Consider the following 57671-nt stretch of genomic DNA (forward strand, 5'->3'; position numbering starts at 1 on the left):
ATGTAACCCCCCCATCCTCTTTTATCTCACCAACCTTTACGTCCTTCTCCACAAGCTTTAACCGGCTCTCTTCCAGCGCATCAGAAAAGAGAATTGGCTTAATGGATGAGGGACGGACCTCTCCCTCTTGAACTGTTAGAGTAGAGACTCCTTGACCTATTTGAAACACAACATACGTTCCTGAATCAAAAACCTGCTCAAACTCCAACACCTCTACATACCATTGTGTAGTCTTTTTTAAATCTGTTACACACATATGTACTGTATCCACTTTAGAAAACAATGAATGACCTCCTTCTTCTTCTCTAGTTTTTTAATAGTGTTAAGTGCCCGACAATCTCTTTTGCTTCAAACTTTTCCATGGGCGGAAGTGCCACTACTGTTAAAGATCCCTCTTTAATTTCAGTTAACCCGCTATCATGAATACTGAAATATCCATCACCCTCTAATTTCTCCAGCTCACCGGCTTTTCCCTTTAGAACAATTTTTTTCATTCCTGTCTGCACCCATTCTACAAAGTCTGCTTGTCGATCTTGAAAAGGTGAATCAGATGACATCATCGTCAGCGTACTGAGAGTAGCGGCATGTGCCACTTGCGCTGCCGTTTTTCCCTTTGACATATTCAGTTCCTTATTAACAATAAAATATTGAACGAGATCACGTTTATTCATTCGTCTAATCAGCCCTTTCATCATTTAGTACCTGTTATTTTACCATGCGAAGGGTATGTACCTCAGTATTATTTACTTCCTTCTTAATTTCACGTAATTATTTTCAACTGAAACTATTTTGACCTTCTCTCCTATTTTAAAATCTAAATATACATCACAATCCAGCTTATAGGTATGACCGTTATCAAATTTCATAGAGCATGAGGGATTGCTGCTGTTTTCATCTATAACCTCACCTGATTTAATTCCTTCCGCACCTTTTCTATCATTCGCCGGAAAATACTTTTCCTCAATCACTACCCAATCTTCTTGGCTGATAACCACCAGCTTCAGAATAAAGAGCCCCACCAGAAGAACAAGCAACATACCAAGTATCACAAATTTCGCCCGTAAGCCCATCATGTATATCCCTTTCCTTCCATATAAAATCAACAAATGATTATATGTAAGAAACATGAAATACATTCGATTATTTTCCCTCTTGCATAAATTCAAAAATGGATTTACAATAAAACTAACGACCGTTAGTTAGTTAATGAAGAAGGTGAATAAACATGAAAAATGACAACAAACAACTCATAAAAGATGTCGCATTGGATTTATTCGGCCAAAAAGGGTACGAGGATACTTCATTAACGGCAATTGCAACCGCCGTGGGTATTAAAAAGCCATCCATTTACAACCATTTCCGAAGTAAAGAGGATTTATTTATGGAAGTAATCGAGGATTTAAGTGTGTCTGAAGTGACGGCGTATAAGAGTGCCGAAGAAAAAATGAATCTTAGTGAACCACTAAGAAATATTCGAATGCTCTTTGACTTATTTTGTCACCGATTGATGACAACAAAAGAAGCACTGCTATGGAAGAGAGTGACATTCTTTCCTCCAGAAGCTTTTAAAGATCTTATTCAAAAACAATTCATTCAGTTTGAAATGGTTACATCTGCGATTTTAGTATCCATTTACCAAGAAGGCATAAAACACAAACTGTTTAGTGAAATTGAGGAGGATGAATTTATTGCCTCCTTTTTATGTTTAGTTGATGGTGTCTTTTTAGAACATCACTATTACACGGAAGAAATTTTCAGACAACGAATTGAATCGGCTTGGAAGGTTTATGAATTAGGTATATCAAGTCGCAAAGGAGAGTAGCATCATGGGTTGGATATACGTTATTATTGGTGGTATTTTGGAGATTGGCTGGGCAACTGGGTTATCCCTTTCAGAAGGGTTTACAAAACCTGTCCCCAGTATTGTCACGGCTCTCCTTATCTTGGTAAGTTTTTATTTTTTCTCAAACTCCATGAGATTATTGCCTATCGGGACTGCCTATGCGGTCTTCACAGGTATTGGAGCAGCAGGCACTGCTGTAGTGGGGATGGTATTTCTACATGAAGGGATTAGCGTGTTGAAAGTCGCCTTTATCACACTTCTCATTTTCGGGGTGATCGGCCTCAAAATGAGTGATAAAGAAGAACAAGATACAGGGAGGTCCTACTAATGGCGTGGATATTTCTTATTTTTGCCGGGTTCTCTGAAGTTGTGATGGTAACATTTATGAAGCTTTCTGAAGGATACAAGAAGCTTGCCCCTTCCATCGTTAGCTTCGCAGCGGGAGGGATAAGCTTTTATTTATTATCCCTTTCTCTACTGGATATCCCGGTAAGTACGGGTTATGGAATCTGGACAGGGATAGGTTCTGCAGGGGCTGTCATCATCGGGATGATCTTTTTCAGGGAAACGAAGGATTTAAAGAGATTATTTTTTATTAGTTGCATTATAGGGAGTATTATTGGTTTAAAGATGGTTTCATGACCCCATAACAATGTCCAGCCTTTGAGTGTTGCAGTTCTCAGTGGCTGGACACTTTTTTGTTTACTTATACATTGATTTTCACTTACTTACTGGATTTAATTACAAACGGTGAGCTCCTCTACCATAAAATTTATTAATATATTATTGAAAAGGAGTCAATCAATTGATTATTCCATGACCAACAATATCAACTTCAATCGTAGGAGTGATCGTAATGGTGGGGTATTTTTCTTCCCAATCAAGCTTTTCCCATGTTTTTGGGTGATATGCAATTAACTCTCTGCCAATACCAAATAAATCTGAATTAGCCAGCTGAATTTTTTCAATCATTTTTTCCGCATCTTCTGTTAAGCGTTTTGAAATTTGTTTATTTAGTTTCTTAAGTTTTTTCTTATCGGTTAATTTATCTTCAGGATATTCTACAACAGATACTTCTGCCTTTACATTTATTTCGACTTGTATATTATTTGGTGAGTCCGAAACAATTTTAAGCTTTGATTTAGATTCAGACATATTGTACGTAATATAATTTTCGATATTCATCTTCTTATTCTCTTCAATTTTGGATACAAATCGAGTCTGCTTAGCCACTTGGTTGCTCATCAATAGAAATAATGTTGTTTCCTCAAAAGTCAGAGTACCTGACATTGAATTCTTATGGAAAATACCCGTACCGCTTAACACCACTTCACCATTTTCCATTTTGATAAGAGGAAGAGCAAAATCTTTTCCTTCATCGAACATAAACGTACAGACGGTTTGTAAATTTTGCTTTGGAATTCCAGTAGAAGTTTCTGCACTTTTGAGTAGTTCAATGATAAATTCTGAAATCAATACGTTTTTTTCACTTAATTTTGTAAGTATTTCCCCACTTCCTCCTTCAACTATTGCTAATTTGGCAGAAATGGAACTATTGGGGTCCCGGTAAAAAATATCTAAAAACTTATAGATATCTTTTTTTGCTAATTCTTCCCCTAATAAAAACACCCGATTTTTTGATGGCTCAAATACTCCGGAAATTTTACGGTCCATATGCATTCTTGTCTCACGTATGGTTTTCCCTTCCCCTTGTACCACTACATTGGTTGGTGTCCGATCTTTAAAATCACGGATAATGGCTGTAGCTCTTATGGTTTCATCATCAACTAAATCAAAGGCAGAGGAAAAAACCAACCTTCCGTCTTTCAACAATCGTTGATCCCAACAACCCGTTAAAGTCAACTGAATGAGAAATAGAACCGTGAGTAAGAAGATTCTTTTCTTCATACGTTCTTCCCTCTTTCCTTTTTCTTGAAAATAAAAGAGATTCCTAAAAAAAGAAATGGAATGACAAGTATGAATAAATAGGATGTATTAATCACCCATTTGTTGTACAGCTCCATTTCTGCTTCTTTATTGGGAATTAAGGCAATGATAAAAGATAAACTGCCAAAGAAAATTGTTATGACAGAACGATTGATTCGTTTAAACGTATGAGCGACTCCCTCCGTTGATAGAAAAAGGTAGCTGGTTAACGAAGTTATGACACTTACCACCCAAAGGGAAACAAATACCAAATCAATTCTCTCGACAATTTGCAAATACAGGGATTTCACATAGTATAGTACCGGCTGAGGAATAATGACTATTTCTTCAGGACTGAACGTCACAAGACTGACTATTGTAAGAAATGCATAGAGCAATGTCACAAATAGATTGGCCATTGAAGCTGAGAATAAGACGGTCCGTTCCCCATTATGCTGGAAATAAGGAAAAAGAAACAAAAGCAATTCAAAACCAAGCATTGAGAAATATGCTTCTTTTATCCCTTTTAGAATATTGGTTCCTCCTGAGTGACCAATCGGAAGCAAATACCTCCAATCAACAGGATAAATGATCAATACAACGATAGATATCAAGATTAGAAAGAAAATCAATCCCGAAACAACCACATAAACATTGCAGATGTCAGATAATAATTCCCTTCCTAAATAGACTGCGGTTCCCATTAATAGAAGCATAATGATCCATTTTGGTGTAAGTGTCAGCACCCACGTTTTGATGATGGCAGTTGAATACATCATAATAAGGCTGGTAACTAGCAATCCATACACAACATAGGAAATATTTATGAATGTTCCTCCTGCATTTCCAACCAATTGTATTGAATATTGGAAAAGGGATTTAGCAGGGAACCTTCTGCCCAAGACCCAAAATATCGTGATAAATAATTGAACAACAATACCAGCCAACAATACTGAAATCCAAGCATCACCTTTGGAAATGGAAAATACGCTGAATGGAAGGCCAAGAACCCCTACTCCAATTTGTGTTTGGACAATGAATAACATCAACTGTATGGAAGTAAGATTACTCTGATTCTTCATTTTTTTTCCATCCTCGAGGATCTGTCGTTTTCCACTTATACTGTGGTTTCAAATCCTTTGGTCTTTCTTTCATCAGCCACATGGGAACGCGAATAAAGGTGTCTTTCAATGACTTAAAATCCAAAGGTGCAACAGGGTATAAATAGTATTGACCTAATGATTTAAGCGTCGACATATGGATTAACAGCAACATCAACCCGATTACTATTCCAAGAACCCCAAATAAAGCAGCAAATATCATGAGGGGAAAACCTAGTATCCTAACGGAAGTACTCATTTCATTAGATGGAATAACGAAAGAAGATATAGCTGTAATCGCCACTACGATAACCATGGTATTTGAAACCAAATTCGCTTCTACAACAGCCGTCCCGATAACAAGTCCCCCCACCACCCCAATGGTTTGTGCGATAGGGTTCGGTAATCGTATAGCAGCTTCACGAAGCAACTCCAATGTTAATTGCATAATGGCGGCTTCAATCAATGGAGGGAAAGGTACATACTCCAGGGAACTTTTAATCGAAAATATTATTTCTACCGGTATGATTTCATAATTATAGGAGATGACAGCTATATAAAAAGCGGGTAAACAAAGTGTTGCAATAAAACTGATTAATCTGATAAATCGTACAAATGAACCGATAAATGCCCTGTTATTATAGTCCTCTGATGTTTGAAAGAAAGAGAAGAAATTCACTGGCAAGAGTAATACCGTAGGGCTTCCTTCCATTACTAGAGCAATTCTGCCTTCCATTAGATTTCCGGCTACCCGGTCCGGCCTTTCCGTATTTAAAAACTGTGGAAATGGAGAAAACGAATTATCTTCTAAAAATTCTTCAAAATATCCAGGTGACTGAATCGCATCTGCTTGAACATAATTGATCCGGTCCTCAATCGTTTTCAACAATTCTAAATTTGTTAAATGCGATAAATAAACTAAAGCGTATTTTGTCCTTGTTGTTTCTCCTATACTGGAATATTTCACAGTCAGTTTTGGACTTGAAACTCTCTCTCTTATAAGATGCACATTTTCTGTGATATTTTCACTGAACCCTTGATGTGATCCTCTAATCACTTTTTCATTTACTGGTTCAAAACGATTAGTAGGAAATTTAGGCATACTGATAAAGGTCATGATTTCACTGTCTTCCGTTAGTAAAAGGCAGTGGCCATCCACCATTGCACTGAGTGCTTCGTCTAAATACAATGTTTCTTTGATGCTATTACTGCTTACGACATCACGTATATCACCGGAACCTTTCTCTAATATAGGTTTGATAATATACGTCTGTAAGCTCCTATTGTCAATGACAGAATCAATAAACATTATGGTCAATATTTTACTATTAAAAGTTAATTCTCTTAGTTTTAAATCATCAGTATTAAATAAACCATTACGAAAATAAGAGATTTTCTCTTCAAGAGTGAGAAATTCAGGCACAACTTCTTCTTTTTCTGAAAGCAGCTGCTTTGGTATTCTTCTATTCCTTTTATTAAACGAACTCATATTAGCACCTTCAGTAAGAATCTTTTTTTCTATGCTTCCCAAAGAAGGTGCTATTATGCATGTCTAAGGATCCTGTTAACGTTTCTCTCTTACTAAATGTACACCCCACACATTTTCTAAAATGTTTAAGAACGTTTCGTTTATTTCTCCCCATTGAAAAGAGTCATCGCTGGGCAGATCCTTCATAGTCCCCTCCATTTTAAGAAAATCTTCTCTTATGTCCTTTTCCATATACATTAAATGAGGGAACGGAACTTCCTTCCCATTAACTCTAGATAGGAGCATAGAAGAGATGGTAGCCTTCACTTCTTCATTCATAGTAATAGAGTCCACCATTTCGTTCACCCCATTTGGTGGAAACGTTTGATACTCTTTTATCCACTTAAAAGCAAGCCACGGTCTGATAATCGTCATCATTTTCTTTAAATCTTTGATTTCCTCATTCGAATACTTTTCCATATTGCGTTTACCCATGTGATAATAATGAATCAAACAGCGGGTTGGAGAAAAAGTCTGTTCTCTCAGCTTTCTGACTTTCTCTATGTCCGGGTGCTCTATATACACATTCTCATTTGTTAACCACTCCATTAGAGAGGGGTTTGATTTACGGAGAAGTTTGAGTGCTTTACTAAGGTCCCATCCGCTGAATTCAATGGAATACTGTACAGGCTTTACAATAACGTCCTTGGTCCCTTGAAGATTTAAATATGCGGGAACCTCCCGTATATATATAAACCTTACATCATAATCGCTCTCATCTGTATGATACCCCCATGCCCGACTCCCTGCTTCGACTGCATACAGAATCCTGACTCTCTCTTCTCTTTCAATACTTTTCAACTTATCCAGAATGATTTTTCTCACAAAATAATTCTCCTTATTCTCTATATATTAGTAGGGTTTTCCTTTCAGTATTTGATATACTTAATCACACAAACAAGTCGATAGGTAGAGGTGAATAGCTTGACCAAAAAAAAGATGTACTCATGGAGCCTTCAGATTCTCATTATTCTTACCATTATTTATGTTTCAACAAAGATTTCATTTTTATTTGAACCGATTGTCGTATTCGCTTCAACATTATTTTTCCCGATTATCATTTCAGGATTTCTGTATTTTTTATTAAATCCATTAGTCAATCTCCTGGAAAAAGCAAGATTGCCGAGAACCATTGCCATCATCGTGCTTTATGCTGCTATCATTGGTCTGATGGTGTTAATTATTGGAAATGTTGCGCCTATACTCACAAAGCAGATAACAGGATTGTTCAATGAACTTCCGGAGTATGCAAGACAAACGAGGAACTTCATCGAATACTTATCTGAGACTCAACAATTCAAATGGATGATGAGTCAGGATTATGTATCACTAAAAGATGTAGAAAAACAGTTAATGGACTTTGCCAATACTTTACCGGATAATATTACAACTGCTCTTAAAGGATTAGTAAGTGTTCTGACCAGTATAACGATTCTGATTGTCACCGTCCCTTTTCTATTATTCTTTATGTTTAAAGACGGCCATAAATTTCCTAAGGCCATTTCAAAATTTCTTCCTCCTGCCTACCGGGAAGAAGGGATCAACACTTTAAAGGATACGAGTGATACACTTGCCGCATACATACAGGGACAATTGACGGTAGCTTCCTTTGTCGGGACCCTGACGTTTATCGGGTATTTAATCATTGGACTTCCTTACGCATTGGTGATGGCGTTAATAGGGGCTGTAACAAACATCATTCCGTTTATCGGTCCTTTTATCGGTGCTGCACCTGCCATCATCGTGGCCCTGTTTGATTCACCGACGAAAGCCATTCTCGTCATCGTGGTTGTCACGATTGCCCAGCAAATAGAGGGGAACCTCCTTTCACCCCTGATTTTAGGCAAGCGCCTCGATACTCATCCAGCGACGATAATCATTTTATTGCTGGTGGCTGGAAACCTGGCAGGTATTCTTGGAATGATCCTGGCTGTTCCTTTTTACGCGGTAACAAAAACCATTGTGTTAAATTTAGTGAAGTTTATTAAACTGAGAAGATCTGCTATTCAAGAATGATAATGGAGAAACAACCGGGCTTTTGCCGGTTGTTTCTTTATGTCGTGACAAAAACGTGGTAGTTGTATAGGAAGAAGGTTAAGGAGTTGATATGTCATTTACATATTGCATCGATTCCGACAATCATATCTGTTTATACATAATCACATGAGGCCCGATTGGTTCTATTTCAAATACGTCCCCCAACTGAGTTAAACCCAATTTCTCATAATATGGCCCAGCCGAAATTCTGGCATTGCACCACCACATTTCACACCCTTTTTCTCTTAGAATCTTTTCGCTGTATTCGATAAGCTGCTTTCCAATGCCATTCCCCCTGTAATCCTTAAGAGTGGCCATTCCCCTTAGCCGGTAAGGGAGACATCCATTTATACCCGGTTGTGCCTCCTGATAAAAGGAACCGATACTGATCAGCACCTTTCCTTCAAAAACGCCAATGTGAAAGGAACTATCGTCTGAATCTCCTTCATAATGACACTCCTCTATTGATTGCGTCGGCCTTAAGATTTGTTGTCTAATGGCATATGTATCGGTAGCTGAAATAAAACGAATGCGTGTCATTTTCACCCTCCATTTTGATCTGAGTTCTTCATCTTCATTTTATCATAGCCTCCTCGGATATTAGAGGTGAAAAGAAAAGGAGCAATCCCTCCATAGGAAGTGCTCCCCTCGTTTACTCATTTCTTTTTAAATAACTTATTGGATGCACCCTTGACTGCCTTGCTTGCCGTGTCTACTGTTTTCCCGACCATTTTGTTTCCGGTATTGCTTACATTTTTCACAAAATCTGCCGATGTATCTGACACTTTTCCTACAAGTCCGCCTTTACCGCTAACACTTTTGATTATTTCGTTAGCTGTGTCTGCCGTTTTATTGACTAGTCCGCTGGCTTGCTTTGACGTGTTCTTAACTAAGTCACTTGGAGTATTTCGTTTGTCTTCAGACATGGTGTTCTCCTCCTTAGAAAAAGACTCATCACTATCCCTATGTCATCGAACTTGAAAGTATGCTAAATCAGGGACTATCTTTATTCCTGTTTTAGATATTCTGTCGATAAAACCGTTTCGTGCATAGCGTTCTCTCTCATCTCGACCCAATAGGCCGAAGCATGAGCTCTTGAACTCACTACTTTATAAAGATTTTCACCTATGAAATGTAAAGCAGCACCATCATCCGCCCCATAGCCTGCTTGAAGTTTCCCTTTACGGATAAATGATTGAAAAAGGGGACGCCGATCTTTTTCGCCGTCATAATGAGGGGAGTGGCTTCCCTTTAGGAATCCCAAACCTTCAATCGTTTCTAATTCTTCACCAAACGAATCAGTAATTCCTTCTTCAAACCAACAGATCGAACCGGCGCTCAAACCTGCAAGAATCGTCCCAGATTCCCATGCTTTCTTGAGTATAGAATCAATCTTCCATTCTCTCCATAGGGCAAGCATACTTTTTGTATTGCCCCCACCCACATAGAGAATGTCTTTTTCAAGAAGGAATCTCTCTAAATCTTTGGTTGGTAATTTGAATAGAGACAAATGTGAAGGCTCACACGAAAGCGAGTGAAAAGCATTGTAAAATCGCTCTATATACCCTTCTGCATCTCCACTGGCCGTAGGCAAAAAACAAACCTTTGGATTTGATTGCCCAGCCTGCTTTAATATATATTGATCTAAAAGCAGATTCTCAGGCTCCATGGAAAAGCCTCCCCCACCCATTGCGATAATCTGTTTCATTGAATCCACACTCTCCCTCTATTCAAAACTTTTCGATAAGTATCTTAATCCTATCAAAATCATCGACGTTGGCGTATCATTTTTTTCATTGATGCAAAAATCCCAATAGAAAAACCCTCTATACAAAATAGAGGGTTCATCACTTATAATATTACTTCTCATGTTAATAAAATTACTTGCCGGCACCTGACGTTTTATTCCTTTTTTCTTTCATTTCTTTTTGGAATGAAAGAATTAACCCATATGTCATGACAAATAAGATTATCCCCAATGGTAAGGCTGTGATGATGGTGGCTGCTTGCAATCCACTGATGCCGCCAGTCCCCATCAGGATCGCCGCAATGGCAGCCAGTACGATCCCCCAGCTGAACTTCACGAAGAATGGAGGGTTCAAACTTCCATTAGAGGTTTGCATCCCCAGTACAAATGTTGCCGAGTCGGCCGACGTCACAAAGAAAGTGATAATCAAGATTAAGGAAATAATTGAAAGGACCCCACTTAGAGGCATTTGATCATATACATAAAATAATGCCGTCTCCAAACTTTGACCCGCTACATCTACACCTTGAACAAAGTCGTAATACAATCCTGTGCCTCCGAATACTCCAAACCACAGGGCGCATACGATTGTAGGCACAATGATGACGGCGATGATAAACTCACGAACAGTCCTTCCTTTTGAAACTCTCGCAATAAAGGTTCCCACAAACGGTGTCCATGAGATCCACCATGCCCAATAAAAAATAGTCCAATCCTTCACCCATTGATTATTCTCCACATTAAATGGGGAAAAGCGTAACCCCATACTAGGAAGATTTTGAACATAGCTCCCAAAAGTGGTCAAAAACAATTCCAGAACAAATTGCGTAGGACCTGCGATGAGAAAGACAATGAATAACAAGACCGCCAATATCAAATTGGCATTGCTCAAATATTTAATTCCTTTTGATAAACCAGTAGCAGCAGAAGTAATAAATAGAACCGTTGCAACTCCCATGATGATCAGCTGAACTTTAAAGTCAATCGGGGTTCCCATCAGGTAATTAAGTCCACTGTTAATTTGTTGTGCACCAATTCCAAGTGAAATCGCCACACCGAAAATCGTGGCAAACACAGCGACAATATCAACAATATACCCTATGGGACCTTTCACTCTATCCCCAATGACTGGATATAATGTGGCACTCATCAACCCTGGCATGCCCTTCCTGAATTTATAGTAGGCAAGGGCCAATGCTACAACAGCATAAATGGCCCAGGCATGGAATCCCCAATGAAGATATGTATAGCGTAATCCGATTTTAGCTGATTCTATGGTCCCGCCTTTTCCAAATGGTGGAGTGGAATAATGAGAAACAGGTTCCGATACTCCATAGAATAGGAGTCCGATTCCCATTCCTGCACTAAAGAGCATGGCAAACCATGTCAATGTGGAATATTCAGGTCTATCAGTGTCTTTCCCTAATCGAATCTTCCCATATTTACTAAATGCAAAGAAGATGGCGATGATGAAAAAGAATGAAGCTGAAAATTGATAAAACCAGCCAAATTTGTCTAGAAGAACTCCTTGGGTACTGGACATGATATCGATCAATGCCTGAGGAAAAATAACCCCCCAAGCCACAAAAATGATGCCGATTGTAATCGCAATCCAAAACATTGGTGTAAAATTTTTCAAATGACTTCCCCCTTAATTCGTTGATGTAGCTCTATCATGTAGAAATAGGTATGTAAAGAAAATAAATGCACGAACTTATTAGTACCCCTCTTTTCCAAGGGCTAAACTAGTAAGTAACTGGAAAGTGAGGGACGGACCTTTTCAAGGTCCGTCCCTCACTAATTTGAATATGTAAACTTCACAAGTATAATTTGGTTTTTCATGTATCTTTTTTTCTTTTCGGGGCAAATTATAGTAGACGGAGGTGATAACCATGACTAACAACAATAACAACAAACCACAACAACAAAAAAATGAAGCAGAATTTGCTCAAGAGCAAAACGCTGCTGAAAGAGCTAGAAAAGCTGCTAAACAACAAAATCAGCAAAATCAACAAAACCAACAAAATAAATAAAACATAGTGACACAATTGAATACTTATCAAGAGACTAGTCAACTGACTAGTCTCTTTCTATGAAGCCCGTCCCTATCAGCGAAGGAATTTTTTAACTACTGTCTCCATTGTGTAAAAATGAACCTTCACGATAACTCTTATGTGTTGGATAGATTCCATCTAATGATGAACATCTCCCTCATACATATTTAACATAGAAAAACCTCCCAGGATTGTTCCGGAAAGGTTAGTGTGATTAGCTTATTCTTGCTGTTATGAAGTGTGCACATAGACAGAAATAAGATAAATTAATTATATGAAAGGGGAGAAGGAACTCATAACTTTCCCCCAGCCAGGTTAAGCCTGATCTTTCCTCTTTAACGGTTTGTACGCAACAAAAACCGCAAATACAGCTGCTGCGACATTAATTAAGGTCCCGATAACGGGAGATCCTTTAAATTCATTACTATGATACAAATTTGTTAAAATCAGACCAGCAATAATACTTAATATGATGTTACTTCCTATGAAAACTCCAATAAAAATAAAGAATTTCTTAGCGTTTTTCCACAAAATTCAGCACTCCAGTAAATAAAGTATCGTTAACAGTACAGTAACAGAATTTTTCAGGAAAAACCAGTAAAGATACTGAACAGAGTCGAGTATCCACTCGACGTGGGAAGACACAAAAAAACAGAGTACGTCAGCTGACGTACTCTGTTTGGAGTTTTACGATTGAATTACTTTTGAACATTAGCTGCTTGTGGTCCACGAGCACCTTCAACGATTTCAAATGTAACGTCTTGACCTTCTTCTAATGATTTGTATCCTTCACCTTGGATAGCAGAGAAGTGAACAAAAACATCGTCTTGACCTTCAACTTCGATGAAACCGAAACCTTTTTCAGCGTTAAACCATTTAACTTTACCTTGTAACATAAAACAAGTACCTCCTAGTGCAGTTGCACATAAAAATATTTATATTCCTGCTCTGATTAAGATTCAAGACGAATGTTCTTCAATCATGCATATTAACCGAACAAAAATAACTATCTTTACTATAACAGAATCTCATGCAACATACAAGAATATGAATGGGTCTTTTTGTAAAATACGATGTAGGATTTAGTCCACGATTGAAATATTGTGTTCTTTTGCATAGAGTTTTTTAATCATACGTATTTGTCCCCTATGATTGATTTCATCTTCAAATACATGAAACCATTTAAAAAAGTTATTTCCTTTTTCACCATACCACCAGTCCGTTTCTTCATATAGCCAATCCTCATCCAGTTGTTTGAACTGCTCCACCGTTTTGTTCCTGGTCATCTGCAAGTTCTCAAGGTAAAATTCGACTTTATTTCCTTTAATCCATTCGGCTGCCTTACTGCCTAAGCTTAAGGCAGGTTCCAAGGTCATTGCGTACTCCTCTATTTCATCATCACTTAGGTTCCCGAAGGTAAGGACCTGATAAATTTTTTCAACTGCATCAAAATGGGCAAGAAGCATACCGATTGAATTTGCTTCATCGTGACATCGGTAGTCTAGCATTTCAACCGGTAAGTTCTCAACTTCGCTGATAGAAGTGAACCGTGCATAGTCCATCATTGAAAGGAGTAAAGAAAAGTCTTTCTTCATTCCATTTTTTTCTTTAATTAAATATATTGAGTTGATTTCCATTGTTTCTCCCCCTCTTGTTCTTCTCTTACTATATATTGGATAAATAAAGGAAATCTCCTTGTTTTTTGTCGATTAATCAATTATTCTGGACTGTGCCTGGGATCTTTTAATAAATCACGTATCTCTCTAAGAAGCTCTTCCTTCTGATCGACCTTCACTTCCGCTTTGATCTCTTCTTTGCGTTCCATTTTCTTATATAGCCGTATAATAAAGAATATGACGAGGGGCTATGAGGAAGAAATCCACTACGTTTTGCAGGAACACTCCATAGGTAATGACAGATTCCCCTACCGTAACTTTTAAGTTCGTAAAGCTGATGCCACCAAGCAATATACCTAGAAGGGGCATAATGATATCATCGACCAGGGATTTGACGATTTTACCAAAAGCAGCACCTATAATGACCGCCACTGCAAGATCTATGACATTACCTTTCACGGCAAACTTTTTAAACTCCTGCCACATTCGCATTCTCCTTTTGTTTATATAAGAAGTACAGGCACTTAGCCTGTCAGGATAGTTTGCCACAATTATACAAATTTATATGTTGGATGACTTTCTTTCTGCTACACTAGTCTTTCAGAATTTCATGGTTTTCTTTGTTCTTATCTTACATGCATATTATTTGATTAGAAATATCCAAGGCTGGGATTCATACCTGTAATCGGCCCGTTATGTTACGATGGAAGAAAGTCGATGGGAGGATTATTTATCATGTTTACGAAGATACCAAAAGAACAGAAAGATACTATGATTGAGCGAATTCAGACATTTTATTATGAGCAGACCGGTAACGAAATTGGAGATTTAGGTGCTGGTAATTGGTTTGATTTCTTTATGAAAGAGATTGGTCCATACCTCTATAATCAGGGAGTGATGGATTCTAAAGATGTATTGATGGATAAGATGCTTCTTCTCGAGGATGATTTGTATGCCTTAAAAAGACCGGTCAATACCAAGTAATCAGGACAGACAAAGGAGCAGGACCTTGCGGTCCTACTCCTTTGTTACATTATGAAGAACTTGATCATCAATCCGACCGTTATCATTAACAAGTTCAATCGTGACGGCTTCTTTATCTTTATTCTTTATTTCACTCATTAACTTATCAATCTCTTCCGGTTTTTTAATATCCACTGTTTTCTTAACCTCAAACTCTTGTGGTGATTCTCCCTGTTTACGGCTCTTTAACTCCTCATCAGTATAAATCAGATCCGTTCCCAGAGCGTTTTTAATTGTGGTTCCCTGCAGGTAGAAACGGGTTTGAAACGGAGTATCCGGTTCAAGTGCTTTGTCTGAGAGCACTCCTCTAAATGTAATCGTATTGGCCTTTTCATTTATTGTGACCCCACCACTCACGACCATTTCAGCAGCATTCCGGTTACAGGCACTTAATAGAATGGCCATAAGGATTACGGCTATGATTACTACTTTTGATCCTTTCACTAAGGTGTCCCCCTTATATGTATGTACTATATTATTTTACCAAATGTTAAATGAAAAGTGGAAATTGATGATAGGGGATTTTATAAAAAATTATTAATTGAGATAGATATCAGGGGACTTATAGAGTTGAGGTATGTATTTTTTGATAAATAAAAATAGAAGTCCTGGGGTAAAAGGACTTAGCCATCCTATTTTATCTTTGCATAACAATACGAAAAATCACTTGGTGGCTGGATCAAAGTAGCCATGTATACTCCTGGCTATAGTAAACAGAGTGTGTAGCGATTTCCTATATAGCTTTTTTGATTCTTGATTATTTCGGTTTGATCTTACCACCAATCCACCAATCGATAACATCCAATAAATCAACCGGACGATTTTTAAGATTTCGATAGATTAATCATTTCCAATAGAGAAGCAAAGGAGTCTTAGATGAACTTCATAGGAATCTCCGTTATATATATCGGCTTTATGACTTCATGAACATGATGAAATTGTACGTTTTTCTAAGGAGCATAAAGAAAATTCCTATTCATTACTTTTTGAGATGCTTATTACATACAGCTTTAAGGATAAACATTTTTTCCTGTACACTTAACATTCTCCAACATTTAGCGCGAATAATCATCGTTATTTCCCCTCTCCTTATTTTCATCATCTTTTGCTTACTTGTCTTTACCTCCATTTAAACCATTACAAACACTTCAATTTGCTACATATTTACAAACAAAAATACTTTCTCCGACATGTTGCCCTATCGAAAAAAGTATTAATTGAAAACGAATGTCAATACGTATGGGTAATTGTAGAATTTCTTTTTAAAAAGATTTCGTTTTTATTTGAGATCATGTTTAATGGTCCTATTACGAAATGAGTTTCACAAAATGATGAAGAACTCTGGCAGTTAATCCCCATATGACTTTGTCTTCATAGTAGTAAAAATGTTCTTTCATATTTCTAGCCTGCCAGTTGTAATTTTCTCCGCCTGGAATTTGTTTGAACGGAAAGCTCTCTTCGGGCTCCATCTTGAACTTGACGTTATACAAGTCAGGTTCCCTTTCCTGTAGATAGGTCAATGGTGTAGTAAAGATTTCCTCCACCTCAGCTTGATTCGGTTTTAACTCTTTTATGGATACATTTATTTTGCCTACGTATGGATAAATGATGGTCCCAAAAGGAGACACGATATAATCAAGGGGATACACATCTGTAATGGTGCCCGTATGAATTCCCAGTTCTTCTGATGTCTCACGGATAGCTGCTGCTTTCTCATCCGAATCACTTCGATCTATCCGCCCTCCAGGAAAACAAATTTCCCCTGGTTGTCTTCTCATGTTTAAGGAACGGACTTCAAATAATACATGCGTTTGGCCGTTGACCTCAATCAAAGGAAGTAGAATAGCATATTCAGAAAATGTTTCACTTCCAAGTATTCTGGGTGTTCTCTCTTTGAATAGCTGCAGTATCTCATTCACATCCATTCTATCTCCCCTCCTCACATAATCTATTCTATGATTTTCTTTATTATAGTATGAACATGAAGCAAGACCAAACTATACGTTTTCCCCGTCTTCCTATTCCATTCTATCGTGTACGGATGGAAGCTAAGAATACTTAATTTAATCCTGAACGAATAAACATCCTGCTGAACTTCTCAGCAGGATGCTCTGTTTCTTATTGAGGTTCCGGTTTACTTCCTTTCCATTCCTGAATACCATCATCCTCGATGATCCCCAACGTTACGTCTGCAATATCCGGGTCACTCATTAATTTGTCCTGAATGGCAAATTTAATATCATCTGCTTCAGAAAGTGGTAATCCTCTTTTCAGTTCAAGATACGATTCAACATGATAGTATCGACCTTCCTGAGTTATTCTTAGTTTGAAGATATCGATAACTGCTTCGTGCTCAAAGATCGTACTTGCGATTCGGTCCTCGACTTCCTTCGGCGCAGCAACTCCTATCAGACCGACCATGTTGTCATAACCAACCCTGAAGGCGACACCTACCATGAGGAATCCAATGACTATGGTGACGATTCCATCCAGTAGCTGATAGGCGGAAAAATAGGACACCAATACAGCAATCAAGGCCAAGATAGCCCCTGAAACAGCGACCAAATCTTCATAAAATACGAGCCTTGTCGGTGGTGACGCACGCTTTACGTTTTTAAATGCTCCTGAGAAAATCCCCATGCCTGTGCTTTCAGCTCTTGCTTCCTGTCCGATTTCCTTCATCACTTTAAAGAGGATGGCGCCATCGATAAGGATATTCAGTAGTAATACTGACACATTCAGCCAAATGCCCTTCACAAGAGCGGGATGTTTTAGTAAATGAATCCCTTCCCGTATGGTTTCATAGGCCATAATGGAAACAACGATAACCGCAATCATACAAAAAAGATTGATGACTCTTCCGAAGCCTGTCGGAAATTTCTCCGTTGGTTGCTTCTCAGATAGAACACTTCCGATAAACACAAAACCCTGATTCACTGCATCAGCTAAAGAATGCATCGCCGAGGCAAACATTGCTCCACTTCCACTGATGAAGTAGGCTATCCCTTTTGCAATCGCCAGAATCCCGTTCCCCACCATGGCGAAAAACGATGACTTGTTTCCTTTCTTCACCAACGAAAAAAAAGATTGATTCCCCACATAGCACACCACCTATATTTAATTCTTAACAAGTAGTATCTCACCAGAATGAACTTTCATAAGTCAATTGACGAACCTTTTCAGCTTTTCTATACTGTAACAATGAATGTATAGATGATTACATGTAAACGAATCTATTTAGGTCAGGAGAACAAAACATGGATTTTACTATTCAGAACCTTTCCTTCTATTTAATACAAGTAGAGGGCAAAGGCGAAGAAGCCGATAAACGGCATAAGCATTTTCAGACGTTAACGGGAACCGATTATGAAGAAAGTCCCTTAAAAAGCTTTTTAGATGGTGAACTAACCAAGATTGTGAAGCGGAAGGTAGACCGACATTCAAAGTCAGAGTCTGCCCCCACTAAAATTGGACGCTTTGTAGTAGAACCGGGTCATGAACTGACTTCCAATCCAAATTATAATTTATTTCACCGTACCCGGTTTGCAGAAAACAAAGAGGACTTTCGCGAAGCCTGTGATCAAATTGTTCAAATGTACATAGAAGCGAGTGCTATCCGAGGTGGTGCATTCCTTGTTGCGACTGCAAAGCTGACGAAATTCTTTGATGATCCGTTTGTGTTCATCATGAAATGTGATTTCGAACCAAAGGTTGCCACCATAACCGATGAAGCGACTCTGATTCATAATGTTGAAATGGCGATTACGACGAAAAACATGAAATCCATCCAGTATCCCTATATGCCTGATGAAGGTATGATGGACTCTGCCGAAATCAAAATCCATCAAGCCTCACACGCCAGATACTTTGAAGATTTCTTGAAATGGGTGGAATATGAAAAGTCCATGCCCGAAATCGTGAAATCCCAAGTTTACGGGATGGTAAAGGAACATATTTCAGAAACCTATGCTGAAGAGAGCGATGAACGTGTCGAGTTTGAAGAAGCGGTGGAAGAATGGGCAATCAGTCCAAAGCGTGAGCTTCAGGAAAGGTTCACAACTGAACAAGTTGTAGAAGCCACCTCCCAAATCGTGGAACAATCACCTGAAGTCGAACTGAAGGTGAAGCTTGATCATGTTTCCGTGAAAGCCCTTCTCTCCGACTTTGGTGACAGCATTCATCTGGCGAAAGTGAATGGTCGATATGTACTGATGATCGAAAGCGAATCCGTCATGTTTGAAAAAGGCTTCTCCCCTCTCGAATTTTTAAAACCTGATGAACTGCATGAAGTGATTCAACGAATACAAGAAAAAGTATAAGCTGGAGAGGCTGGGACAAAAGTGTTTTAGTCTAAGTAAATCCCGAACAAATCTGCTTCTTAGTAGGCAGATTTGTTCGGGTTTATTATTTATTTTCGGTACATTTTATTTTAGCTGTTTCCAGCGGTTGATTGGAGTGCAAGACGAAGACTCCTGCGGGAAAAGTAGCTTATGTGAGACCCGTCCAGCTCCGGGGCTTAGAGGCACATGTCATAAGTCAAATCGTCCAAGAAGGCAAAGAACGCCTTCGTGGCCGCTTCGCCTTATGCCCCCCGCCTCTGAACAAAGCCCCTCCACTTTTCTTCCCCGCAGGCTTGCCGAGGAGGCTCACAGGCTACCCGCGGAAAGCGTAGTCTTGCACGGAAATCATTAGCGGCATGAAGAGCATACGCTGGAATTTTTTGTATTTACATCGTGGTTTTTTAGTTTTGTCCCATCGTTTTTTTTCCAAAAAAACACTTGTCTAGATAAAGGATTTCCAATAAAATTTAGTAAGAATATTCTTTATATTTCGATTAAATGGGGATGAAACATGCTTACTTCAAAACAGCTTCAAGACATTAAAAACCTGCAGATCGTCTGCGAAAAGCACGAAGAGATAAAATTAAAACTGAACTGGGATATGCTTAAAAACCGTACAAACAGCCTGGATGATTTTCTTCTTTACAAAGAGGATCAACTGATTGGATTTTTAGGATTGTACGGATTTGGTGAAACATATGAATTATGTGGGATGATTCACCCGGATTACCGTAAACAGCAACTATTTCGAGAACTATTCCAGGAAGCCGTCCAGTCACTAAGGTCACGATCTGTTCGAAAGCTCTTACTTAATTCTCCCGGCTCATCAGCTTCCGGAAAGGAATTTATTGAGAAAATAAATGCCTCTTATGATTTTACTGAATATGAAATGAAATGGAATAAAAAAAGCTTATCTGTAAACGCCGCTGATGTCCAATTAAGAAGTACTACTGAAAAGGATATTGAAACCATTATTGACCTTGATGAAAAATGCTTTCACGTTGTAAGGTCTGATGCTGAATCCTATACCAAGAGATTGCTTGAAGAATCAGGGGAAGGCAACTTAATGATTGTATATAATGGAGCGACCGTAGGGAAGATTAGAATCCAACGAGTGGACAATCGAAGCTTTATTTATGGATTTGCTATCCATCCCTCCCATCAGGGAAAAGGCATCGGTAGAAATGCCCTGTCTCAAGTCGTGATGAAGGAATCCGAGTGGACCAGCGATATTTACCTGGATGTAGCTGCTACAAACAGGAATGCACTTAAGCTTTATGAATCAAGTGGCTTTCAATCCTTCTATAGTCAGGATTACTACCAATTTGCATTATAAGACTTAAGTCATATTAAGGAGCATAGCACAGAGGCTCATCCCCCTGTGCTTTTTTAAAGGTAAAATTTATGTTCTATTTTCCACGTGTCTTCAATGGTCAAAACACCATGCGAGAAGTAAGGGAGTTTCCGTTTATCAGTGGGAGATCCGGGATTATACAGTAGCCTCCCTTTCATATACCGGGAATATGGGATATGTGAGTGACCAAAGACGATCAAATCCACTTCATCAGATTCGAACGCTTCCAGAGCTCTTTTTTCCGTTGTTTTTCCCTTCCCGTCTCCGTGCACCACACCGATTTTCAGTCCTTTTTTCATGATGATTCTTTTTTGGGGGAGAACCTCCTTAAGATCTGGATCATCCACATTTCCGACAACGGCAATCAGTTCTCCATACCCCATAAACTCTTTATAAACATCAAGGGTTTGAAAGTCTCCGGCATGGATGATTAAATCACTTTTCCTGAGATCTTCCTTCAGAATTTCCGGTAGCCCTCTCCTTTTTTTAGGCATGTGGGTATCGGACACAACTATAATCTTCATCTCATACTCCTTTTGGTTTCACTGTGCTTTCTCCTTCAATTGTTTCCGTTCTATCTCAATTTGATCAACGTCAATTCGATTAAACAATGGTGTTGTCGCTTCAATGCTGATCTCTAACGGCAATGATACCGGTGCCCATACGGACTGTCCGCTCATCCCCAGCTGATCAGTCAATTTTGAAGAAGTAAAGGGCAAAAACGGCTGAATGAGGTTCCTCAAGTTACATATTACGTACAGGAATTCCTCTAGTACCTTTCTTCCTTCCTCCCTATCTTCTTTTATAACATTCCACGGTTTCATTTCATCAAAACGCTTATTCGACCATCGTATGAATTCGAATGCTTTTTCAATTCCCTGTCGAGTGTTCCCTTCTTCAATCGATTGACCGACAGAAAGAAACGTTTCTCCTATTTTTTTCTTAATATCATTGGGGACAACAGAAAGTGTAAGATCATGACCAAATTCTTTCCCATAAAATTTTAACGTGCGTTGAACCAGATTCCCCAGTGCTCCCAGCAGTTCACTGTTATGACTATAAATAAATTCTCTCCAGGAGAAGTCTGCATCTCTCTTATCCGGTGCATTTATGGTGAGAAAATACCGGATGGAATCTGGGTGATAGTCGTTGAGAAGATCCTTCACCCAAACAGCCCAATTTCCGCTCGTTGAGATTTTCCTTTTCTCAAGCGTCAAGTATTCATTTGAAACTATATAGTCAGGAAGATTCTTTTCGCCGATTCCTATAAGTATGGCCGGCCAAATAATACTATGAAAAGGGATATTATCTTTTCCATGAACATAGTAGGACGTGGTTGCCTCCTGCCAAAAGTCTTTCCACTCACGCTGATGCTCCCCCGCCCACTTTTTAGAAGCACTCAAATATCCACTCACTGCTTCTATCCATACATAAATTTTCTTATCATGAAAACCTTGAATCGGAACCTTCACACCATTTTCTAAATCCCTTGTCACCGGCCGGTCATGCAAGCCCTCTTCTAAATAGCGACTAGTGAGCTGAAGAGCATTATCTCTCCACCTCGTGCCGTTATCCTTCAGTAATTGTTGAAGAGGCTCCTGCAATTTAGAAAGAGAGAAATATAAATGCTTTGTCGCTTTAAGAACCGGTTCATGGCCACAGAGCTTGCAGGATTTATCGATTAGATCTGTCGGGTCCAACACTGTAGAGCATTGATCACACTGATCACCTCTTGCCCTCGAGCCACAAACGGGACAAGTTCCTTCTACAAACCGATCCGGCAAAAATTGATGATCATGCTCACAATATGTTTGCTTCACTTCTTTTTCATAAAGCCAGCCCCGATGATAAAGGGTGGTAAAGATCTTTTGCACTTCTTTATGATGATGCGAGTGGTCAGTTCTTGTGTACTCATCATAACTAAATCCTAAAGCATGGAAGCACCCGAGGAATTCGTTGTGATATCGATTCGCGACCTCTTCAATACTTGTTCCTTCCTGTCTGGCCCTAATGCCAATAGGGGTTCCATTACAGTCACTTCCTGACACGTAGAGAACATCCTCCCCTTTTAAACGGTAATATCGTGAAATTATGTCCCCTGGCAATAGGGCTGCGATATGCCCTAAATGTAACGACCCATTCGCATATGGCCAGGCGCCACCTATAAATATGGTCATGCCTTTTCCTCCTCGAATAAAATAAAAAAACCCCTCGTCCTTAGATATCAATCGACATCTAAGGACGAGGGGTTGAACTCGTGGTACCACCTTAGTTTATAGCTTGCTTACACAAGACTATCTCAGCAAGTACGGAGCATAAAAAAGCTCTTATACCGTGACATTGATAACGGATGCCCATTCCCGTTCTACCCTACACCAAAGCGGTTCGAATAGAATGCTCCGAGACCATTTTCCATAACGAGTTACCCTGCTTCTTTTCAGCTGCCGAAGCTCTCTGATAAGGGACCCATCTATGTACTTTTCTCATCAACGCAAAATAGATTTGTTTATATTATGCCACTTTTTCAAAAAATTGCAACATCGCTTTCAAGGTTTTGTTTGTGTGTATTAGTGGAAAGGTGAATAGACGATACTATTTTATAAAAACATATTATAACAAAAGAGGTGATGCCCTGTTGTTTTCATTACAAAAGCAATTCAAGCGTCCGAATGGATTACTCGGCTGGTTTGTCGGAAAAGTAATGGAATTCGATAATCGAAAAATAAATAATTGGTCCATTAAGCAATTGTCCATTAAAGAAGGCGATCATATTCTGGAAGTAGGCTATGGGCCCGGATATTGCATTCATAGAATTTCCAGTCGTTTTCCTAAATCGATTGTGGATGGGGTTGATATCTCTGAGACCATGAAGAATGCTGCACAAAATAAGAATGAAAAAGCGATTGAGAACGGAAGAGTTCGCTTATTTGTTCATGATATTAGTCAATTTGAATTGAACAATGTTGAATACGATCGGATCTTTTCCGTCAATAACTATCCCCTATGGAAGGACCAGGAAAAATCCCTTTCACACTTATATAATATGCTAAAAAAAGGCGGTATCCTTCTTATCACCGTCCAGCCACGCGGGGATGAAGAAAGGGATAGCCGGGCGGAACACTATGGCGAAAGTATTTCTGAAGCTTTGCATGAAGCTGGCTTTAAAGATATCACTCTTTCTTATAAGAATGTTAAACCCGCTTTAACGGTATGTGTGAAGGGTGTGAAGTAAATTTGCCAAAATAAAAAACCTCCTGAAGAAATTATTTCTTCAGGAGGTTTTTTATTTTATTGTTTACATGTTATTAATCGACTTTATCCCGTACAAATCATTAATAAATTCCCGTTGACATCTCTAAAGTTAAAATAAGAAAAGCCGGGAAACGTAATGATCCCGGATTCAATTGTGACTTTCTTTTCATGAAAGTCTTCTCTTACTTGTTCTATTTGAGTGGTATGGAAATTACAGATTGGAACATTAGAAGCAGGTGGAGTGAATCTTTTTTCCTCTTCTAGAGTTAGTGATGTTTCCCCCATCTGAAAAGTATAAACGGGAAGCTCCTCAATCTCATTATACTGCACGGGATCGATTTCAAAACCTAGCACTTTTTCGTACCAATCGACGGATTCCTTTAGATTAACCACGGGAATAAACACTGTATTCAGTTTTCTTTGAATCATATGAACTCCTCCTTATGTAGCCGGCTTTTCCACCAGGTGAAAATCAATTTGATTTCCGTGGACTTTAAGCTGGGCACGGATTCCGTTTGGAAGGATAAACATGGGGTCAGTATGACCGAAATCCAGATCCGTCACGACTGGGATTTCATACCCCTCTGTGACACGGGATAAAATGCCGGCCAGTTGATTTTCTTTAAAGCTGACGTGATCATGAAAGCGTCCAACGACAAGACCATTAATTTTGGAATATACACCCATGTGTCCGAGTTGAGTTAAATATCGATCAATTGACGAAGGGGTTTCCTCTGGATCATCTTCAATACATAAGATGGCACCATCGAGATCTGGCAAGTATTCTGTACCTGCGAGAAGGAGCATGGTTCCCATATTGGCTGCAATGATTTTCCCTTCTGCTCTCCCTTCTTTGACTACAGAAGGTCCCTTATTTTCAACTTGTTCTCTTAATCGATTGTCTTCTTCGTCCCACCACAGATGTTCCATTACATAGGAAGGAGAGGCGGAGTAATCTACTCTTTCTCCTTGAACGAGTGATTGGAAAAAGTGTTCCTTTGTGTATGTTTGCACTCCCCCATATTCTCCAAACTGAGGCAGAACGGCAGGTCCAAGATATGTTGTGAGACCGGTCTTTTGATAAATCGCCATGTGGAGAGCCGTTATGTCACTGTAGCCGAGGAATATCTTTGGATTTTTTTGGATTAATGAGAAATCAAGATGATCCAGAAGTTGATGAGAACAGGTGCCCCCTATGGTGGTGATGATGGCTTTTACATCCTTATCCCCGAAGAGATTATGCAGGTCCTCGACTCTTTCCTCAACGGTACCAGCCATATACTCTTCTATTTTCAACGTGTTTGGCGCTACTTTCACGTTAAAGCCCAACCTCATAAGCTCTTCAATCCCTCTTTTCAATCTTTTAGGGCAATGAGCAGCGACTGGAGAAGATGGGGAACAAATCCCAATCGTATCTCCTATTTTTAATCGATTTGGAATCGTCATCCTTTTGTCCTCTCTATCGAATATGTCTTATATTGTCAGATTAATAGAAATAGTAGTACAATACAACCTTAATCTTCGTATTTCTGATCTGAAAATAAAACAGCCAGCCCACTTAGGACTGACTGTACCATTTTACTCTTCCGTGTTGCTTTCTTCAGTGTTGCTTTCTTCTTCCATGTTTTCTTCCGTTTCCGTTCCTGTGTCTTCCTCTGTGTCACTGCTGCATCCGGCTGCAAATGTTACTACTGATAGAGCTGTCATTAACATTAATAACCACTTTTTCAACCTTTTCATTTTAATAGCCTCCTGTTATGATGCTTTGTTCAACTACATCTCTATCATACTGATTTCACGAGGAAAAAGAAGGCTATTTACCTTTATTTAACACACATTTAGAATCTGTTAATCTAGGCGTTCATTTATTTACGAATAATTCAGTAATTTTTACAAATGTAATGCTTTAGCCTTTGAAGCACTGATTAATTCTTTTATTTCATCAAACGATTCATGCTGGATCAAATCAATTATTTTGCTTCCAACGACTACTCCATCACAGTACTTACTCATGGTACGCACATGTTCAGGAGTGGATATTCCAAACCCCGCAAGTACTGGGACCGGACTGTTTTCTTTCAATTTATTCAGGTGATCTGAAATATCGCTGCCAAACCCTTCTCTCGTTCCTGTAATACCATTAATCGTAACAGCATAAAGGAAACCTTCAGTAACGGAAGCCAATTCCTGAATTCTCTCTAACGGACTCGTAAGCGTTGCTAATTGAATAATGGCGATTCCATTTTCTTGAGATGGTCCCCTAACCAATTCATGATGTTCAAGTGGCAGATCAGGAATGATCACACCGTCCACCCCTGCATTCTTACAATCCTGAAAGAAACGCTCTACTCCATATTTGTAAATGGGATTAATATACGTCATAAAGACTAACGGAATGCCAATTTCAGTTCTGCTTTCCTCTAACACTTCAAACACCTTTTCCAGTGTCGTCCCATTCTCCAGTGCCCGCTTCCCTGCCTCTTGGATGGTCGGGCCATCGGCAACGGGATCCGAGAACGGGATCCCGACTTCAATGGCCGTCGCCCCGCTTTCTTCCAGCATTTTCAAGGTTGGAATCAAGGTCTCAAGCCCCTTATCCCCTGCCATCACATAAGGAATGAACAGTTTATTTCCTTTATCCAGTTCAGCTTTAAACGTGTTTTCAAGAAATGGTTTACCCATGTTGACTACCTCCCAGTAACTCTTTCACTTGTTCTACATCTTTATCTCCTCTGCCTGACAAACAGATGACAACCGATTCTTCTGTTGACATATCTTCAGCTAACTTCACCCCATAGGCGACTGCATGTGAGCTTTCCAGTGCCGGTATGATTCCTTCTGTCTGTGAGAGCTGCTTAAATGCATCTAACGCTTCCACGTCTGAAATGGACGTATATTCCACTCTGTCAATGTCTTTCAAGTAGCTATGCTCCGGACCGACACCAGGGTAATCAAGGCCTGCTGAAACAGAGTGGGCTTCTTGAATCTGCCCTTCATCATTTTGCAGCAGGTACATCATGCTGCCATGAAGAATCCCGACGGACCCCTTTGTTAATGTAGCTGCATGTTTGTCGGTTTCAACCCCGCTGCCAGCCGCTTCCACACCGTATAAGTCCACTTCCCTATCATCAATGAACGGGTGAAACATTCCGATGGCATTGCTGCCGCCTCCAACACAAGCGACGATGGCCTTTGGCAGGCATTTTTCCTTTTCGAAGAATTGTCGCTTTGTTTCTTTCCCGATCACACTTTGAAAATCCCGAACCATTTTAGGAAATGGGTGTGGTCCCAAAACGGAGCCAATAATGTAGTGTGTGTCCTCTACATTTGCGACCCAGTAGCGCAGAGCTTCATTGACTGCATCTTTTAATGTGGCACTTCCCTGGGTGACACTCACCACTTTCGCTCCCAGTAACTCCATTCTGAATACGTTGAGCTTCTGTCTGCGAATGTCTTCCTCCCCCATAAAAATGACGCAATCCAGGTTTAATAGAGCGCATACCGTTGCCGTTGCCACACCGTGCTGCCCTGCCCCTGTTTCCGCCACGATCTTTCTTTTGCCCATCCGTTCAGCGAGAAGGGCCTGACCGATTGTATTATTAATTTTGTGAGCACCCGTATGATTAAGATCCTCACGTTTCAGGTAGATTTTCGCTCCCCCTACCTGTTTACTTAGATTTTCAGCAAAGTAGAGTGGGTTTTCTCTTCCTACATAATCCTTTAAGTAGTTTTGAAGCTTCTCTTGAAATTCTTCATCCTTAGAGGCTTCATCATAAGCTTCTTCCAATTCTTGAACAGCCTTCATCAATGATTCAGGAACGAACCTTCCCCCGAATTGCCCGAATAACCCTTTTTGATCTGGTTGTGTGTATATCATCTCAATTCCTCCATTCATTGATTTAATCAATCGTTATACCGACTTCGCCTCTTGAATAAATGATTCGATCTTTCTTCTATCCTTCTTCCCATCCGTCTCCACACCACTTGAAACATCCACCATATAGGGACGGACCTTTGTGATCGCCTTCCGAACATTATCCAGATTCAATCCACCGGCAAGGATCAATTGTTGAGGGATGTTTAGTTCATCGACATAATCCCAATTAAACGTCGTCCCATTCCCTCCACGATGAGGACCCTTTCCGCTATCCACCAAAATCATCTCTCCGCCAAAGAATTCGATCCCATCTAAGTCTTCTTTTTCCTTTATCGAAATCGCCTTGATAAAAGGAAGATTGAGACTATTACAAAACTGGACTGATTCATCTCCATGAAGCTGTACGTAATCTAGATTTACTGTTCTGGATATTTCCTCCATCTTCTCTTTAGCCTCATTTACAAACACACCAATTTTTAATACATTCGAAGGCAGTGAAGCACTTATTAGTGCTGCTGATTCCACGTCAATTTGTCTTTTACTATCTGCGAACACGAATCCTATCGCATCGGCTCCAGCTTCAAGTGCCCACAGAGCCTCTTCTTGTCTTCTAATTCCACACACCTTTACTTTGGTCATTTCACCACGCCTTTTCCCACTTGTAAGGAGGCAAGCATCGTTGCAGGGTCATCACTTCTCATTAACGTCTCTCCGACAAGGACCCCATCCGCACCTGCGTTTACGACTCGGTGACAGTCTTCTTCATTTCTTATTCCACTTTCACTGATGAACACGATATCTTTTCCATTTACCATGGAGCCGAGAGTTTCTGTGATCTGAAGATTTACTTCAAAGGTTTTCAGGTTTCGATTATTCACACCAATGATGGTTGCCCCCAATTCCATTGCGACATTCATTTCTTGTTCATTATGAACTTCTACCAGAACTTCCAGGCCAAGCTTCGTTGCATAAGAATATAATTCTTGTAGTCTGTTTACATCCAGGGCAGCCACGATAAGAAGGATGACATTTGCCCCAGCGTCTTTTGCACGATCTATCTGGATTTCATCGATAATAAAGTCTTTACAAAGAATGGGGAGGGAGACTGCTTTTCTAACATTCGCGAGATCCTCCATACATCCTTTAAAGAAAGGAGCATCGGTCAATACCGAAATGGCACAGGCTCCCGCTTCTTCATACTTCTTTGCTTGAATCACAGGATTCACTTCTGTGCGGATATCTCCTTTTGATGGAGATGCCCGTTTAATTTCAGCTATCACCTGTAATCTGGATGCTGATTTTAATGCTTCAAATAAGGAATTCCTGGGAGCCCCCTTATAATAATAGGATTCATAACCTGCATTCTTTAACTCTTTCACTTCCTCTTTCTTTTTTTCCAGAATGGTTTGTAGAATGGTAGACACTTAAATCACCTGCTTTCGACGTTGTTGACTATAACGAACCAAGGAGTGGAGCTTTTCTTTTGCACGACCGCTTTCTATACTTTCTCTGGCTAGCATTACACCTTCTCTAAAGGTGGCCGCTTTGCCATGCGCGTACAGACCGATTCCTGCATTGAATAAGACCGTATCAGTGTAAGCCCCTTCCTTCCCATTTAATACTTCTTCTAAAATAAGGGCATTGCCCCCTGCGTCCCCTCCACGTATCTCTTCCAGGGAATAATAAGGAAGGCCGACATCTTCTCCCGTTAAGGTGAGGGAAGTAATTTGCCCTTGATCCAGCAGAACGAGATGATTTTCCCCTGCTAATGAGGCTTCATCCATGTAATCAGCCCCATTAAGGACAATCGCCCGTTTTCTGCCCAATTGATGTAAAACATTTGCCATCGTTTCTAATTTATCTCTTCTATATACCCCAAGGAGTTGAGTTTCCAGATGCACCGGATTCGTTAATGGTCCAATGAGATTAAAGATGGTAGGTATCTTTAGTTCTTTCCGGACCTTCATTACCTTTTTCAAACCTGAGTGAATATGGGGTGCATATAGAAAAGCAATATTGGTTTCATCCAGTAGACTTTCCACCTCATGAGATTGAAAATCGAGGGCCACCCCTAAATGTTCTAACACATCTGCACTACCGGTCTTACTGGAAATGCTTCTGTTCCCATGTTTCGCAACCTTCACCCCGGCCCCGGCAAGAACAAATGCACTCGTTGTACTAATATTAAAGCTTTGGGATCCGTCCCCACCTGTTCCGCAGTTATCCAATACTCCTGGTAATGTGCTTTTAATCGGCATCGCTTTTTCTCTTAAAACTTCAACCAGAGCGGTAATTTCCTCCACTGTTTCCCCCTTCATTTTTAATAGGGACAGGAAACAGGCGATTTGACTATCCGTTGTTTCTTCAATGAACAACTTTTCTACTGCTCTTCTCATCTCTTCTCTCTCTAATGAGTGACCGTTAGATAGCTTCTGTAGATAAGGTTTCACGATTATTCTCCTTTCTCATCTGAACTAAAAAGTTTTGAATGATTTTCTTTCCTGTTTTCGTACCGATGGATTCCGGATGAAATTGAACACCGTACATTGGATATTTCATATGCTTTATCGCCATGATTTCATTATCATCCATAGATAATGCGACTGCCTCTAATTGTGTCGGCAGTGTCCCAATCTTAATTACCAGGGAATGATATCTCATCACCTCTAAAGGTTGTGGCAGATATTCGAATACCCCGCAGCCATTGTGTTTAATGAGGGATGTTTTTCCGTGCATGACTTTGTCAGCCACTTCGATGGTTGCCCCGAATGCTGCCCCGATTGCCTGATGCCCTAAACAAACCCCGAAAATCGGCACACTAGCGTGAAGATTCTGTATAATCGAGATGCAAATGCCCGCTTTTTCCGGTTTCCCAGGACCAGGTGATAGAATGATTCCTGCAGGGTTCAAATCCTTGATTTCTTCTAAAGAAATAGCATCATTCCGTTTCACGATTACTTCTTCACCGAGCTCTTCTATATATTGATACAGGTTATACGTAAAAGAATCATAGTTATCAATAAGAAGGATCATCCTGTCACCTCCAATAATGATTTAGCTTTATTCATGGTTTCTTCATATTCACTGGCTGGGTCTGAATCATAAACAATCCCGGCACCGGCTTGAACGTATGCTGTTTTATCTTTAAGTACCATCGTCCGGATGGCAAGGGCAAAATCCAAATTACCATTCACCCCTATATATCCGACTGCACCTGAGTACACGCCACGCTTTGTGGTTTCAAGTTCATTGATGATTTGCATCGCCCTTATTTTCGGTGCCCCGCTTACGGTACCTGCCGGCAAGCAGCTTGTTAATGCTTCCAGTGGTGTAACTTCTTCTTTTAATTCACCCTTTACTTCCGAAACGATGTGCATGACATATTTATATCTCTCAATCGTTAAGTACTTTGAAAGATAAATCGAGCCGATCTCACAAACTCTGCCTAAATCATTTCTTCCTAAGTCAACCAGCATTCGATGTTCAGCGATTTCTTTTTCATCTGTAAGTAATTCCTTCTCGAGCTCCCTGTCCACATCATGTGTTTCTCCCCTTCTTCGCGTTCCTGCAATTGGATTCGTGGTGATTTCCCTCCCTTGAACTTTCAGCAAGCTTTCTGGTGATGCACCCAATACAACATAGTCCTCGAAGTCAATGAAGAACATGTAAGGGGAAGGGTTCGATTTCCTCAAACTTCTATAGAATGAAAATGGATCCCCAGAAAAGGACGCCTTAAGTCTTTGAGAGAGCACGACTTGAAATATCTCCCCTTCTCCTATAGATTGCTTTGCCCTCTCCACCTTTTCCATGAATTCATCTTTTAAAGTTTGAGCATGGAAGGAAAGGCGATCCAGTTTCTTTTTATGAGTTTTTAAATACACATTGGTCAGCTCAGCTTCGACTTCCTTCACCTTTTCATCCAGCTCTCCTGTTTGACCCTCTGTCCACTCATTCATGACGACAATAAATACCTTGTGCTCCAGGTGATCAAACACAATGACTTTTTCATAAAACATGAGATGAATATCCGGCATTTCCAATTCATCGTGAGGAGTTACACCAATTTCTTCGTAGAGTCGAATAACGTCATATCCCAGATAACCAATCCCCCCGCCTGTAAATGGAAAAGGCGCACCTTTTAGTTCGTGGGAAGGAATAAGGTTTTGAATGATTTGAATGGGATTCCCCACTCTTTCATCAACTTCATTTGTTGATGATTTTTTTAACTGTACGGTATTTCCGTATGCTTTACACTCTAGAAATGGATCACTCCCAACAAATGAATACCGACCGGATTGTTCATGCTTCAATGAGCTCTCCAATAAAAATTTCTTCTTTCCTTTTAACGATTGAAAAAGTGAGATGGGTGTAAATATGTCTCCGTTTAATTCTTTCACCACATAATCCAATGCTTGCTGTTTCATCATTTCATGCCTCCAATTCATTGTTCCACTTGCAAATTCATAAAAAAAGTCCCCTATGAACAGAAAAATCTGTTCATAGAGGACGATGCTGACCGCGGTGCCACCTCTGATTGGGATACTTTGATGTACCCCCTCTTGCTTCAAGTACGGGGTCTATCACCCGATACTCTATCCACTTAACGGTGGAATTCCGTACGATCCTACTTCCATTCAGATCATCTCTCATAAGTCCATTCCAGACAAGCTATCATGCTAAGGTCTCACCATCCTCAGCTCTCTGTCATGCATCACTTGAATGTACTCCTCTTACTCAACGATTTAACAATATTCAATTATAAAAAAAAGGCATCCCAATCCATTTACATCATGTAAAGGACGAGATACCCGTGGTGCCACCTTTGTTGACTGACTGAACAGTCCACTCAATCGTATCGAAGCGGTTTGCTTGAATACGCGCCTTTTGTAACGATAAGACATTCGCCAAAGCCTACTCCCTGAAGTTTCGGTTTGGAGGCTCGGAAGTCCATTCCCAAAGATCGTTCACACTGGTTCTCACCAACCACCAGCTCTCTTAAGTGTCGATCAGAGGTACTCCTCTTCGTCAAAGCCATTCGCTCATTTAATTAATTGTTTATTATACTAATAGCATTCATTCACAATGTCAACTATTTATATAAAAAAATATTCCGATATGCATCAAAAGGTTCACTCAACGGAAATCATCATCGAATCGCAAACTGGCTTATAGCCGATTTCCATATAAATCTTGTTGGAGGTGGGATTATCCAGGTCCGTATAGAGCGAACAAAAGGAGTGGTCCTTCAACAAGAGACTGCTCAGTTCTGCTACAACAGAAGATGCGTATCCTTTTTTCCTGTATTCTGAAGGGGTGTATACAAAATTTACGGTAATGCCGTTTTCCGTTCTTCTTGCCCCCCGTGCCATGGAAACAGGCTTTCCGTCCACTTCCCAAAAGAACACATATGGTTCAGTTTCAATCATATCTTTCGCTCTTTCAAGAGCCTCTTCACCCGACATGGGTATCACTTCTGTATCCTCGATAAATCCAAGGAGCCATCGGGCTAAAAGTCCCTCCTGTCCCTTCCGTACGGGAACCATTTTTCCATCACTCAACGGAATATCATTCACCTTATTCAATTGGTACACACGTTGCCTCATACGGATGTTAAAACTCTTTCCCATAACGTGACACCATGCATGAGTCAATTGAAGTGCGGTTTCTTTCTCAGCAACAAAACCGGGAATGTTGATATTGGTATTCTCGCAAAACGCTATGAGCTGTTCGGCTACTCCCCGGATTCCTACTTTATCCACCTTAAGTGTACTGACAAGGTAATGAGGAGGGGTCATGATGAAGGATCCCACCACCGTCCCGACCTCATTTTCCACTAAAAGAAGAAGCGGATCTTTATATTTGTCACTCGTTTTCATCGTGTTCAACAGACCCAAAGGCAGGTTATTCGCTGCTTCATCTTCCATTAAAAGGGAATGGACCTTATCTTGGAATACTATCGGGTCTTTATACTGTGTCAGCTTATACATTTTATCACCCCATTCCAAAAATTCTACATTAGTGATGGAGGTTCCTCCTTTACTTCTGAAGTTTTCTGCCAGTGATGGAGTGATATACATGATAAGCACTTACAGATACACCGATGGTCCCTGCACCCGGAAAGACTGAGTCACCGCATACCCATACATTTTTCAAGGGAGTCCTGTGAGAAAGACTATTGAAGAGAGCATGACCATTAGATTGAGGAAACCCACCGACAATCCCCCCTGGCCGACCAGTAAATCGTTCCCAGGCTTTATGTGCACCAGGGTAAAGATTTACAAGACTATCTCTTATAGTGGGAATGACTGACTCTATGGAATCGATCATTTTCTCCTTAAGATTCTCCTTGTAGGAATCGTACTTTTCTTTGGTTTCCCATTTTTCTAATTTAGTATGGGTTGATACCGTTAAGGTACGGAATCCTTCCGGGGCACGCTGACGATCATTTGGATGGGATAGCGATAAAAAGAGATGATCCCCTTCTGACATATTTCCATTTGGGTTTGCACAAATTTGAGAGAACAAAGGATATGACTCTGGAAGTGATTCTGCTTTCAGCAACATATAAAGGGACATGGTTCCCCAGATAGCTTCTTTATTTTTTACTATTAGATAGTTATCAAGATTTGTTTTATAATGAGGGGGAAAAAGATTTGTTAAAGATTGCACCGGCAAGTTGCATATAACATGATTTGCACGATACTCATTGCCCCTATGGTCAAAGATGATCCATTCTTTTTCATGATAATCACGATCGATGCTAACCACCTTTCTCCCTAAGGTCGCTTTAACCCCTATAGACTCTGAAAATCCGACCAGGCTTTGGGCTATTTGGAATAATCCACCTTCCAGATAGAATGCACCTTCGTGATAAATATCCATAGCCAGGCATCCCATCAATAATGCACACTGCCCGCTGGTCACCTGCATACTATCTATCAGTTGCCCATCAATAAAATGCTTAAATGAAGAGTGTTCGTGGATTCCGTGTTTTTCTAATAAGTCGAGCATTGTTTTTTGAAAGGCAGGGAGCAGCATCAGAGATCCGGGTTTTAAACTTAACGTAAGTTCCATCCAGTCTTTCACCGTTTTAGGTGGAAGTATCGGCAACGCGACCATCAGCTTTCGTATTTCTGCAGCAATCCTGTACACTTCTTCATAAAAAGAGCTCAGCTCCTCTGATATTTCTGGATACGCTTTCTTCAACTCATTCACATGTGTTTCCCTATCTCGGTAGAATATCAGGGTTTTGTCTGGAAGATGAATATCCATAACCTGATCAAGCATCAAAGACGTAGGGGGTTCTATCCCTAAATAGTGAAAAATACGCTGATGGATACCTCCTTTTTCAAACCCCATTCCAAGAGTTGCCCCTACAGGAAATAAGGCTTTTCCTCTGTGGAATTTACCGGCGCATCCTCCCCATTCCCTGGAAGCCTCAAGAATCTGTACATTGTAATCAGCACTTCCAAGGAGTGAAGCTGCAGTCAGACCACCGATTCCTCCGCCTATTATGACAACAGAATTTTTCAAGATTCTTCACCCAATTCATTGATTTTTTCTATAACGTACTCTTTTCCCTCGATAAATACAAAAATGGATGGGTTAAACCCATCCATCTTGACGATAATGTGCTTGAGTAAACAGGGAAACGAGCACATACATGAAAAAGGAAATGATAATTGGAAAAATGACTGTATGCATATCCAGATAATTAGGTGCAAAACTGTGAAATAAGATGTACGCCACCAGTCCTGAAATCATAGAAGCAATGGCACCATGGGCATTTCCCTTTTTCCAATACAGACCTAAAACAATCGGCCAAATAAATACAGCTTCAAGGCCTCCAAATGAAAATAAATTAAGCCAGATAATTAATTCAGGAGGACTGAGCGCCATAAGAAAAACGAGAATTCCCGTTATACTTGTCACCCAAAAGCTAATCCTTTTGACTTGTTTTTCCCTTGCATCTTTATTGATGAAATTCATATACACGTCTTTCACAATAGCCGAGGAAACAATCAATAATAATGAATCCACTGTCGACATGATCGCTGCCATCGGAGCAGCCAGGACAATCCCGGCAAGCCATGGTGGAAGAACTTCTAAAGCAAGAAGGGGCATCACTTTATCCGCCACTTCTATTCCCGGGACCACAACCCTTGCAAGCACACCAATTAAGTGCATACCGAGCATAATGGAACCGACGACAATGGTTCCGATTATGAGCGCTCTGTGTAAGGACCGGGAATTCTTATAGCTCATGGCTCTAACTGCCACCTGAGGCAATCCGACAACACCCACGCCCACTAAAATCCAGAAAGACGAAATATAGCGGGCACTTAATTCTCCATCATGACCATGGGGACTTAATAAGTTAGGATTTTCCGCTTTCAATCCCATCATGATGTTTTCCATGCCACCTCCCGCTATGATGGTGGCAATCAATAGAATAATGGTCCCACCAAGCATGACCACCCCTTGAATCGCATCGGTGACGGCAACCGCACGAAAGCCTCCGATAATGACGTAAACGAGTACCGATACGGCAAACAGAAAAAGAGCACTCTCGTAGGATAAACCGGTCAATGATTCAATGAGCCTCGCTCCCCCTACCCATTGAGCAATCATGGCTGAAAATAAAAATAGGATGATACTGATGGCCGATAGAATGGTGATCTTATTGCTTCCATATCTGCCCTGTAGATAATCGATCAATGTAACGGCCTTGTATTTCCGGGCCATAATCGCGAACTTCTTCCCGAGTATTAGGAGAACAAAGTAACCTGTTACAACCTGTGACATAGCTAAAAGAACCCACGATAAACCATATGTATATGCTGCGCCCGGTCCTCCGATGAAACTACTGGCACTTCCATAGGTCGCAATCATGGTCATCGCTAAAATAAATCCGCCAAGCTGACGGCTTCCCAAGAAGTATTCCTGGACGAAGGAATCTGCTCTACTCACATTTCTGGCCGTATAAATTCCCACAACAAAAATCAAGATTAAAAAAGCGAATAAGGGAATCAATGCCATACTATTCATGATCATCCTCCTCATCATCAAAAGGAATGTCAGTAAGCATGTACTTTACGACGATGATCACTAACAATACCATAAGAAAAAAGCCAACGATGCAGCTGTAAAAAAACCACTCTGGCATCCCGAGGATCCAATCATAATCTGAAACCGGTTGACCACCTAAACCGAATGCAAAACCATACCACCATAAGAAATTTATAAGGACAAGTGCTATGCCTATCAGTGCCTCGTGACCAGCAACCCTGAACCGTTTATCTTCTTTATGATCCACTTACTCTTACCCCTCCTTAAAATACAACATCCTTTAACAATTTACGACAGTAAGAAATGAAATGCAATATAAAAAGACAGACCCGCACCAGATGCTGAGGGTCTGTCTTTTTATATTTAATAAAGGGGGTTTTTCATGAACCATTCTCTCTATTGAAAGAGGGGGAAACTCTTTTGTTCAAATGAGAATGATTTTCAATATCATTGTAATCTCTCATATACTAAATGTCAATATAAAACTTTTATTTACCGAAGGAAATATTTGGTGCCTCGAAATGTGAATTATGGTAAAATTCTAAATTGAGCTCATATTATAGAGATAGAGAATTGAGGGGGATATGTTTGAAAAAGAAATTCAAATCATTTGGAATACCTTTAGTGTTAATCGTTCTGTTTATAGGGGCACTATTTCTCCACCAGCTGTTACAAGTCAAACAACAACCACAGCCTGATTGGAGTAGATCCATCCCATTAGACTACACTTCTGAAGAACGCCCTGTTATCTTTAATGGAGATGAAGGACTCTACTTGGCAAGTAACGGGAAAATTACAGGGTTTACTTTCGAGAAAGCACTGGATTCAACCAGAGAAACCACGCTAGACATCAGCGTTACCCGAGGCCATCCTTTTTGGACAGACGGTACGAAAGTCATTCAGTTCAAGGATGACAAATTAATCTCTACAGAAAGTAATGAAGTAACGACGAATGCTGAGGAAGCAACAGGGATAAGCACGGCAATGAATTCTGTGTATTTCTGGAATAAAGAGAACCTTTTTTCTCTTAACCCTGTTGATTTATCAGTGAAAGAGGTTTTCAGCTTTTCTAATGAAATCCTGGACGTCTATATTGGAAATAGTGGCAGTTCCGTAATACAGGTTAGACAAGATGACGTTCATTCTCACCTTTATTACATGGATGATACGTTACAAGTAGTGAAAGAACCATTTGCAATTGTAAACACAGCAACGAATCATCATATGAATGGATTAACCTTTACCACAGAAAACAATCAATTGACTCTTCTTTATAATGAAGAGATGCGAGCACAAGGCACATTGTCATATAAGATTTTCAAGTTGCAAACACCGATAGATGAAATAGGATCTTCTATTTTGAAACCCACAAAAATTGATTTTACGAACGAAATGTCAGGGGGCAAACTTCAAAGTCCAAGAACCGCACAACTTCTTTCCATTAATGGGGAAAAATCCATTCTCTTCACATCAGAAGGTCATCGGGTTGGGGATGAGAATGCGATTAGTCTATATGTAGCACCTTTCAGTGACTCTAACCAATTAACAGCGGCTCCAATCAGTACAACTAAACATTTTACGTATTCTCCACTCAAGCTTACTAATAAGAGCATTGCCTGGTTGGAATATGATGGAGATACGTATGAATTATTTGGCGCTTCACAGGATGCACAAGTTATCGCCAATAGCACAGAATGGTCGAAACGAAGTGTCAAAGAAGCCTTTAACAATTCCGTACTAATGATATTCAGCAGCTTACTCACGATTATGGTTTCATTTTATTGGGTATTGCCTTCTCTATTTCTTTTAATTCTGCTTTATATTTTTAAACCAAATATATTTGAGAAAGAAGAGATCAACTGGGTTGAATATGCCTCTATCATTATGTTTTTAGTCATGCCGATAACCTTTATCACTAAAGCGATGGGCGATTACTTCTACTTTGCCGCTCCGGAATACCTGATGTTTTCAGGAAGTGAGTATATAGTATTACTCGTTATCAGCGTCATTACTTCACTACTATGGAAATTAGGGAGAGATCCTGACTGGGGTACTTTTGGTGGAGTATTTTATTTCATGGGTATTTACATTCTTCTTTATGCCACTTCCATTGGACCGTATATTTTTAATTTATTTTAATGATAATGGAACAAAGCGCTCAGAAGAATTTCTGAGCGCTTTGTTTCCATTTAATTCTCACTTTCTTTCCAATGTTTTCGTTTATGGAAGTATGCATAAATGACGATACAAAGCGTCAACCAGGCACCTCCTGCAGTGAACCCCCCAAGAATGTCACTTGGATAATGCACTCCTAAATACACTCTGCTTAGACCAATCAATAGGACCAGGAAGCTGATCGCAATGACACTTGCCCACTTATACCGTTTATGATCTAGTGCTCGAAACAATATGAATGCAAGAGTCCCGTAGAAAATAAAGGAACTCATGGAATGACCACTGGGAAAGCTATAACCGCCTTGCTCGATCAGTGCTTCAATATCAGGTCTTTCTCGTTTGAAAATCCATTTGAGCAGCCCGTTAAACCCTGCCCCTGATGTGATCGTAATCGCCACAAAAAGCGCCAGTGGATATTTTTTTAAAAACAGTAAGATGACAACCACACTGCAAGCAATGATAGTGATTCCTTTTATACCACCTAAGAAAGTGATGAAAGTCATAAAGGTCGTTAACTTCGGTGAGATAAATCCTCTTACTACCTCAAAGACACCATTGTCAAATTCTGCGATTTCATTTTCTTTCCACTCTTCGACAATCGTGACGAATCCCCATGTAAATGCAATCAAACAAATGACCGATAGTGCAACAAATACTCCTTGTTTTATATGTTTCTCCTCCAAAACTTGTCCCTCTCTTTACTCACGGCTTATGTTCTATTGAGCTTTTTTCTTTGAAGTCGTTTTCTTTTTCGTTTGCTTCTTCGTCTTTTTCGGTTTGGATGAATCAATGGAGGCTTGAAGTGCCGCCATTAAATCTGTCACATTTTCCCTTGGCTCTTTTTCTTTCGTTGTGACTACCTTTTGCCCGGTTTGCTTGGATTCAATCAACTGACTCAAGCGTTCTCGATACTGATCTTTATAGTTCTCCGGTTGAAATTCAGTTGTAAGCTGATCGATCAACATCGTTGCTGTTTTCAGCTCTTTGTCGGTTATTTCATCTTCTTCTGGAACATTGGGTACATCCCCTGTACCCCTCACTTCATCTGGATAATGAATGGTTTCCATTACGAGTGTATTTTCATATACCCGAACGATGGAGAGTTGTTCTTTCGATCTCATCGTGATTTTGGCGATACCTACTTTTCCTGATTCCTGAAGAGCTTTTCGCAATAATGAATATGCTTTTTTCCCTCCATCATTCGGTGAAACGAAATAACTCCGATCAAAGAATATCGGGTCGATTTCCTCCATTTTGATAAAGTCTACTATTTCCACGGCTTTATCCCCGTTCGCTTCCTTCAATTCCTTCAATTCCTCTTCTTCAAGAACGACAAATTTCCCTTTCGTCACTTCATAGCCTTTAACGATGTCATCATGTCCGATTTCTTTTTCACATGCTGGACATACTTTTTCATATTTAATCGGTGTATGACACTCTTTATGAAGTGAACGAAGCTTAATATCACGATCTTCTGTAGCAGAATGAAGTTTAATTGGGATGTTCACCAGTCCAAAACTAATTGAGCCTTTCCACATCGTATGCATATATCAATACCCTCCTTCACATAAACTAATCCCTTATCCTTATCATTTAGTTGGCCGATACTCTTCATTCCCTTAAACATCTGGAAATAAATAAACACTCATTGGTCACACTAATACTAAAAATCAGGTGAATAGATATGAAACCGATGCTTCCTACCTTATATGATGAACTCCCTGAACATGAGGAATGGCTTTATGAAGTGAAATATGATGGATTTCGCGGAATTCTCTACGTTGATTCTGAGAATCAGATAAGTCTTCAAAGTCGAAATGGGAAGGAATTGCTTCCACACTTCCCGGAAATTGAAAAAGAGATTAAAACATTACTCAATGAAAGAGATTTACCTACACCTTTCATTTTGGATGGAGAGATTGCCCTATTACGCTCTTCCTGCAGCAGTGAATTCTTTGAACTGCAGGTAAGAGGCAGAATGCGAAATAAGCAGAAAATCAATCTTGCTGCAGCCGGAAGACCCGTTAAATTTCTGGCATTCGATTTACTCCAGTATGGGGAGAAATCATTTGCCCCCGAACCTTACCTTACAAGAAAAGAAAAATTGAAAGAGGTTTTTACCTTTCTTCAATTGCCGTTAGAACCTACCCCCTCTCTCCCATCTACCCTTCAAATGGTTCCCTATTTCAATGATCGACAGGAAATATGGGAACTTGTAGAAAAAGAGGAAGGTGAAGGCGTTGTCGCCAAGAGGAAGAATAGCAGGTGGGAAGCGGGAAAACGAAGTAGAAGTTGGGTAAAAACTAAGAATTGGAAACACTGTCACTGTTTCATCACTGCGCTGGATGAAACGAACGATTACTATCACATTGGCGTTTTCAATAACGAAAAGATTATGCCTATAGGCTTATTTCACTTTGGTCTTTCTCCTGGAGAGAAAAAGTCATTAAAAGCAATGATCAAAAAGAATAATACGAAGAATGAGAATTCCCTTTATTACATAGACCCAGCTATAACTGTCGAAATTTCATATTTGAATTGGTATGAGGGTCAACTGAGGGAACCACATTTTCATCGTTTTCTATTTTCCATTACCCCGGAATCCTGCACCATGGAGCAATTCAAGCTGGACGAAGCATCCCTTCCGCGTGGGGTTGAAATTACTCATCCAGATAAGGAATTGTTTCAGAAAGTATCAATGACAAAGCTTGATTACGTTCGGTATCTTCGGAAGATGTCTGTCGCTATCTTGCCTTTCCTGAAGGATAGGTCATTGACTTGTATTCGTTTTCCACACGGGCTCTTTGGTGAATCCTTTTATCAAAAAAATACGCCTGATTACGCCCCTTCATTTATTGAAACGTACAAGGTGGACAATATCGACTATACGGTATGCAATAACTTGGAGACATTGATTTGGCTTGGAAATCAGCTTGCATTGGAATTTCACATTCCTTTCCAAAGAACGAAGGATACATCTGTCAACGAAGTGGTCTTTGACTTAGATCCACCCAGCAGGGATCAATTCTCCCTGGCGGTTAAGGCGGCTTCCATTATGAAAGAACTATTCGACCGACTCAACCTGCATAGTTTTGTGAAAACGTCAGGAAATAAGGGGTTGCAAGTGTATATTCCCATACCACCGGGATACACATGGAAGGACACCGGTTTGTTTACTGAATTCATTGCACACTACCTTGTGACCAATTATCCTGAGGATTTTACGATCGAGCGTTTAAAAAAGAACCGAAAAGGCAGGTTATACGTGGACTACATTCAGCATGGAGAAGGAAAAACCATCATTGCGCCTTATTCCCTAAGGGGGAATGAAGATGCTTTAATCGCCACTCCCCTCTGGTGGTATGAAGTAAATGAGGACCTCCATCCAGAACACTTTACAATAGATGTTGTTTTGCAAAGGTTCCAGCAGATGGGGTGTCCCTTCACTAAATTCGAATGGGTAAAAGATCTCCAGCCATTTGATGACGTGATCCAATTTTTGAAACAGCAATCGAATCACAAAAAAAAGAATGTCCCAAAAGCATAGCTTTTTGGGACACTCTCGTCTGACTTACACAAGCTCAGGCTTTTTATTCGTTTAGGCACTCATAAATACTTTACTATCAACAATTGATTTGGCGTGATTCTGAAGCAGTTCGTACGTTCCTTCTTCAGTAAAATCCTGTCTGGAAATCTCACGATAATCTTCAGGATGTGTGATAGACAATTCAAATTGAGCCTGGTAGAGATACGTTGCATTCCCGATCAACTCCATATTGTATTGCCCTTCACCTAATTGGTTCACCACGACACGTACTTTTCCACCATTATTATATACATCTATTTCCTTGCCGAACTCATTCTGATTGAGTAAGCATGTCACAAGGCTGGATGCAGACATGGCCGTTCCACAAGCATTTGTAAAGCCTACTCCTCTTTCGAAGGTACGAACATAAATCGCACCTTTTTCTAATGGATGAACAAAACTGACATTGACTCCATCAGGAAAGAGATTATTAGGACCATTAACTGTTTCAGCAATCGTCTTCTGCTCATTCGAAAGAATATGTTCTGTGCTTACAACACTGATTAGATGAGGATTGGGGACAGCCAGTGCAGTAAACGATAATCGATCTGAAATTTCAGGAATCATCTCGTCCACTAACTCCTCACGATCCATATTCATCGGCAATTTATTCAATTCAAATAATACAGGAGAAATTTCAACATTATACGTCGGTATATTTTCATAGATAGCCTCTTGAGCTGAAACCCGCAGATCCGCTTTCATCGTCTGAATCACAATCGTCGTTTTGTCGAGAAGCTCACACACATAGCGACCGACACAACGAAGTCCATTCCCGCACATGGATGCTTCAGATCCATCTGCATTGAATACCCTCATTTGTGCATCGCAATGTTCACTTGACAACACAAATAGGATTCCATCCGCTCCAATACCCCACTTTCGATCACATAGTGCAAGGGCAAGATTTTGCCTTGCTTCTTCAGTGAATTCGTATCCATTCGTCATTTCATCAATCAGTAAAAAGTCATTTCCAGATCCATGACATTTAATTAGATTCAAGTTCATCGTGAATCCCTCCACGGTAATTTACTAGTAAACTATTCTTAATAGTCTTAGCTTGCCACAAACAAGCTCTTTTCGCAATCATCTCACCCAATATTATTAAAGATAATCCTCAAGGTGTGATTTGTAGAAAACTTAAAAGTTGAATTTCTTCGTCCATTTAGAGACAATGGAATGGGTGATGATCATGACAGATGAGTATACTTTTCGGTTTCAAGTTCAAGAGGTAGAAGAAGCGTGTGACGAATTCCATTCCCGGGTTGTGACTGTATTGGCCCATATTCTGAATGACAAAAAAGACCTTTTACATGAAGGTCTCTATCGTGTGCGTTTCAATCAAATCGGTATCTATCCTTTTCCTAAAGATGTAGCCCGCCAAATATCATCTAAGCACCTCCAGCGATTACTTCTCATTGAATTGAAGAGATATATAAAGCCCCAACGAAAATATCTGACTCCAGGGGAATATAAACCTGTTTGGTAACTAACTGATCTCTGCTATTTCAAGATGTAAGAGGTCTCGGGTCCATTTACATGATGTTTGATAGCATTCCATCACATCTTTTTTGTTTAATTTCAGTTCGCCCATTTTTGTTTCGATTGCTGTCCAGTCAGCTTTTTCAAGCAAAACAACCAGCTCCAGAATGTCTTTGAACTCGTTTGAGGTACCCGTTAGTGCATTGCAGATTTCATCATTCAATGGTAATTCATTCAGGATGACTTCAAAGGGCATAGATAATATAGTTTCCATCAATGAAAACATACCCGTTAGGAAATAGCTCGACTTCACTGAACTGCGATTGTGCTTCTCTGCCAGTAACTCACACATTTTTGCCCTCGTTAAAGATAATGTAATAACTTCGTTTTCTAATTGCTTCCTCTTACCTACCTGTTCCCTGACAGCTAAAACATAAATCCATCTTTTAATCTCCAGAAGACCCAATAGGACAATAGCCTGTCGAATAGAATGAATTTTATGTTTAGGGCGGTAAGATGGTGAATTGATTAATTTTAAAAGTTTATAGGACAATGAAAGATCCTGTTCAATCAATCGACTAATCACATCAATGCTCGGTTCCGTCATTTCCAGGCTTTGAATAATCGAATAGTAGGAATGAAAATATGTAGGTACGTCATGAGTAGAAATGATTTTTGGTTTACTAAAGAAATACCCTTGAAAGAAATGGTATCCGTTTCTCCTTGCTTCTTCATATTGTTCCTCTGTCTCCACTTTTTCTGCCAAAAGCTTGTACCCCAGTAAATTAGCGAAAACTTCAATAGTTCCCCGGTCAGTATCTGTTGTATGGAGAAAATCAACCTTCACATAATCCGCAATTTTCATTAATTTTAAGTAGTTAGGATCCGATTCATTAAAGACAAAATCGTCTAAAGCGATTTTATAACCCAGTTCCTTTAACTCTAAGCAAACATTCAGGATTTCAGGACTAGGAACTACATTTTCTAAAATCTCCACGACAATTTCCTTGGGATTGAAGTAGGTAGGGACTCTATGCATTAAAAGATTTTCTGTGAAATTGATGAAGCACGGCTTGCCTGCGGACAAGCTTTCAAGACCAATATTTAAATAGCTATTAATAATGACATCGGCCGTGGCATGGTCCCCATCTATATTCGGAACCATATTCATTTCATTGTTTCTGTACAAAAGCTCATAAGCTACGGTTTCTCCATTCCGATCAAAAATTGGCTGTCTCGCTACAAACACTTCCACTACACTCACCCCTGCTGATTTCCTGATATATGTATAAAAATAGTTCAAAAGTTTCATTAATCACTATAATAATACCAAGAAATATGTGGAAAGTCTACGGAATTTGGAAGTAGTTGTAAGGACCAAAAAAACTCAAGTAGACATGTCAGCAACTACGATTTCAATCGTAATGGTGAACAAATCCACTTGAGTTCTTTACCGCTTTAATGAATCGAATGAACAAAGAAGTTCATAAGGAACAATGCAGCAATGATATATAGAGGAATGGATACTTCTCTCGCTTTACCTGTAGCCAATTTTAAAATTGGATAAAGAATAAAGCCGATGGCAATTCCATCTGCGATACTGTACGTAAATGGAATCATCGCAATGATAAAAATGGCTGGAAATGCCTCTGTTAAATCACGAAGATCCATATGTCGTATATTTTGAATCATTAAGCCGCCAATGATAATGAGGATTGGGGCGATAGCATGATCTGGAATCCACTTTAAATACGGAATAAACAACACAGATCCCAAGAATAATACTCCAGTAGTCAAACTCGTTAGTCCCGTACGACCACCTGCTGTCATGGCTGCAGCACTTTCTACAGTAGAAACCGTCGGACTCGTTCCGAAGAATCCTGATGTAAAGGCAGAAAATGCATTCGCCTGGAAGGCTTTAGAGTATTTATGAGGTTGATCGATCATATCCGTATGTCCATGAACGAGACCGATGTTTTCAAATACCAGCACCATCGTAACTGAAAAAACCGCAATCCAAAACGGAATCTCCAAAATGGCGCTAAAGGATATTTGACCGAAAACCTGACTGTATTCACTTAATTGGAATGAACTGGACTGAATCGATGGTTCGATCCCAAAGATGAATCCCAGTATGGTTCCAAAAGCAATACTCCATAAAAATTGACCTTTCACATTCCGAACAAACAAAAAGATCGTCACCAGGAATGTCAGCACCGTGGCCAACACCTTTAATTCCCCAAAATCACCAATCATGATGATGGCACTCTCTCCTCTTTGGATGAGACCGCCTTTTTCAAGACCGATAAACATTAAGAACATCCCTAATCCTACAGTGATGGCTTCTTTTAATGTTTGGGGAATGGCTTCCGATAATACTTTTGAAAGCTTTGTAAATGCAATGATCATAAAGAGTATTCCTGAAATCACTACGACAGCTAAAGCTTCCTGCCACGTTAAGCCGGATGATTTTACGAGAGTAAACGTAAACATCGCATTAATTCCCATACCTGGAACCAGAAGGATTGGTGCATTTGCCCAAAAGGCCATCACCAAACACCCAACGAAGGAGGCAAGAATGGTTGCCATAACCGCTCCTTCAAATGGAATTCCAGCTTCAGAAAGAATTAAAGCGTTCACAGCGATAATGTACACAATCGTGAAATAACCGATTGCTCCAGCCATCATCTCCTGCTTCATCGTGGTACCGTGATTCTTTAACTGAAAAATACCTCCACGTGCTTTCATAATATAATCTTCCTATAAAACTGCCCTCTCCCTACCCGCTCCTCCCATAATAAGGGGAGCCACAAAATACTATTCTAGCAAAAGGTCTGACGTTTGCCAATATGTATTTTAGTGGGTGGGGTCTGCGGGATTTTGGTTTACCATCAGGAATCCGGCCGAAATGGAACATAATCCAGCGGCTTTTGTGAAAAATCGAGCCGTTTTGGAGAATAATCCAGCAGAAATCACCAGGAATCCAGCTGTTTTACAATTTTATCCCCATACGCCTCGGATCCGTCCCTCGTAAAAAGCCAAGCTTCCCAAAATGGAGGCTTGGCTTGGTTGAAAAATTTTACTTATCAATCTCACGAATCAGATTAGCCATTTCGATGGCTGATACTGCTGCTTCCCACCCTTTATTTCCTGCTTTGGTACCGGCTCTTTCGATTGCCTGCTCAATTGTATCCGTCGTTAAGACACCAAAGATGACGGGTACATCTTCCTGCAGGCTTAGATTGGCCACTCCTTTTGCTACCTCTCCACTTACGTATTCAAAATGAGCAGTTGCTCCGCGGATGACCGTTCCCAGTGTAACAACGGCATCATACTTCCCTGAACGGGCAAGTTTTTTGGCGATCATAGGAATTTCAAATGCACCTGGAACCCAAGTGACAGAAACATTTCCTTCTTCAACACCGTGGCGCTTTAATGCATCTTCTGCCCCACCCAGAAGCTTTGATGTGATGAACTCGTTGAAACGTGATACGACAATTGCAACCTTTAATCCTGAACCTACTAAATGACCTTCATAAATTGTTTTCATTGTAAATTCCTCCTAAAATTTAAGTATATGTCCAAGTTTTGCGTGCTTTGTTTTCAAATACTTCTCATTTTCGAATTTCGCCGGCATTTGGATCGGCACTCGACCTGCGATTTCTAATCCGTACCCGTTAATTCCGGCAATTTTTCTAGGATTATTGGTCAGTAGACGCATCTTTGTTATGCCTAAATCTCTCAGAATCTGTGCTCCGATTCCATATTCCCTCAAATCATCACCAAAGCCCAGTTTTTGATTAGCTTCAACGGTGTCATAGCCTTCTTCCTGAAGCTTATAGGCCTTCAATTTGTTGATTAAACCAATCCCACGGCCTTCTTGTCTCATATAAAGCAGTACACCTTTTCCATGCTCTTCAATTTGAGTCAGTGCTGTGGCAAGCTGAGGTCCACAGTCACAGCGATTGGAACCGAATACATCTCCCGTCAAACATTCAGAGTGAACGCGAACGAGTACATCCTCATCCTCGGACCATTCTCCTTTCACAAGCGCGATATGTTCTTTTCCTGTAAGGTTTTCTGTGTACGCAACGGCCTTGAAGTTTCCAAATTCGGTTGGAAGTTCAATTTCCACTTCTCTCGTGACGAGTTTTTCTTTTTTCCGTCTGTACCTGATAAGGTCCTCAATGGAGATGACCTTCAGATTCCATTTATCAGCCAGTTTCATCAACTCAGGTACCCTTGCCATCGTGCCGTCTTCATTCATGATTTCACAAATGACACCTGATGGCTTGGCACCTGACATAATAGCCAAATCGATGGCAGCTTCTGTATGTCCTGCCCGTTTTAGTACCCCCCCTTTTTTGGCGACAAGGGGAAATACGTGACCGGGTCTTTTGAAGTCCTCGGGCAATGAGTCCGGGTTCAATAATTCCTGTATGGTGGTCGATCTCTCAAATGCACTAATCCCAGTAGTTGCGGATTTATGATCGACAGAAATCGTAAATGCCGTTCCATGAGGATCCGTATTTGACATCGTCATCGGTGCAAGCTTTAGTTTTTGTGCAATTTCCTCTGTTATCGGGGCACAAATTAAGCCTCTTCCTTCTTTAGCCATAAAATTAATGACTTCTGGAGTCGCTTTATCGGCAAGGGCAATAAAGTCTCCCTCATTCTCACGATTTTCATCATCGACTACGATGACGACTTTACCTGCCTGCAAATCTTCCAGAGCTTCTTCGATCTTATTAAACATGGGGCAACCCCTCCCTATTAGTCAGCAAAACCATTTTGACTTAAAAATTCATAGCTCATGCGGCTTGAAGTGCTCTTAGACTGTTCCTTTTCTTCATAGAAGCGATGAAAATATTTCGCCATTACATCACATTCAATGTTGACACGGTCCCCTACTTTCTTCTCGCCAAGAACCGTGTCCCCTCTCGTTTGTGGGATCAAGGAGATCGTAATGACATTACTTTTCACACCAAAAACAGTAAGGGAAGTGCCGTCTATTGCGACAGAGCCCTTCATAATAAACAAGTGACTCTGATTTTCCGGTATGGAAATGTCCATATACCAGGCATTTTCAACTTTCTCTATTCTAACGATCGTCCCTATTCCATCGACGTGCCCATTAACGAAATGCCCGCCGAAACGACCGTTTGCAGCCATCGCCCTCTCCAGGTTCACTTTAGAACCATGGGATAGATTTCGTAGCGTTGTGCCTTCGAAGGTTTCAGGCATCACGTCCACTTGAAATTGCCTGGAGCTGAATGAAGTGACGGTTAAACAGACACCATTCACACTGATGCTATCTCCAATTTGAACGTCTTCTAAAACGCGGCCCGCTGTTATCGTCAGTTCCATAGAGGAGGAGGATTTTTTCATGCGTTCAATTGATCCTATTTCTTCAATGATTCCAGTAAACATCCATTTCTCCCCCTTTCAAATCAAAAATGTTAACTTATAGGTAAAGCAACCATCTTAATGTCCTTTCCTACTCGTTCAAGACTTTTAATCTCCATTTCCAGACCTTCTGCAATGGTCGGGAAACCTTCCCCTCCAAAACTGGTGAAGGCAGAGCTTCCGCCTACAAGCTTAGGTGACATGTACATAATCAATTCCTGAAAGGCTTTTTCCTTTAAAAAGGAAGAATGAATAGTAGATCCACCTTCTACGTAAAGGGATCCGATATTCCGGGCACCAAGTTCTTTTAAAACTGTGTGAATGTCCATCCTTTCCTCTGAAAGGGTGATGATTTCGCAGCCTGATTCCATATAGGGCCGCTTCTGTTCTTCATTGACAGCACTGCCCGTAAAGATGAGCGTCCTGCTTTTCGAGTCTTCCACTACATGGGAGTGGAGAGGTGTTCGTAAATAGGTATCTAAAATAATTCGAATGGGGTTTTTTCCACCTTGGGGCAAACGGGTGGTAAGGTGTGGGTTGTCCTGAATAACGGTATTGACTCCTACTAATATCGCGTCATGCCTGTGACGATCATAGTGGACATCTGTGCGTGAAGCTTCTGACGTAATCCATTTACTATCTCCTGAAGCTGAAGCTGTTTTCCCGTCTAATGTAACAGCTGTCTTAAGGGTTACATAAGGCGTGCCGTATTGAATGAAATGGAAAAAGTGCTTATTTAGTTCGAGTGCTTCTTCTTCAAGCTCTCCGACCATTACTTCTATGCCTGCATCCCTCAACTGTTGGATTCCTCTTCCCGCGACAAGGGGATTTGGATCTGTGCCGGCAATATGGACTCGCCTCACTCCGCTTGAAATCAGCAGCTGTGAACAAGGAGGTGTTTTCCCGTAATGGGAACATGGTTCCAACGTAACATAGACGTCACTCCCCTTTGCTTTCGCTCCTGCCATCTTTATGGCATGAACCTCTGCATGACCTTCTCCTGCTTTGAGGTGCGCACCCATCCCAACGACTTCTCCATTTTTCACCACGACCGCTCCTACGGCAGGATTGGGCGATGTTTGACCTTGGGTCGTCTTTGCCATTGAGAGGGCAAGCTTCATATATGGTGAATCGTTCAAACGTTTTACCTCCCTTCGTTCATCACTATTATTCTAAAATAAATAAACCCCAAGTAAGTTTTTACTTGGGGGAAGTTGGCATGACTGAATAAAGCATTCACATGATTTCTTTTTTGGGAAAAAAATCCCCATAAAAAAGGTAGACTTCTCGCGTCTAGATCAAGTAAATACTGCCGTTCCTTCTCCCATCCAGACTTTCACTGTCGGCTTTGGAATTTCACCAAATCCACCGTCTAATTTTCATTAGCCGGGTCACGGACTAAGAGCATGTGCTCATCACCGCCGGTAGGGAATTTCACCCTGCCCCGAAGGAAACCTATTCGATTATCATTATTCTATCATAGTTTCATCAATGAAATCATGTAAGGAGCTCTAGAATTTTATTTTTGTACTAATTTTTTGAATACTATATCGCAAACACCTCTCTGATCCCGACTGCAACCATAAATCAGATGCACAGGATGAGTGACAAGGATTAAAAAAATGCCTCTACTTAATAGAAGCATCCTTCAAATACTATGCTAATTGCTTTCTGCATTCTTCCGCACATTCAAAACAGGCTTTAGCGCAGTCCTTACAATGCTGTTGGTCATGAGAATTACATTCTGTTCCACACGCATCACAGATTTCTGCGCAAAGGACCAGAATTTGTTGAACAAATTTACTGCTTCGCTGCATGGCATTAATGGCATAGGAACAAATATCCGCACATTCCCGGTCCAGTTCAATGCACATCATCATCGCTTTTTCTTCCTTAAGGGATGCATGGTAGCATACATTACATGCTTCCAGACATCGTTGCAAAGCCGTTAAACATGGTTTGTAATCAGCATTCATCATCTCACCTCCACAATGTTCCTTTTTAGCGTACCCAAATGAAAAAAAAGGATTACTATGCGGTAAGAAAATAATCACTGTCTACATACCAAAGGAAAATAAGAAGCCAATCCAGTTCCTCGCTATATGTTTCATAAAAAGAAACATAACTATGGTGATAGTCAAAGAGCTTTTGAACACTTTGAGGAAGATATCCTTTTTGTAAGGATAAATAATTTTTTTTATTATAATTCAAGATCCATCGTTTGTTTCCTTTATAGATGATAATCGTGTCACCATCGTCACTACGCCATTCAATAGCAGTAGAGCTCTGGTATTTCAAGTAAAAAACCTTTCCCCCTCCGCCCATATCGATTTTCATGGAACTGCTCCATTTTAAGAATGGCAGCGGGTGCTTATGTTTTCGGTGAAGCATATAGTGTTTTGGGTTATTGATCAAGGACGTTCTTTGAATGAAGTATTCTGACCATCCATTCGTTTTTAAGTAATAGGAACCTTCTTTCGTATGAACTCCGACTAAAGAATGCCGGGATACAGGTATTGTTTCATAAAATAATCGGTTCGCTTTCTTTAGCTCCTTCTTCATACTGAAACTGAGATATAGATTAGAACACGCGGGTATAAAGATTAACAGGGGAAAATAATATAACTGTCGGGTCACAATCAGCATTCCTACACCTATGAGAAAATACATGATACTTCGATAAAGCAACGTATATTGTTCATTTTTGTAGATTTGGTAGAGGTTCATGAAATGCTCGTCCTTTCAAGGAATCTCTATCATATGTATGTAAAAATCCCTTAAATAGACCATTCAAATAGAAAAAACCAACGCTTGCAGAACCCTCTAAAAAAAGAAGACTTTCTGTCATAGGTTGGCTTATATGTTATGAGTGCACTGGAGTGGCTGGGCGATTCCATTCCATTATTTTTTTTACTTTAGCCTCTGCATCATGATAGCCTTGCCAGTACAACTCGTCCAGCTTTTGTGGATTTTTTTCAATACGGCTTACTTTTAATGGATGTTGAGGTTGAATGATCAGAACGTCCCCATTCTTTTCTCTCGTTTCTAATTCCTTGATTATTTGATTGTAACGCAAGTACCGGTTAAACATCGTCTTATGTAATTCAGGATACCCAGGATACTTTCTTTTCACAAGGAAAGAAAATCGTGAGGGCTTTTTATAATAGCCCTTGTTTCTAGTTAGAATGACTACATTCTTCTTAAATCCGTCCTGCTCAGCTTTTTCGATGGGAACAGGGTCACTTATTCCTCCATCGAGAAGATGACGGGATTCAAATTCAACGATCGGAGCGACGAATGGCAGGGAACTTGACGCACGGATAATCGTAAGAAGCTCCTCCCCATATTCTCTTCTTGAGAAATACGCCGGTTTTCCTGTATGACAATCTGTGGTTCCGACAATAAATTCCGTTGAATTAGAGTGAAAAGCTTCATAATCGAAAGGGACCAGCTTATTTGGAATTTCATCAAACACATAATCCATTCCAAATAACTCTCCTGTTTTCCAGTAGTTTCGCCAAGATAAATATTTCGGATCACGGATAAAGTCTACATTCACCTTTTTATTGCGTCCATTTTGCTTGGATAAATAGGATGCCGCATTACATGCACCCGCAGATACTCCGACAACATAAGGAAATTCAATGCCTCTTTCCAGGAAGTATTCCAATGCTCCCGCCGTGTATATCCCTCTCATTCCTCCACCTTCGAGAACGAGTCCTGTATTTTCAATCATCATCTTCTTGTCTACCTCCCTAATGATGCAAGAATATTCGTCACCGGTATCGAATAAACGACTTTATTTTCCCACAAAATAGTAAAAATGTGTACTAACTTGCTCACTGATCAAGCCACTGATTGATTCATTCTTGATGTTTGTGACTCTCGCTCATTCATCATTCTCCACAGGAATAAGCTTAGCGTTACACTTCTTTTCATAGAATTCGATGGGTCCGGCTTCTTTTAATACAGCGTACATATACCCTTTTTCTTGCATGCACTGCAATGAATGATAAAGGAGTCCTTTTCCCACTCCTTTATGACGAGTGACTGGGAGCACCCCCATCGGCCCGTAAATCCCTTTTTTATTTTTATACACATCAAAGGCTGCAAATCCAATTAATTCACCTTTTTCTTCCGCTTTGATAATCGGGATAAATTCCTCGGATGATTGAAAGGCCTGTAACAACGTTTTTGACCATGATCCTCCAAAATGCTCCTCAACCCATACCAATAGTTCCTTTTCATCTTCAGCCTGAACAGGTCTGATTTGGAATTCAGGGTTCACTTCATATCTCCAATCTTTGTTCAATAAATAAACCGTCAAATCTCGCGCTGTAGTAACAGACCGGATAATCCTTTCATGAGGTATAGCATCAAGCTCTTTTTGGACCTGAGGATGTTCTGGTAGATGGGCGTAAAACGCTTTAATAATATGACCTTCGTTTACAAACGTTTGATTGTATCTTTTCATGACTTCAATCGATGTGTTCCATACCTTTCTTGCGTGGGTTGATAATGGAATGGAAAAGCGATCCATTCGTTCTGTATCTGAAGGCTCCGAAGGAATGATTTTCAATATGTTTTCTATCTGTTCCATATAGGGTTCCAAAAGGTGATACATCTCCCTTAGAGTACCTTCTTTTACGTGAGCGGCTCCTAAATATAGATCCATGCTTTGAATGCTTGTATGATGATTCCTTTCGGCAATCATATGGGCGTTTTGAATCAATTTGTTTACCTTATGGGTGTATTGAAGTTCTATCATGCAGCCTCCTCCCTTCTATTACCATTATTCGACATAAAATAAGGTAATCCTTTTACTTTAATTGAGGTCCGTCCCTCTAAAAATAGAGATGACTTGGTCAGATTAAATCTTTTTTCTTATAGAGTGGTGGTGCTATGAGCAAGATGGCCAGGCAAAGGATGGTAGTAAGGATAATGGTCCCTGTCAGGTGATCCGGCCACGTGTTGTGAAGGATGACTTCATTTACATAGTTGGTTAGCTGACTTGGGGACCACATTAAGGTTCTGGTCATGAACCCTGACACAAAGGTTAATAATATGGCGATCCCGATCGTAAAGAATGCTGCCAGGCCAGACGTTTTTACTAAACTACTAAAGAAAACGACCATTGTTAAGATAAAGGTAAGCCACAAGCCATAGACGAAGAATCCCTGCACGAATGAGGTAAAATCAATTCCGTTAAATAATACATGAATATAATACCAACCCGAGAGCATCCCAAGGCCATAGGAGACCCACACCAGAACAAATGCAGCCATCCATTTGGAATAAATATAAGATGCGTATGAGACGGGCTTCACCAGTACCATTACAGCATTTCCGCTCTTTCTCTCTCCCGCAATCATTCCCATGAATCCTAATACAATGATGAGGACGCCAAAGGTATTAAACTGACTGATGGTCGACAATAATACTTCTTCAGATGAGGGTGTTGGAATGCTGATGACCGTTCCTTCCGGCAGATCTCCTACTGATTGAATAATGTCTGGTAAATAAAAGGCCGTCAATGGTTCCGTTAACCCAAATAAAATGAATACGATGGGCATCCAAATCAATTTATAATTCCGTGTTAGTTCCAGCATTTCTTTTCTGAATAAAATCCAGCATGTTTTCATACTTTGATCACCTCCATGAATAGTTCTTCAAGGCTCTGTTCACTTGTTTCCAATCTTGTTACTCCCCAATGCTTTTCTGAGATCAATGAAAAGATTCTCGCTCTATCCCTTTCCAGTTCACTTACTTCGAAAGAAAGACGATTTCCTTCTGCTACAAGATGATGAACCCAATCTTTTTGCAGCAGATACGGTTTATACTTTTCGCTATCTTCGTTAAAGTACAGGCTCAATCTCGGTGTCTGGTGCCTTTTCTTTACTTCTAAAAGTGGCCCTTCTTCAATCAGGACTCCACCGTGCAAGAACAACACGTCCTCACAAACCTGTTCTGCATCATTTAAAATATGTGTAGAAAAAAGGATCGTCGTTTCCTTCTTTAACTTTTTTAACAGCTCCAGCACTTCTCTCCTCCCGAAAGGATCTAAGGCAGATACAGGTTCATCAAGGATTAAAAGCTTCGGCTGATGAATAAGAGCTTGAGCTATCCCTAAACGCTGCTTCATTCCACCCGAATATTGACCAATTCTTCGATTCTTTCCTTCCAGCAAACCGACTAACTCTAAAAGCTCTTCACATCGATATTGGGATGTTTTCCTGGTTAATCCTGAGATTTCACCGGAAAAGGTGAGAAATTCCTTTCCTGACATCCATTCAAAAAAGGAAGGATATTGGGGCAGGTAGCTTATCAATTGCCGTATATCTTTAGAGGAACCGCTTGTTGAAATTGATCCATTAGTAGGTGTAATCAACCCTGCCAGCATATTTAAGGTAGTGGTTTTCCCTGCACCATTAGGACCCAGCAGAGCTGTACAACGACCTTGTTTTAATTGAAAGGAAAGGTTATTTACGGCAAGCTTTTCCTTATACTTCTTTTCTAAAGAAGATACTTCTAATACGTTCATCCATCATGTCTCCTTCCAAAAATGAAATACACAACCGGCCCAATGATGTTGATAAAAAGTATAATGAGAACCCATAGCCATTTAGGCCCATTCGTTGATTTAATCCGGATCAAATCAATCACTGCAACCACCATGAGTATGAGTTGAATAAGGATGACAGGAGCAACAAGCCCCCAATTTATTGCCTGAAATGCTTCTTGTAATTCATTCATCTCGATTCCTCCTTTTGTTTTTCAAATATAAGACGGAGGAAAATGAAAATCGTTCATTATTCTTTTAAATATAAGCTCTTTTCCTAAAGGTGAGATTGATTGTCTTAAGTAAGTATTTTTCAAGTTATTTTGTTTTCTAGCACACGTTGAAGCTCTGTCACAATAAACCTATAAAAGATGGTGAGGGGAACTCCGCAGACTCCGGCGGCTTTTGGTCGTGCCGAGACCCCGTTCGGCTAACCTGAGGAGGCTCGGCAGAACGCTAGCTGCAAGCGGAGCAGTTCCCCTCACCATCAAGCACACACTAATTGACAGAGCCTTGCAGAACTCATGTTAACAACAACGCTCTTTGCGAAAAGAGCGAAAATAAGTTTCTGAAACAATAATAAGCACTGAGCCCCATGCAATGAGGTTCAGCGCTTCATTAATGCTGATATAAGGAATACAGTTTAGTCACCTCCGTTTTAACAGTGTCCACTAGAGTGGGAGGAGATATGACTCTCGCCTTGCTTCCAAAATTTAAGATCCAGTTTACCAGGCCGGTACTGACACGGGCTTTTGTTGTGAGAATAAAATGGTTTTCACCGTCTCTTTGTATGTCTACATCTTTTCCGAACTTATCGATGATCACATTGATGAGGTGATTTTGAAACGAAACTTTGATCCATTCTTCATCACCTGCAAACATATGAAAGGTCGATTGTACATACTTAGATACATCAAATGGCTCGTATGGAAAGGTTTCTGAAAGGGGTTCTACATTCCTTAGTCGATCAACCCGGTAGTGGCGAATTTCGTCTGCTTCAAAATAATAGGCAATGAGATAGTAGAAATCATTTGCCCATGCAAGGGCATAGGGCTTCACTTTATAAAGCTTTCCGTCATGACTCAAGTTAAACTGTTTCCTCACATCGTATCGACCATATTGGAACGTAATCATTCTACGTTCTGCGATTGCTTCATGAATATCATGGATAGCGAGGCGAATATAGGGACTTTCACTTTTAATGGAGGAATCGATTTGAATTTCATTATGCAGCTTTTTACCTTGATGAAGACTTGTGAGACGCTTTATTTTTCCTGTCAGCTGCCTCGTTTCTTTCTTGGATATAAATTTGGCCGAAACGACTGCATCGATGAGCATGCGAAGTTCATATAGCTCGAACAGGCGATACTGATGACTATAATATTTAGGCAGCCCTTCTTTTTCCTGGTTTATGGTGACATCGAAATTATTTCTGATAAGATGCTCAAGGTCATCTTTTAGTGAATTTTTGTTTAATTTCACGTCCGGGCCAAACATCTGCTTAAAACGAAGAATAATATCATCCAGACTCAACTCATGATCCTCATCCGTTTCTTCACTCAAAATACCCATCAACCTAAGCACTCTCTCTTTGTTATCCACCCTCGTCATATGGACATGCTCCTTTCGGGGACAAACCTAAAAACAGTAAGATATTTTCATAAAACTATCAATATTCAGATAGTTTTGTCAACACA

At 40.2% G+C, this 57671-nt stretch carries 62 protein-coding genes, 1 pseudogene, 1 riboswitch and 3 other annotated features (1 of these 67 cut by a window edge); of the genes and pseudogenes, 12 read left to right on the forward strand and 51 right to left on the reverse strand.

Annotated features, from left to right (window positions below):
* The 3 genes from ACOSV2_RS06460 to ACOSV2_RS06470 form a co-directional block, all read right to left on the reverse strand.
* A protein-coding gene (locus ACOSV2_RS06460; protein ID WP_428974437.1) for a VOC family protein crosses the window boundary here: on the reverse strand, positions 1 to 283 show its 5' portion. 62 nt of this gene lie to the left of the window's left edge; only the first 283 of its 345 coding nucleotides appear in the window; its start codon is at positions 281 to 283; the stop codon falls past the left edge of the window.
* 22 nt (positions 284 to 305) lie between these two features.
* A complete protein-coding gene (locus ACOSV2_RS06465; protein ID WP_428974438.1) occupies positions 306 to 671 on the reverse strand; it encodes an aminoacyl-tRNA hydrolase in 366 nt (121 codons plus the stop codon).
* Positions 672 to 743: 72 nt separating this feature from the next.
* A complete protein-coding gene (locus ACOSV2_RS06470; protein WP_428974439.1) occupies positions 744 to 1073 on the reverse strand; it encodes a hypothetical protein in 330 nt (109 codons plus the stop codon).
* 152 nt (positions 1074 to 1225) lie between these two features.
* Here ACOSV2_RS06470 and ACOSV2_RS06475 point away from each other — a divergent pair, with 152 nt between their 5' ends.
* The 3 genes from ACOSV2_RS06475 to ACOSV2_RS06485 are packed head-to-tail and all read left to right on the forward strand — an operon-like array spanning position 1226 to position 2485.
* The gene (locus tag ACOSV2_RS06475; RefSeq protein ID WP_428974440.1) at positions 1226 to 1822 is read left to right on the forward strand and encodes a TetR/AcrR family transcriptional regulator; all 597 of its coding nucleotides are present in this window, start codon (positions 1226 to 1228) and stop codon (positions 1820 to 1822) included.
* A 4-nt stretch (positions 1823 to 1826) separates the two neighbouring features.
* Positions 1827 to 2171 carry a DMT family transporter gene (locus ACOSV2_RS06480; protein WP_113970997.1) on the forward strand — a complete coding sequence of 115 codons (345 nt, stop codon included), beginning with the start codon at positions 1827 to 1829 and terminating at the stop codon, positions 2169 to 2171.
* Positions 2171 to 2485 (forward strand): DMT family transporter, encoded by a 315-nt coding sequence (locus ACOSV2_RS06485; RefSeq protein ID WP_428974441.1) that lies wholly within the window; start codon positions 2171 to 2173, stop codon positions 2483 to 2485. The genes ACOSV2_RS06480 and ACOSV2_RS06485 overlap by 1 nt, the downstream gene beginning before the upstream one ends.
* A gap of 159 nt (positions 2486 to 2644) precedes the next feature.
* Here the strand turns inward: ACOSV2_RS06485 and ACOSV2_RS06490 are convergent, their stop codons facing one another.
* From ACOSV2_RS06490 to ACOSV2_RS06505, 4 genes are read right to left on the reverse strand one after another with little or no spacing between them, the layout of a single operon-like run.
* Positions 2645 to 3751 (reverse strand): Ger(x)C family spore germination protein, encoded by a 1107-nt coding sequence (locus tag ACOSV2_RS06490; RefSeq protein WP_428974442.1) that lies wholly within the window; start codon positions 3749 to 3751, stop codon positions 2645 to 2647.
* Complete coding sequence (locus ACOSV2_RS06495) at positions 3748 to 4851, reverse strand: GerAB/ArcD/ProY family transporter (RefSeq protein WP_428974443.1); 1104 nt, start codon at positions 4849 to 4851, stop codon at positions 3748 to 3750. Before ACOSV2_RS06495 ends, ACOSV2_RS06490 begins: the two co-directional genes overlap by 4 nt.
* Positions 4835 to 6400: a spore germination protein gene (locus tag ACOSV2_RS06500; RefSeq protein WP_428974444.1), complete on the reverse strand. Its 1566-nt coding sequence runs from the start codon at positions 6398 to 6400 to the stop codon at positions 4835 to 4837. Before ACOSV2_RS06500 ends, ACOSV2_RS06495 begins: the two co-directional genes overlap by 17 nt.
* 33 nt (positions 6401 to 6433) lie before the next feature.
* Positions 6434 to 7222: a nucleotidyltransferase domain-containing protein gene (locus tag ACOSV2_RS06505; protein WP_428974445.1), complete on the reverse strand. Its 789-nt coding sequence runs from the start codon at positions 7220 to 7222 to the stop codon at positions 6434 to 6436.
* A gap of 99 nt (positions 7223 to 7321) precedes the next feature.
* Here ACOSV2_RS06505 and ACOSV2_RS06510 point away from each other — a divergent pair, with 99 nt between their 5' ends.
* The gene (locus ACOSV2_RS06510) at positions 7322 to 8413 is read left to right on the forward strand and encodes an AI-2E family transporter (protein ID WP_428974446.1); all 1092 of its coding nucleotides are present in this window, start codon (positions 7322 to 7324) and stop codon (positions 8411 to 8413) included.
* Between the two features lie 123 nt (positions 8414 to 8536).
* Here ACOSV2_RS06510 and ACOSV2_RS06515 read toward each other — a convergent pair whose 3' ends face one another.
* The 4 genes from ACOSV2_RS06515 to ACOSV2_RS06530 form a co-directional block, all read right to left on the reverse strand.
* A complete protein-coding gene (locus tag ACOSV2_RS06515) occupies positions 8537 to 8974 on the reverse strand; it encodes a GNAT family N-acetyltransferase (protein WP_428974447.1) in 438 nt (145 codons plus the stop codon).
* A 116-nt stretch (positions 8975 to 9090) separates the two neighbouring features.
* On the reverse strand, positions 9091 to 9360 hold the full coding sequence (locus ACOSV2_RS06520; protein WP_113971005.1) for a hypothetical protein: 270 nt from the start codon (positions 9358 to 9360) through the stop codon (positions 9091 to 9093).
* Between the two features lie 80 nt (positions 9361 to 9440).
* Entirely contained in the window at positions 9441 to 10142 is a 702-nt protein-coding gene (locus ACOSV2_RS06525) for a Type 1 glutamine amidotransferase-like domain-containing protein (RefSeq protein ID WP_428974448.1), read from the reverse strand.
* Between the two features lie 172 nt (positions 10143 to 10314).
* On the reverse strand, positions 10315 to 11820 hold the full coding sequence (locus ACOSV2_RS06530; RefSeq protein ID WP_428974449.1) for a glycine betaine uptake BCCT transporter: 1506 nt from the start codon (positions 11818 to 11820) through the stop codon (positions 10315 to 10317).
* A gap of 253 nt (positions 11821 to 12073) precedes the next feature.
* On the opposite strand from ACOSV2_RS06530, the gene ACOSV2_RS06535 reads away from it, so the two are divergent.
* Positions 12074 to 12214: a hypothetical protein gene (locus tag ACOSV2_RS06535; RefSeq protein ID WP_187443445.1), complete on the forward strand. Its 141-nt coding sequence runs from the start codon at positions 12074 to 12076 to the stop codon at positions 12212 to 12214.
* A 336-nt stretch (positions 12215 to 12550) separates the two neighbouring features.
* Here ACOSV2_RS06535 and ACOSV2_RS06540 read toward each other — a convergent pair whose 3' ends face one another.
* From ACOSV2_RS06540 to mscL, 4 genes and pseudogenes are all read right to left on the reverse strand, one after another.
* Positions 12551 to 12766, reverse strand: coding sequence for a hypothetical protein (locus ACOSV2_RS06540; protein ID WP_428974450.1), 216 nt, complete (start codon positions 12764 to 12766; stop codon positions 12551 to 12553).
* A 167-nt stretch (positions 12767 to 12933) separates the two neighbouring features.
* Positions 12934 to 13131, reverse strand: a complete 198-nt coding sequence (gene cspD / locus ACOSV2_RS06545; protein ID WP_032088076.1) for a cold-shock protein CspD — start codon at positions 13129 to 13131, stop codon at positions 12934 to 12936.
* A gap of 186 nt (positions 13132 to 13317) precedes the next feature.
* Positions 13318 to 13872 (reverse strand): DinB family protein, encoded by a 555-nt coding sequence (locus tag ACOSV2_RS06550; protein ID WP_428974451.1) that lies wholly within the window; start codon positions 13870 to 13872, stop codon positions 13318 to 13320.
* 80 nt (positions 13873 to 13952) lie between these two features.
* Positions 13953 to 14337, reverse strand: a pseudogene (gene mscL / locus ACOSV2_RS06555) (large conductance mechanosensitive channel protein MscL).
* Positions 14338 to 14586: 249 nt separating this feature from the next.
* On the opposite strand from mscL, the gene ACOSV2_RS06560 reads away from it, so the two are divergent.
* On the forward strand, positions 14587 to 14835 hold the full coding sequence (locus ACOSV2_RS06560; RefSeq protein ID WP_428974452.1) for a DUF2164 domain-containing protein: 249 nt from the start codon (positions 14587 to 14589) through the stop codon (positions 14833 to 14835).
* Positions 14836 to 14868: 33 nt separating this feature from the next.
* Here ACOSV2_RS06560 and ACOSV2_RS06565 read toward each other — a convergent pair whose 3' ends face one another.
* The 3 genes from ACOSV2_RS06565 to ACOSV2_RS06575 all read right to left on the reverse strand — a co-directional run bounded on the left by ACOSV2_RS06565 (position 14869) and on the right by ACOSV2_RS06575 (position 17973).
* Positions 14869 to 15318: a hypothetical protein gene (locus ACOSV2_RS06565; RefSeq protein ID WP_397554045.1), complete on the reverse strand. Its 450-nt coding sequence runs from the start codon at positions 15316 to 15318 to the stop codon at positions 14869 to 14871.
* Between the two features lie 863 nt (positions 15319 to 16181).
* The gene (locus tag ACOSV2_RS06570; protein WP_428974453.1) at positions 16182 to 16799 is read right to left on the reverse strand and encodes an NUDIX hydrolase; all 618 of its coding nucleotides are present in this window, start codon (positions 16797 to 16799) and stop codon (positions 16182 to 16184) included.
* Between the two features lie 193 nt (positions 16800 to 16992).
* Positions 16993 to 17973 (reverse strand): cation diffusion facilitator family transporter, encoded by a 981-nt coding sequence (locus ACOSV2_RS06575; protein WP_428974454.1) that lies wholly within the window; start codon positions 17971 to 17973, stop codon positions 16993 to 16995.
* A gap of 158 nt (positions 17974 to 18131) precedes the next feature.
* Here ACOSV2_RS06575 and ACOSV2_RS06580 point away from each other — a divergent pair, with 158 nt between their 5' ends.
* Positions 18132 to 19193 (forward strand): DUF3900 domain-containing protein, encoded by a 1062-nt coding sequence (locus ACOSV2_RS06580; RefSeq protein ID WP_428974455.1) that lies wholly within the window; start codon positions 18132 to 18134, stop codon positions 19191 to 19193.
* Positions 19194 to 19725: 532 nt separating this feature from the next.
* Positions 19726 to 20550, forward strand: a complete 825-nt coding sequence (locus ACOSV2_RS06585; protein ID WP_428974456.1) for a GNAT family N-acetyltransferase — start codon at positions 19726 to 19728, stop codon at positions 20548 to 20550.
* A 53-nt stretch (positions 20551 to 20603) separates the two neighbouring features.
* On the opposite strand, the gene ACOSV2_RS06590 is transcribed toward ACOSV2_RS06585, so the two are convergent.
* Both ACOSV2_RS06590 and metG read right to left on the reverse strand, forming a co-directional pair.
* Complete coding sequence (locus tag ACOSV2_RS06590; RefSeq protein ID WP_428974457.1) at positions 20604 to 21092, reverse strand: metallophosphoesterase family protein; 489 nt, start codon at positions 21090 to 21092, stop codon at positions 20604 to 20606.
* Between the two features lie 18 nt (positions 21093 to 21110).
* Positions 21111 to 22745 carry a methionine--tRNA ligase gene (gene metG / locus ACOSV2_RS06595; RefSeq protein WP_428974458.1) on the reverse strand — a complete coding sequence of 545 codons (1635 nt, stop codon included), beginning with the start codon at positions 22743 to 22745 and terminating at the stop codon, positions 21111 to 21113.
* Positions 22746 to 22802: 57 nt separating this feature from the next.
* Positions 22803 to 23067, reverse strand: a binding site (T-box leader).
* A gap of 136 nt (positions 23068 to 23203) precedes the next feature.
* Between metG and ACOSV2_RS06600 the strand changes: the two genes are divergently transcribed.
* Entirely contained in the window at positions 23204 to 23800 is a 597-nt protein-coding gene (locus ACOSV2_RS06600) for a class I SAM-dependent DNA methyltransferase (protein ID WP_428974459.1), read from the forward strand.
* A gap of 83 nt (positions 23801 to 23883) precedes the next feature.
* Here ACOSV2_RS06600 and ACOSV2_RS06605 read toward each other — a convergent pair whose 3' ends face one another.
* From ACOSV2_RS06605 to ACOSV2_RS06670, 14 genes are all read right to left on the reverse strand, one after another.
* Entirely contained in the window at positions 23884 to 24249 is a 366-nt protein-coding gene (locus ACOSV2_RS06605; protein ID WP_428974460.1) for a VOC family protein, read from the reverse strand.
* 12 nt (positions 24250 to 24261) lie between these two features.
* Positions 24262 to 25266, reverse strand: coding sequence for a S66 family peptidase (locus ACOSV2_RS06610; protein WP_428974461.1), 1005 nt, complete (start codon positions 25264 to 25266; stop codon positions 24262 to 24264).
* Between the two features lie 132 nt (positions 25267 to 25398).
* Positions 25399 to 25560 (reverse strand): hypothetical protein, encoded by a 162-nt coding sequence (locus tag ACOSV2_RS06615; protein WP_428974462.1) that lies wholly within the window; start codon positions 25558 to 25560, stop codon positions 25399 to 25401.
* 150 nt (positions 25561 to 25710) lie between these two features.
* Positions 25711 to 26502 (reverse strand): tryptophan synthase subunit alpha, encoded by a 792-nt coding sequence (gene trpA, locus ACOSV2_RS06620; RefSeq protein ID WP_428974463.1) that lies wholly within the window; start codon positions 26500 to 26502, stop codon positions 25711 to 25713.
* Positions 26495 to 27697: a tryptophan synthase subunit beta gene (gene trpB, locus ACOSV2_RS06625; protein WP_428974464.1), complete on the reverse strand. Its 1203-nt coding sequence runs from the start codon at positions 27695 to 27697 to the stop codon at positions 26495 to 26497. The genes trpA and trpB overlap by 8 nt, the downstream gene beginning before the upstream one ends.
* Before the next feature lie 33 nt (positions 27698 to 27730).
* Positions 27731 to 28336, reverse strand: coding sequence for a phosphoribosylanthranilate isomerase (locus ACOSV2_RS06630; protein ID WP_428974465.1), 606 nt, complete (start codon positions 28334 to 28336; stop codon positions 27731 to 27733).
* Positions 28333 to 29121 carry an indole-3-glycerol phosphate synthase TrpC gene (gene trpC, locus ACOSV2_RS06635; RefSeq protein ID WP_428974466.1) on the reverse strand — a complete coding sequence of 263 codons (789 nt, stop codon included), beginning with the start codon at positions 29119 to 29121 and terminating at the stop codon, positions 28333 to 28335. The genes ACOSV2_RS06630 and trpC overlap by 4 nt, the downstream gene beginning before the upstream one ends.
* Positions 29122 to 30147 carry an anthranilate phosphoribosyltransferase gene (gene trpD, locus ACOSV2_RS06640; RefSeq protein WP_428974467.1) on the reverse strand — a complete coding sequence of 342 codons (1026 nt, stop codon included), beginning with the start codon at positions 30145 to 30147 and terminating at the stop codon, positions 29122 to 29124.
* The gene (locus tag ACOSV2_RS06645; protein WP_428974468.1) at positions 30119 to 30730 is read right to left on the reverse strand and encodes an anthranilate synthase component II; all 612 of its coding nucleotides are present in this window, start codon (positions 30728 to 30730) and stop codon (positions 30119 to 30121) included. The genes trpD and ACOSV2_RS06645 overlap by 29 nt, the downstream gene beginning before the upstream one ends.
* Complete coding sequence (trpE, locus tag ACOSV2_RS06650) at positions 30727 to 32124, reverse strand: anthranilate synthase component I (protein ID WP_428974469.1); 1398 nt, start codon at positions 32122 to 32124, stop codon at positions 30727 to 30729. The genes ACOSV2_RS06645 and trpE overlap by 4 nt, the downstream gene beginning before the upstream one ends.
* A 72-nt stretch (positions 32125 to 32196) precedes the next feature.
* Positions 32197 to 32444: a binding site (T-box leader), on the reverse strand.
* Between the two features lie 45 nt (positions 32445 to 32489).
* Positions 32490 to 32735, reverse strand: a binding site (T-box leader).
* 91 nt (positions 32736 to 32826) lie between these two features.
* Positions 32827 to 33684 (reverse strand): GNAT family N-acetyltransferase, encoded by an 858-nt coding sequence (locus ACOSV2_RS06655; protein WP_428974470.1) that lies wholly within the window; start codon positions 33682 to 33684, stop codon positions 32827 to 32829.
* 49 nt (positions 33685 to 33733) lie between these two features.
* Positions 33734 to 35230, reverse strand: a complete 1497-nt coding sequence (locus ACOSV2_RS06660; RefSeq protein WP_428974471.1) for an FAD-dependent oxidoreductase — start codon at positions 35228 to 35230, stop codon at positions 33734 to 33736.
* 72 nt (positions 35231 to 35302) lie between these two features.
* Positions 35303 to 36745, reverse strand: coding sequence for a sodium/pantothenate symporter (gene panF / locus ACOSV2_RS06665; RefSeq protein ID WP_428974472.1), 1443 nt, complete (start codon positions 36743 to 36745; stop codon positions 35303 to 35305).
* A complete protein-coding gene (locus tag ACOSV2_RS06670; RefSeq protein WP_113971402.1) occupies positions 36738 to 37013 on the reverse strand; it encodes a YhdT family protein in 276 nt (91 codons plus the stop codon). Before ACOSV2_RS06670 ends, panF begins: the two co-directional genes overlap by 8 nt.
* A 341-nt stretch (positions 37014 to 37354) precedes the next feature.
* Between ACOSV2_RS06670 and ACOSV2_RS06675 the strand changes: the two genes are divergently transcribed.
* Complete coding sequence (locus ACOSV2_RS06675) at positions 37355 to 38905, forward strand: hypothetical protein (protein ID WP_428974473.1); 1551 nt, start codon at positions 37355 to 37357, stop codon at positions 38903 to 38905.
* A gap of 50 nt (positions 38906 to 38955) precedes the next feature.
* Here the strand turns inward: ACOSV2_RS06675 and ACOSV2_RS06680 are convergent, their stop codons facing one another.
* Both ACOSV2_RS06680 and ku read right to left on the reverse strand, forming a co-directional pair.
* Entirely contained in the window at positions 38956 to 39624 is a 669-nt protein-coding gene (locus ACOSV2_RS06680; RefSeq protein ID WP_428974474.1) for a phosphatase PAP2 family protein, read from the reverse strand.
* Positions 39625 to 39657: 33 nt separating this feature from the next.
* Complete coding sequence (ku, locus tag ACOSV2_RS06685) at positions 39658 to 40488, reverse strand: non-homologous end joining protein Ku (RefSeq protein ID WP_428974475.1); 831 nt, start codon at positions 40486 to 40488, stop codon at positions 39658 to 39660.
* 137 nt (positions 40489 to 40625) lie between these two features.
* On the opposite strand from ku, the gene ACOSV2_RS06690 reads away from it, so the two are divergent.
* Positions 40626 to 42488 (forward strand): DNA ligase D, encoded by a 1863-nt coding sequence (locus tag ACOSV2_RS06690; RefSeq protein ID WP_428974476.1) that lies wholly within the window; start codon positions 40626 to 40628, stop codon positions 42486 to 42488.
* A gap of 51 nt (positions 42489 to 42539) precedes the next feature.
* Here ACOSV2_RS06690 and dapF read toward each other — a convergent pair whose 3' ends face one another.
* Positions 42540 to 43535 (reverse strand): diaminopimelate epimerase, encoded by a 996-nt coding sequence (dapF, locus tag ACOSV2_RS06695; protein WP_428974477.1) that lies wholly within the window; start codon positions 43533 to 43535, stop codon positions 42540 to 42542.
* Positions 43536 to 43719: 184 nt separating this feature from the next.
* Here dapF and ACOSV2_RS06700 point away from each other — a divergent pair, with 184 nt between their 5' ends.
* The gene (locus ACOSV2_RS06700; RefSeq protein ID WP_428974478.1) at positions 43720 to 44016 is read left to right on the forward strand and encodes a hypothetical protein; all 297 of its coding nucleotides are present in this window, start codon (positions 43720 to 43722) and stop codon (positions 44014 to 44016) included.
* Here ACOSV2_RS06700 and ACOSV2_RS06705 read toward each other — a convergent pair whose 3' ends face one another.
* From ACOSV2_RS06705 to ACOSV2_RS06770, 14 genes are all read right to left on the reverse strand, one after another.
* Positions 44017 to 45264: an EAL and HDOD domain-containing protein gene (locus ACOSV2_RS06705; protein WP_428974479.1), complete on the reverse strand. Its 1248-nt coding sequence runs from the start codon at positions 45262 to 45264 to the stop codon at positions 44017 to 44019.
* 203 nt (positions 45265 to 45467) lie between these two features.
* Positions 45468 to 46757: an NCS2 family permease gene (locus tag ACOSV2_RS06710; protein ID WP_428974480.1), complete on the reverse strand. Its 1290-nt coding sequence runs from the start codon at positions 46755 to 46757 to the stop codon at positions 45468 to 45470.
* A 331-nt stretch (positions 46758 to 47088) separates the two neighbouring features.
* On the reverse strand, positions 47089 to 47559 hold the full coding sequence (gene ribH, locus ACOSV2_RS06715; RefSeq protein ID WP_397554017.1) for a 6,7-dimethyl-8-ribityllumazine synthase: 471 nt from the start codon (positions 47557 to 47559) through the stop codon (positions 47089 to 47091).
* 12 nt (positions 47560 to 47571) lie between these two features.
* Entirely contained in the window at positions 47572 to 48765 is a 1194-nt protein-coding gene (locus ACOSV2_RS06720) for a bifunctional 3,4-dihydroxy-2-butanone-4-phosphate synthase/GTP cyclohydrolase II (protein WP_428974481.1), read from the reverse strand.
* 17 nt (positions 48766 to 48782) lie between these two features.
* On the reverse strand, positions 48783 to 49439 hold the full coding sequence (ribE, locus tag ACOSV2_RS06725) for a riboflavin synthase (RefSeq protein ID WP_428974482.1): 657 nt from the start codon (positions 49437 to 49439) through the stop codon (positions 48783 to 48785).
* Positions 49440 to 49468: 29 nt separating this feature from the next.
* Positions 49469 to 50536, reverse strand: coding sequence for a bifunctional diaminohydroxyphosphoribosylaminopyrimidine deaminase/5-amino-6-(5-phosphoribosylamino)uracil reductase RibD (gene ribD / locus ACOSV2_RS06730; protein WP_428975075.1), 1068 nt, complete (start codon positions 50534 to 50536; stop codon positions 49469 to 49471).
* A gap of 191 nt (positions 50537 to 50727) precedes the next feature.
* Positions 50728 to 50871: riboswitch (FMN riboswitch) on the reverse strand.
* 199 nt (positions 50872 to 51070) lie between these two features.
* A complete protein-coding gene (locus ACOSV2_RS06735; RefSeq protein WP_428974483.1) occupies positions 51071 to 51394 on the reverse strand; it encodes a four-helix bundle copper-binding protein in 324 nt (107 codons plus the stop codon).
* Between the two features lie 52 nt (positions 51395 to 51446).
* A complete protein-coding gene (locus ACOSV2_RS06740) occupies positions 51447 to 52142 on the reverse strand; it encodes a hypothetical protein (protein ID WP_428974484.1) in 696 nt (231 codons plus the stop codon).
* A 136-nt stretch (positions 52143 to 52278) separates the two neighbouring features.
* Positions 52279 to 53151, reverse strand: a complete 873-nt coding sequence (locus tag ACOSV2_RS06745) for a patatin-like phospholipase family protein (protein WP_428975076.1) — start codon at positions 53149 to 53151, stop codon at positions 52279 to 52281.
* 153 nt (positions 53152 to 53304) lie between these two features.
* On the reverse strand, positions 53305 to 54183 hold the full coding sequence (locus ACOSV2_RS06750) for a GNAT family N-acetyltransferase (protein ID WP_428974485.1): 879 nt from the start codon (positions 54181 to 54183) through the stop codon (positions 53305 to 53307).
* A 97-nt stretch (positions 54184 to 54280) separates the two neighbouring features.
* Positions 54281 to 55057 (reverse strand): ABC transporter permease, encoded by a 777-nt coding sequence (locus ACOSV2_RS06755; protein WP_428974486.1) that lies wholly within the window; start codon positions 55055 to 55057, stop codon positions 54281 to 54283.
* A complete protein-coding gene (locus tag ACOSV2_RS06760; RefSeq protein ID WP_428974487.1) occupies positions 55054 to 55956 on the reverse strand; it encodes an ABC transporter ATP-binding protein in 903 nt (300 codons plus the stop codon). The genes ACOSV2_RS06755 and ACOSV2_RS06760 overlap by 4 nt, the downstream gene beginning before the upstream one ends.
* Positions 55953 to 56168: a PLD nuclease N-terminal domain-containing protein gene (locus tag ACOSV2_RS06765; protein WP_428974488.1), complete on the reverse strand. Its 216-nt coding sequence runs from the start codon at positions 56166 to 56168 to the stop codon at positions 55953 to 55955. Before ACOSV2_RS06765 ends, ACOSV2_RS06760 begins: the two co-directional genes overlap by 4 nt.
* A gap of 424 nt (positions 56169 to 56592) precedes the next feature.
* Complete coding sequence (locus ACOSV2_RS06770; protein ID WP_428974489.1) at positions 56593 to 57585, reverse strand: helix-turn-helix transcriptional regulator; 993 nt, start codon at positions 57583 to 57585, stop codon at positions 56593 to 56595.
* Positions 57586 to 57671 lie beyond the last annotated feature (86 nt).

It is taken from the genome of Rossellomorea sp. DUT-2, assembly GCF_052665285.1.

Excerpts from the sequence above, each read along its gene's own strand:
- ACOSV2_RS06465 (WP_428974438.1), bottom strand. The coding sequence starts at position 671 with ATGAATAAACGTGATCTCGTTCAATATTTTATTGTTAATAAGGAACTG.
- ACOSV2_RS06470 (WP_428974439.1), bottom strand. The coding sequence starts at position 1,073 with ATGATGGGCTTACGGGCGAAATTTGTGATACTTGGTATGTTGCTTGTT.
- ACOSV2_RS06475 (WP_428974440.1), top strand. The coding sequence starts at position 1,226 with ATGAAAAATGACAACAAACAACTCATAAAAGATGTCGCATTGGATTTA.
- ACOSV2_RS06480 (WP_113970997.1), top strand. The coding sequence starts at position 1,827 with ATGGGTTGGATATACGTTATTATTGGTGGTATTTTGGAGATTGGCTGG.
- ACOSV2_RS06485 (WP_428974441.1), top strand. The coding sequence starts at position 2,171 with ATGGCGTGGATATTTCTTATTTTTGCCGGGTTCTCTGAAGTTGTGATG.
- ACOSV2_RS06490 (WP_428974442.1), bottom strand. The coding sequence starts at position 3,751 with ATGAAGAAAAGAATCTTCTTACTCACGGTTCTATTTCTCATTCAGTTG.
- ACOSV2_RS06495 (WP_428974443.1), bottom strand. The coding sequence starts at position 4,851 with ATGAAGAATCAGAGTAATCTTACTTCCATACAGTTGATGTTATTCATT.
- ACOSV2_RS06515 (WP_428974447.1), bottom strand. The coding sequence starts at position 8,974 with ATGACACGCATTCGTTTTATTTCAGCTACCGATACATATGCCATTAGA.
- ACOSV2_RS06520 (WP_113971005.1), bottom strand. The coding sequence starts at position 9,360 with ATGTCTGAAGACAAACGAAATACTCCAAGTGACTTAGTTAAGAACACG.
- ACOSV2_RS06525 (WP_428974448.1), bottom strand. The coding sequence starts at position 10,142 with ATGAAACAGATTATCGCAATGGGTGGGGGAGGCTTTTCCATGGAGCCT.
- ACOSV2_RS06535 (WP_187443445.1), top strand. The coding sequence starts at position 12,074 with ATGACTAACAACAATAACAACAAACCACAACAACAAAAAAATGAAGCA.
- cspD (WP_032088076.1), bottom strand. The coding sequence starts at position 13,131 with ATGTTACAAGGTAAAGTTAAATGGTTTAACGCTGAAAAAGGTTTCGGT.
- ACOSV2_RS06550 (WP_428974451.1), bottom strand. The coding sequence starts at position 13,872 with ATGGAAATCAACTCAATATATTTAATTAAAGAAAAAAATGGAATGAAG.
- ACOSV2_RS06560 (WP_428974452.1), top strand. The coding sequence starts at position 14,587 with ATGTTTACGAAGATACCAAAAGAACAGAAAGATACTATGATTGAGCGA.
- ACOSV2_RS06570 (WP_428974453.1), bottom strand. The coding sequence starts at position 16,799 with ATGGATGTGAATGAGATACTGCAGCTATTCAAAGAGAGAACACCCAGA.
- ACOSV2_RS06580 (WP_428974455.1), top strand. The coding sequence starts at position 18,132 with ATGGATTTTACTATTCAGAACCTTTCCTTCTATTTAATACAAGTAGAG.
- ACOSV2_RS06585 (WP_428974456.1), top strand. The coding sequence starts at position 19,726 with ATGCTTACTTCAAAACAGCTTCAAGACATTAAAAACCTGCAGATCGTC.
- ACOSV2_RS06590 (WP_428974457.1), bottom strand. The coding sequence starts at position 21,092 with ATGAAGATTATAGTTGTGTCCGATACCCACATGCCTAAAAAAAGGAGA.
- metG (WP_428974458.1), bottom strand. The coding sequence starts at position 22,745 with ATGACCATATTTATAGGTGGCGCCTGGCCATATGCGAATGGGTCGTTA.
- ACOSV2_RS06605 (WP_428974460.1), bottom strand. The coding sequence starts at position 24,249 with ATGATTCAAAGAAAACTGAATACAGTGTTTATTCCCGTGGTTAATCTA.
- ACOSV2_RS06610 (WP_428974461.1), bottom strand. The coding sequence starts at position 25,266 with ATGACGATTCCAAATCGATTAAAAATAGGAGATACGATTGGGATTTGT.
- ACOSV2_RS06615 (WP_428974462.1), bottom strand. The coding sequence starts at position 25,560 with ATGAAAAGGTTGAAAAAGTGGTTATTAATGTTAATGACAGCTCTATCA.
- trpA (WP_428974463.1), bottom strand. The coding sequence starts at position 26,502 with ATGGGTAAACCATTTCTTGAAAACACGTTTAAAGCTGAACTGGATAAA.
- trpB (WP_428974464.1), bottom strand. The coding sequence starts at position 27,697 with ATGATATACACACAACCAGATCAAAAAGGGTTATTCGGGCAATTCGGG.
- ACOSV2_RS06630 (WP_428974465.1), bottom strand. The coding sequence starts at position 28,336 with ATGACCAAAGTAAAGGTGTGTGGAATTAGAAGACAAGAAGAGGCTCTG.
- ACOSV2_RS06645 (WP_428974468.1), bottom strand. The coding sequence starts at position 30,730 with ATGATCCTTCTTATTGATAACTATGATTCTTTTACGTATAACCTGTAT.
- trpE (WP_428974469.1), bottom strand. The coding sequence starts at position 32,124 with ATGATGAAACAGCAAGCATTGGATTATGTGGTGAAAGAATTAAACGGA.
- ACOSV2_RS06655 (WP_428974470.1), bottom strand. The coding sequence starts at position 33,684 with ATGTATAAGCTGACACAGTATAAAGACCCGATAGTATTCCAAGATAAG.
- panF (WP_428974472.1), bottom strand. The coding sequence starts at position 36,745 with ATGAATAGTATGGCATTGATTCCCTTATTCGCTTTTTTAATCTTGATT.
- ku (WP_428974475.1), bottom strand. The coding sequence starts at position 40,488 with ATGCATACGATGTGGAAAGGCTCAATTAGTTTTGGACTGGTGAACATC.
- ACOSV2_RS06690 (WP_428974476.1), top strand. The coding sequence starts at position 40,626 with ATGAAACCGATGCTTCCTACCTTATATGATGAACTCCCTGAACATGAG.
- dapF (WP_428974477.1), bottom strand. The coding sequence starts at position 43,535 with ATGAACTTGAATCTAATTAAATGTCATGGATCTGGAAATGACTTTTTA.
- ACOSV2_RS06700 (WP_428974478.1), top strand. The coding sequence starts at position 43,720 with ATGACAGATGAGTATACTTTTCGGTTTCAAGTTCAAGAGGTAGAAGAA.
- ACOSV2_RS06710 (WP_428974480.1), bottom strand. The coding sequence starts at position 46,757 with ATGAAAGCACGTGGAGGTATTTTTCAGTTAAAGAATCACGGTACCACG.
- ribH (WP_397554017.1), bottom strand. The coding sequence starts at position 47,559 with ATGAAAACAATTTATGAAGGTCATTTAGTAGGTTCAGGATTAAAGGTT.
- ACOSV2_RS06720 (WP_428974481.1), bottom strand. The coding sequence starts at position 48,765 with ATGTTTAATAAGATCGAAGAAGCTCTGGAAGATTTGCAGGCAGGTAAA.
- ribE (WP_428974482.1), bottom strand. The coding sequence starts at position 49,439 with ATGTTTACTGGAATCATTGAAGAAATAGGATCAATTGAACGCATGAAA.
- ribD (WP_428975075.1), bottom strand. The coding sequence starts at position 50,536 with ATGAAGCTTGCCCTCTCAATGGCAAAGACGACCCAAGGTCAAACATCG.
- ACOSV2_RS06735 (WP_428974483.1), bottom strand. The coding sequence starts at position 51,394 with ATGATGAATGCTGATTACAAACCATGTTTAACGGCTTTGCAACGATGT.
- ACOSV2_RS06740 (WP_428974484.1), bottom strand. The coding sequence starts at position 52,142 with ATGAACCTCTACCAAATCTACAAAAATGAACAATATACGTTGCTTTAT.
- ACOSV2_RS06745 (WP_428975076.1), bottom strand. The coding sequence starts at position 53,151 with ATGATTGAAAATACAGGACTCGTTCTCGAAGGTGGAGGAATGAGAGGG.
- ACOSV2_RS06750 (WP_428974485.1), bottom strand. The coding sequence starts at position 54,183 with ATGATAGAACTTCAATACACCCATAAGGTAAACAAATTGATTCAAAAC.
- ACOSV2_RS06755 (WP_428974486.1), bottom strand. The coding sequence starts at position 55,057 with ATGAAAACATGCTGGATTTTATTCAGAAAAGAAATGCTGGAACTAACA.
- ACOSV2_RS06760 (WP_428974487.1), bottom strand. The coding sequence starts at position 55,956 with ATGAACGTATTAGAAGTATCTTCTTTAGAAAAGAAGTATAAGGAAAAG.
- ACOSV2_RS06765 (WP_428974488.1), bottom strand. The coding sequence starts at position 56,168 with ATGAATGAATTACAAGAAGCATTTCAGGCAATAAATTGGGGGCTTGTT.
- ACOSV2_RS06770 (WP_428974489.1), bottom strand. The coding sequence starts at position 57,585 with ATGACGAGGGTGGATAACAAAGAGAGAGTGCTTAGGTTGATGGGTATT.